This window comes from Eubacterium callanderi (assembly GCF_900142645.1).
In the GTDB taxonomy this organism is placed as follows: domain Bacteria; phylum Bacillota; class Clostridia; order Eubacteriales; family Eubacteriaceae; genus Eubacterium; species Eubacterium callanderi.
In genome coordinates, this window is sequence record NZ_FRBP01000008.1 from 57,672 (window position 1) to 114,156 (window position 56,485).

The following is a 56,485-nucleotide window of genomic DNA, read 5'->3' on the forward strand; positions in this document are numbered from 1 at the left end:
TGGGAAAATGAGGGGGTTTTTCTCTGCCCTCTCAATCAATTCTGATTGGAGGAAAAGAAGCATGGCATATAACCACGGACGGGAGGACAGGAAATGGCGTATCTGGAAAGAAGCGGAGGAAAAGCTGCTGCGTGAGTGCGGCGTTGATGAAGCGACCATTGAGCAGATACGCATTGCGGACAGGGCAGACTTCAATTCCAACAGGCGGTTTTACCGATGGACGAATGACATTGCGGAATACCTTGAGGACATGGCAGACAGGGAGCGGCAGACGGAAGTGGGTACGGTTGCGGAGTTACTGGACGAGATTGAGAGCGAAAATCTCTATCAAGTATTAGTCGCGGTGGACGGGCGTACCTTGAAAATCGTCCTGCTGAAAATGCAGGGGTATTCCACAAAGGAGATTGCCCCGCTCGTGCATTTGACGACTGGTGCCATCTATGCGAGGTTAGACCATCTGCGGAAGAAGCTACGAAAATTTTATAGCGTCTAAAACAGCCTGCCGTCCTGCGGGCTACTGGGTGAGGGATGGAAATCCCCTCACTTATTTTTTGCAGGAGGCAAGCGGGATGGCATACAGAGTTAAGGCGTACACGCTTCGGGAGGAATCCACGGAAAGCGGCACAAGGTATTTTATCAGCTTTAAGGACGGGCAGGGCAAATCCCACGAGTTGGAAGTGTCGGAACAGTTCTTTATGGAGTTTCGGCAGATGGAACGCAGGAACAGGAATCTCCTCCAATGGGACGAGCGGCACAGGGAGTTTTCGGAAGTATGGGACGAAACGCTGAACAGGCGGGCGTTGAAGCTGCCTAAGAGCATAGAGGAACAAATGATTGAGGCAGAACGGGCAGAACTGCTCTGTAAGGCGGTTGACGGACTGCCAGAGATACAAAGGCGGCGTTTCCTGCTCTACTACGAGTATGAGTTCAATTTTTACCAAATCGCCGCTATGGAGCATTGCACCGCTTCGGCAATACAGAAATCTGTTGCGATTGCAAAGGAGAAAGTAAAGGCGGAAATGAGGAAGTATCTCCAACCGTGACCGACACCGCCCGAAAAAGAAATCTGTTTTTTATTTGTGTGGGATTGGCGGCATTACATACTCTCACTTTTTCTTCGTGGGAGTAAATCTATTTTTAAGGAGGTCAACGCCTATGTGCAACGAAAACAAAAACACCGCCCGAAAGGAGGAAAGCCATGCAGAAGTTACAGACAGTCAACGCCGAAACGCTCCTTTATGAACCGCTTGAGAAGCCGTCCTTTGTGGTGGACAGCCTTATCCCCACAGGCTTGTCGCTGTTCTGCGGCTCACAGAAGATAGGAAAGAGCTGGCTCATGCTGAAGCTATGTTTATGCGTGTCGCAGGGACTTCCCTTGTGGGATATGCCGACAATGGAGGGCGACGTGCTTTACCTCTGCCTTGAGGACACGTTCTGCCGTATACAGGACAGGCTGTTCCGATTGACGAACGAAGCGAGCAGGCGGCTTCACTTTGCCGTGGCAAGCTGCAAGCTGTCAGACGGTCTTATCGTGCAGCTTGAAGATTATCTGAAAGATTACCCAAACAGCAGGCTTATTGTCATTGACACTTTGCAGAAAGTCCGTACAGCTTCAAAAGACAATGCCTACGCAAGCGACTATGGGGACATCTCACTAATCAAAGACTTTGCCGACAGGCATTCATTGGCGGTCATTGTCGTACACCACATCCGAAAGCAGAATGACAGCGATGTGTTCAACAAGGTGTCTGGGACGACAGGCTTAACGGGGAGTGCGGACGCTACCTTTGTTCTGGAAAAGGAGAAACGGGCATCCGACACCGCCAAGCTGTATGTGACGGGCAGGGACACGCCCTATCAGGAATACACGCTGCGTTTCCGTGATTGCAGTTGGGAACTTGTGGAGAGAAAAACGCAGGAGCAGCTTGCGAAAGAAACGATACCAGACGTCCTTTTTCGGTTGGTGGATTTTATGAGGGATAAGGAAGAATGGGCAGGCACGGCAACGGAGCTGTTAGCCGCTATGAGGGAAACGGAAACCATACCCACGGTGATTACGAAATGGCTCAATGAATACCGCACCACATTTTTAAATGAGAACCATATCGTTTATCAGTACAGCCGCAAAAAACACGGCAGGCAGATTTCGCTTGCAAAGCGGGCGGGTGACAGCGGTGACGGTGGTGACAGCGATATTGGGATACCCCCTGTTACTGTCATTGACGCTTAAAGCCGTGTAAAGCTGGCGACTCTGCCCTGCGGGTGACAGCGGTGACGGCGGTGACAGTGATTTTAGGATACCCTGCCGCTGTCATCCCTGCGGGAGAACACCCCGTAAACGCAAAGTGCAGGCGTAGGATTTACCCGCCCTTTTCGGCGTGTAAAACCACCCCTGCGGTCAGAAAAATCCTTCCGATTTTTCCGACTGCGTTTACAGGGTGTAACACACTACACTTTGCCCTGCAAAGTCGTGTGCCAGACGTTCCCTCTGGACTCCCTTATGGCAGGTCTTACGCCCTGCTTATCCTACGCTCCACGCTTCGGATAAAAGAATGGCAGCATGACGGTGACGGCTCTTGCGAGGGGGTATTCCAAAAACACCGTCATCATCGACATGACCGTCATGCAGGGAATAAGGGTGACAGTTGAGGCAGTCGGTAGGGGGTATCCCAAAACTGCTGTCACCGCCGTCACCGCTGTCACCCAAAGGGCAGTTTACCCGCCGAAGAAAGGAAGATGATGAATTATGCCCTATGCAATCCTGCGTTTCCAGAAACGCAAAGCGGGCGGCGTTGCGGCTTGCGAACGCCACAACGAGCGTAAAAAAGAAGCCTATAAAAGCAATCCAGATATAGATATGGAACGCTCGAAAGATAACTACCATCTTGTGAATCCGCCGAGGTACACCTACAAGAAAGAGATTAACCGCATGGTAGCCGAAGCAGGGTGCAGGACGAGGAAAGATAGCGTGATGATGGTGGAAACGCTTATCACGGCTTCGCCAGAATTTATGAACAGCCTGCCGCCCAAAGAACAGAAAGCGTATTTTACGATGGCTCTGGATTTCATTTCAGAGCGTGTCGGGGAGAAAAATATCCTCTCCGCAGTCGTCCACATGGACGAGAGAACGCCGCATATGCACCTCTGTTTTGTGCCGATTACACCAGACAATAAGCTGTCTGCCAAAACAATTTTAGGCAATCAAAAGAGCCTGTCCGAATGGCAGACCGCCTACCATGAGCGGATGTCCTCACGGTGGAATCAGCTTGAAAGAGGTCAGTCCTCAATGGAAACGAAGCGGAAACATGTCCCCACATGGCTCTATAAGTTGGGCGGCAGGCTTGATAAACAGTATGAGGAAATTGTGTCTGCACTGTCCGACATCAACGCCTTTAATGCAGGGAAGAAGCGTGACAAGGCTCTGGAACTGATTGCGGCATGGCTCCCAGACGTGGAGAAATTCTCAAAGGAAATCAGTAAGCAGAGTGCCTATATCAATAGCCTAAAGGAGCAAATCGGGCAGGAATCAGACTATGCGGGGCGTATGCGTGATGAAAAGTATGAGCAGGAACTAAAGGTGCAGAAAGCGAACCAGAAGATATTTGAGTTGCAGAGAACCAACGAGCAGATGGGGCGGCTGCTCTCAAAGATACCGCCCGAAGTGTTGGAAGAATTGCAGAAAAACCATAAAAGCAGAGCGAAAGAAAGGTAGATATGTGAATGAAGAAACAGGATTTTAAGGTGTTAAAGACCAAAGACTTGTACCCGTTTCCCGACAATCCGTTTCATGTGGCAGAGGATGAAACGCTGTCAGAATTAGCGGAAAGCATCAAGGAATTTGGCATTGTCACGCCGATAATCACACGCCCGAAAGAGGACGGGAACGGCTATGAAGTGATTGCAGGGCAGCGGCGTGTCCGTGCGTCTGAACTTGCAGGGATAAATACCGTGCCTGCGTTTGTCCTGCCCTTAGACCGTGACCGAGCCATCATCACCCTTGTAGACAGTAATTTACAGCGTGAGAATATCCTGCCATCAGAGCGGGCGTTTGCCTACAAGATGAAATCCGAAGCCATGAAGCGGCAGGGTTTCCGCACAGACTTAACCTCGTCACAAGTTGTGACGAAGTTGCGGACGGACGACAAGGTGGCACAGGGCTTCGGCGTAGGCAGGATGACCGTACAAAGATTTATCCGTTTGACGGAACTGATACCGCCGATTTTGCGGATGGTGGACGAGGGGAAAATCGCCCTCACGCCTGCGGTGGAACTGTCCTTTTTGAAGAAAGACGAGCAGGAAAACCTCTTTGCCACGATGGAGAGCGAAGAAGCAACGCCCTCACTCTCACAGGCACAGCGGATGAAAAGCCTAAGCCAGAGCGGGCGGCTTGACATGGATACGATATTTGCAATTATGACGGAGGAAAAGGGAAACCAGAAAGAAACCTTGAAAATCAACACAAGCAAGCTGAAAAAGTATTTTCCGAAGAACACAACGCCGAAGCAGATGGAGGAAACCATCATTAAACTTTTGGAGCGTGAATTGCAGAGGAAACGGGGCAGGGACAGCCGCTAATCTTCTCTTTTCGGGAGGTAAATGCAGAAAATTGAGGTATGAAGAATGAAAGAAATCCAGTATGAGATTGTAAAGGAAATCGCCGTATTGTCTAAGGGCGACAGCGGCTACACAAAAGAAATCAATCTTATCTCATGGAACGGAAGAGAGCCGAAATATGACATCCGCAGCTTTTCCCCGAACCGTGAGAAGTGCGGAAAGGGTATCACGTTGAACGCTGATGAAGCAGCAGCACTCCTTGAAGCATTACAGAAAGAAGTAAACAGCGGGGATTGATGGTATCTGATTGACAGGGCGGGGCGTTTCCAGACGTTCTCCTGCCCTGTCTGGAAAGGAAGATTTAAGTATGGGCGAGGATAAGAAAGCAGATAAAAAGAGAAAGCGTATCGTGCCGAAAGCACCAGTTCAGATGATAATCAGCCGTGAATATGTCGGCACGCAGACAGTCACAGAAGCGTTTATCCCGATTATTTCCGAGGATATTCGGAAGAAGATTGCCGAGGGCGACACCTTCGACAATGAGGGGCTGTCCGCTTAGAATGTACGCAATGGAACATGAAAACAGATAGGACAGATATGGAGGTTTTACAGTATGGCAGGAATAAGAATGGAGAACAAGATTTATGAAGTCGGCATGTACTGCCGCTTGTCAAAAGACGATGGCACGGATAACGAGAGTGCGAGCATTGCGACACAGAAATCCATCCTCACGGATTATGTGAAAAAGCAGGGATGGCACTTAGCAAAAACGTATGTGGACGACGGTTACTCTGGTACAAATTTTGTTGAGGTAAGATAACGATACCTTTTTTGCAGAGGGTGTTATCTTACCTCTTTTTGATGTATGTTAGATAGCATAACTCTTTACGTCGGCTCCTATCTGTCTGAAATAGGAGATACTTTCGGTAGGCTTGTCACCTGTATCAACTCTGCCGACAAAGCTATAAAAGATTTCGATTTTGCGGGTGTTCGTTTCCTTATCCAGTTCGTGAATAAGAATACGGTCAATAAATTCATGGACGTTTTCGTAGGTCAGTTCTTCAATCGCTGTGTATCTGCGTACCAGTGCGACAAACCTTTTTACGTCCGCGCTGCGCTCGGTGGCGTTGTCGATTTCCTGTGACAGCTCCGCAATCCTCCGGGTCAGCGTCTTTTTTTCTTCATCATAGCCGGAAGTCAGAAAAGCAAATTGTTCATCTGAAAGTTTCCCTAAAGCGTTGTCCTCGTAGAGCTTGCGGAATAAGATGTTCAGCTCGTTAATACGGTTCTGCGCCTTGTCAAGCTCTTTCCGCTGCTGTGTCAGCGTCTTTTGTACTGCCTTTGCGCTGCACTCGTTGGCTGTTTCGATAAACTCCTGTTCATGCTCTTTCACATAAGACGTTACTCGCTGCAAGTCTGCAAGGACAAGTTCTTTCAATACGCTTTTGCGGATATAATGCGTAGTGCAGAGCATATCATTTCTTGCCCGGTTGCGGTAGTTGCCGCAAGTGTAGGCGTGTTTCCGTTCAAGCGTCCCGGCTCCGCGTACTGCATACATTTTGTAGCCGCAGTCCCCGCAAAAGAGCAGCCCGGAAAACAGGTCAATTTCATCAACCTTTGTCGGGCGTTGCCGGGTGGCAATCCGCTTCTGTGCAAGTTCAAAGGTTTCTTCATCAATCAAAGGTTCGTGAGTGTTGGGGAAGAAATACCTTTTTTCCTCCGGGTTCTTTTTCGTCTTTTTCGACTTATAAGATACCTTGTAGGTTTTCCCGGTTATGGTATGCCCTAAATATTCTTTCCTTGTCAGAATGTCGTACAGCGTCTTATCCGGCCAGTTGTACCATGCGTTGAGCTGTGGGCGGGGGTGGCGTTTGCTCCCTGTCCTGCGGTAGCGCAGTTCCCCGACGGTCAGTATTTCATTGTCCCGCAGCCAGTTCTGGATTTCACACATACGGTCGCCCCGTACATACATTGCAAAAATCTGTTTTACGACGTGCGCCGTTTCCGGGTCGGGTATCAGATGATTGCGGTTATCCGGGTCGATAAGGTAGCCGTAAGGAGCTTCGCCGTTGACGCGCTCGCCTTTCTGCGCCTTTGCCTGTTTGACAGCCCGGATTTTCTTTGAGGTGTCGCGGGCGTAAAACTCGTTGAACCAGTTCCGCAGAGGGGTAAACTCGTTATCTTCCCTTGCTGTGTCTACACCGTCGTTAATGGCAATGTAGCGCACTTCATATTCGGGAAAGACAATCTCTATCAGCTCCCCGGTTTTCAGATAATTACGTCCCAGACGGGAAAGGTCTTTTGTTATGACGGTCGCCACGTTCCCGGCTTCAACCTCATGCAGCATGGCTTGAAGCCCCTCACGCTCAAAGCTCACGCCGGAAAATCCGTCGTCTACGAAAAAGCGCGTGTTGAAAAAGTGGTGTTCGTCAGCATACTTTTGTAAAATCAGTTTTTGGTTCTGTATGCTCTCGCTTTCCCCGGCTTGCATATCTTCCTGGCTCAATCTGCAATATAAAGCGGTAATCTTGTCTGTCTGTAACATTTTGTCCTCCTTTCCGACGACAGACAAGCATGGTATTTGTACTGTCTATATTATACCACATACCGCTGCCTGTGTCATGTATAAAATGTGAAGAAACGCCCTATTTCCGGGCGTTTGCGGGGTTCAGTTCCATGTCTTTGCGAATGAGTTTTTTTATCTTTTTATCCAGTGTGTCCGTTGCGCGTTCACTTGCGGACGAACATACAAGGTAAGTAACTTTTCCTATTTTATGCTCCGTTGTGGTAACGGGCGTTTGGTTTTGCGTCAAAGAAAATCCCCCTTTCTTTCGCAAACATATAATATAGTCTATGAATAGCAGCAAGTCCACTATTCAATAAAACAAAGGCTTTAATCGGACGGTTATTAGCATAACCTCATGGGAATTTCACCCCGGCATGGTTCTCATGCCGCCCTACCCATTGCCTGCGACGCTCTTAACGCTCGGACTGTGGCTGTAAGGAAGTATCATTGTATATTCTGCGTGTCGTCGCCCGCAAGCCGCTACACTTGCTTTCCGGCGCGGTGTTGGTCGCTCGGCTGTCCGGGCGGGGATAACCTCACCCGGATAGCGTCATGGCGCACCCGCCGTATGGCTCGGCGCAAAAGGAACGTATCCGATTTGCCCTATGCTGCGCCGCCGTTATCTTGCGCCGCTTTCTTTGTCAAGGTTCAGAATGGCTTTGCTGCCGCGTCAGCAGCGGAACGGAAAAGGGGGAGAGAGAAAGCGTCCCGCCGCCGCTGCGGTTTATTCCTCTGCCTTAAAGGTGAGGACAGCCATCATCAGTTTTGCTTGCAGCCGTTCCCGAATGTCGTGGTCTACGCCAAAATAGACGTTCCCGCGCTCGTCGTACAGCTTCCGCATGGAGAGGCGGGCTATGTAGCCGCTGAAATGCTGCAAGACAATCTTCATGGCGTCCGGGTCGCCCTTTGTCGCTGCCACAATGACAGGATAAGGAACAAGGGCATTTTCCGGGTAGCCGGGTTCGTTACCATTCGTCCCATTCATCAGCATTTTCCTCCAGATATTTTCTTAATTTCTCAAAAGAGCTTGTCCGCCTGTACTGTATCGTGCTTCTCGACGTGTTGAACAGCTCCGCAATCTCGGTATCGTTCATTCCCTCGAAGTAATACAGCAATATGGCTTTGCGCTTTTCTTCCGGCAAAGTACGGATTGCTTCAAGAAGCAGCTTTGGCGTGATTTTCTTCCCGGCTTTCTCAAAGACGGTTTCGGCGGCTTCACGTTTGAAATATTCATCAAACGTATGAAGCTGCCGCGCTTCGTCTAAGGTCATGTCGGAAAAGGTCACTTCCTTTGCCTTGTGTCTGCGAAGTTCTCTATGGGTGTCGCAAGCTTCATTGTGCAATACCGTATTACAAAACTTCTGAAAAGCACACTGTTTGTAAAACTCCCTGCTATTAGGTTCCACATTCTCACCTCCTTTCTCGTTGGAAAGTTGGTGGTGCTTCCCCCCTTTTCGCGGGGCAATACGGCGTTTTTCAAAAACGCCGAAGATTTTTTGAAATTTCTTCAAAAATTTTTTGAACGTACAAAATGCGCCCGTCCGAAAAGCCCGGACGGGCGCATAGGCATTGTAAGCAGTATCCAGATGATTAGACAGTTCATATATATAAGCGTAGTTTCCCCCGGTGGTGGGCGGGCTTTTTTTGATAAGTCAATAACTGTCGGATTTTGTCGATATGCTTTTTGCTTCATGGCGGCTACCTCCTTTAGCCGCCGATTTCAACAGTGATACCGCGTCATTTCATTAGAAGATAAAAAGAAACGGCGGCTTTGATTTTTCAAAGCTGCTGCGGAAATCAAAGAACGACAAGCAACAGTTCTGATTTTGCTCCAATATGGTTATTAGGGGCACAAATTAAAATCAAAAAAGAGCCGATAACAGCAGTATTTCAAACTGCATATTATCGGCTCTGCGTCTGTGCGTCTGGCTCTTTTAATTAAATTATTTCTGTTGTTTTTTGGCTTTATTATATGTATTAGCTAACTGTCCACAAGCTGCTTTAATCTCTCTACCATGAGAAACTCTCATGGTAACTTCAAGTCCTGTTTGCTCTAATTGATGTTTGAACGCAACCATTTCTTGTTTTTGTGGTGCTCTAATTTTTGAATTACTCGTCGGGTTGTATTGCAGCACGTTAATCATAACATTTTTGCCCTTAAACCATTTTGCAAGTTGCCTTATATCTGAGGAACGGTCATTTATACCTGGTAAAAGCAAATACGCAAATACCACTTTTCGATTATGCCTTTGAGAATAGGACAATGCTTGCTTAACAACATCTTCAATAGCGTACATGTGCATATGAGGAATGATACAGTTTCTCGCAGCCTGTGTTGCTGCATGTAAAGATATTGTCAACTGAATTTTTAGATGTTCTTCGCGCAATTTTTTTAATTGATTAACTGGACCAACTGTTGATACGGTAATGCCGTCGGTTGGAAAGTTAAGTCCATTTCTATCTCGAAGAATATGGATTGCTGCAATCAAGTTGTCGTAATTGAATAAAGGTTCTCCCATTCCCATAAAAACGATACGATTTACTTTTTGACGTATCAATACAACCTGCTGCACAATTTCAGACGGTGTTAGATTACGAACAAAACCATTGCGTCCGGACTCACAAAAAATACAGCCAACAGAACAACCAACTTGCGTACTTACGCAAACAGTCCCACCATCTCGCCGTTTAATAAAAACCGTTTCAATATACCTGTTATCTTTCAATTCATAAACATACTTTTCAGTATCGCTACTTTTATAGACTTTTTTTGTTGATATTGATAGATTTTCTTTGTGAAATGGCTGTTTATACAATTCCGTATATAAGGCTCTTGCTTTATCCTCTCCAATTACTTCCGACATTTCTTTGTAAGTAAATCCGTATGGGTCATTCAATATTTCCGTAGGTGTACTTTTAGGTAAGTGTTTCATTTAAATATCCTTCCTTTTCAAAATTAAAAAGTTTGTTTTTCAGAGTTTTTGATTATGATTTCTAGTTTTTCAACATCAACGATATGCGTTAATTTACATTTAGGGCAGAAAAGAGGAAAATTTCTTAATACCGTATTATAAAATACTTGAACCCTCGTCTTTCCGTTACAAATTGGACATTTTATCCAATATTTTTCAAGCATAATATTTCTCCTTTTGCGCAAAAAAATGCAGGTCAATTCTCAACATGAGCATTGACCTGCATTTATACATATAATACTACAACAAAATTAAGGCATAGTTTTTATACTATGTCTATACGTCGTTAGTTTTGTTGTATAGCATACGCAAAATAAGCATGACAAAAAAGCCCATATTGAAAATGGGAAAAATCTTTTTTGATTTCAATGCTTATCGAATACGCATGCTATGTAACATAAACATTCCCCCCCTTTTATATAATATTATATACAAAAGCAGCTTGTTGTCAACATATATATATATGAATTATTTTGGCTAACTGATAGAACTACGTAGACATATCCAAGAAGAAAGGGGAACAGTAAAATGTAATAGGGTGAATAACTATGGCAAAAAGACCAGTACCACGATACGACTTTAAGGCTTTTGGGGCAGCGATAAAGGCAGCGCGTGAGGGATGCAAGGAGAGCCGCAAGAAAGTAGGCGACGAAATGTTTATCTCGCCGCGCTACCTTGCGAACATTGAGAACAAGGGGCAGCACCCAAGTTTACAGATATTCTTTGAGCTGATACAGCGTTACCATATATCCGTAGACCAATTCCTTTTAGAAACGCCGCCGGAGAAGAACACGCAGCGGCGGCAGCTTGACGCGCTTCTTGACGGTATGAGCGATACAGGCATACGGATTGTAACCGCAACGGCAAAGGAGATTTCCGAAGTCGAAAAAGAGGGCGAATAGGAATGTCCGACTTAAAACTGAACAGGATTTAGAAAGCGTTGTAATCTTTTTTGAGGTTGCAGCGTTTTTCTTTTGCGTAAGTTTGGCAAAATCGCTTTTTCTCCGTAGTAGGTGATAAGAGCCTAAAGGATAAAAACATTCGTAGCAAGCATAGGAAGCGGGTACCACTTCCGTATTTTCGCCCTCCCGCGCTGCGGCGCGTCGGTTGAAAATTGCTTGTTGGGAAGTGTCCCAAACCCTCGGAACGGAAAGGAAAGGAGCGAACACATGGACGGACGCAAAAGGACAGTGCAAATCAAATTCAGAGTGACGGAAGCGGAACGGGATTTAATACTGGAAAAAATGAAGCTCGTACCCACCCGGAACATGGCGGCGTATCTGCGGAAGATTGCCATTGACGGGTATATCATTCAGATAGACCACGCCGATATAAAGGCTATGACCGCAGAGATACAGAAAATCGGTGTCAACGTCAACCAGATAGCACGCCGCGTAAACGCGACGGGGAACGCATACCAAGAGGACATAGAGGAAATAAAGGGGGTGCTTGCGGAGATATGGCGGTTACAAAGATTAAGCCTATTAAAAGCACTCTAAGCAAAGCCCTTGACTATATCGAAAACCCGGACAAGACGGACGGGAAAATGCTTGTGTCCTCTTTCGGTTGCTCCTATGAAACGGCAGATATTGAGTTTGAATATACCCTGTCGCAAGCACTCCAAAAGGGGAACAATTTAGCCTTTCATCTGATACAGTCCTTTGAGCCGGGGGAAGTCGATTATCAGAAAGCCCATGAAATCGGAAAGCAGCTTGCCGACGCGGTAACAAAGGGGCAGCATGAGTATGTACTCACGACGCACATTGACAAAGGACACGTCCATAACCATATCATTTTTTGCGCGGTGAACTTTGTAGACCACCATAAATACAATTCCAACAAAAGGAGCTATTACGGCATACGGAACATGAGCGACAAGCTGTGCCGGGAAAATGGCTTGTCCGTTGTCGTCCCCGGCAAGGGCAGCAAGGGAAAGAGCTATGCGGAGTACCAGGCAGAAAAGACGGGTACAAGTTGGAAAGGCAAGCTGAAAACCACTGTTGACGCGCTTATCCCCCAAGTTTCCAGTTTTGAGGAATTGCTAACGCGGTTACAGGCGGCGGGCTATGAGATAAAGCCGGGGAAATATGTATCATGCCGCGCCCCCGGACAGGAACGCTTCACCCGCCTTAAAACCCTCGGCGCAGACTATACAGAGGAAGCCGTAAGGGAACGGATAGCGGGCAGACGGACAAAGGTGGCGAAAGCTCCCAGAGAGCAGCGCGGCGTGTCGCTGCTTATCGACATTGAGAACAGTATCAAGGCAGCGCAGAGTAAGGGCTATGAACAGTGGGCGAAAATCCACAATCTGAAACAGGCAGCTAAAACAATGAATTTCTTGACGGAACATAAGATTGAGCAGTACGCGGATTTAGTCAGCCGGATTGAGGAAATGGCAGCGGAAAGCGGACAGGCGGCAGACGCATTGAAGAACGCCGAAAAGCGGCTTGCGGAAATGGCGGTGCTTATCAAGAATGTTTCCACCTATCAAAAGACAAAGCCTGTCTATGACGCATACCGCAAGGCAAGGAACAGGGAGAAGTACCGCGCCGGACAGGAACAGGCAATTATCCTCCATGAAGCCGCCGTAAGGTCACTGAAAGCGGCGGGCATTGCGAAGCTCCCGAACCTCGCCGCGCTGCAATCGGAGTATGAAGCCCTCCAAGCGCAGAAAGAAGCCCTTTACGCCGACTATGGAAAATTGAAAAAGAAAGTCCGGGAATATGATATTATCAAGCAGAACATTGACAGCATTTTACAGGCAGACAGACAGCCGGAACGGGAAAAGGAAACAGAACGCGGATAAGGATAGCAAAATCCCCGCCGCTGTGCTATGATAGGGCTATCAAAAAGCAGAGGAGCGTTGAGCATGGAAAACCAGAAAATGCCGGAATATGAAACCATACGCGCCGCCGTTGCCGGGGAGAAATGGGCGGTGGAGAAAGTCGTGGATTGCTACAAGGACGAAATCGACAGGCTATCGACGGTAGCGGTCAGACAGCCAGACGGAAGCACGAAACAGGAAATCAACGAAGATATGCGCCAGTCTATCACAAAGAAGCTGATAGAAGCCCTCCCGCAGTTCCCGCTTGAAGAAATGGAAAAGGGAAATGTCAGATAGGCAAAAAAAGAACAGGGCGCGGAAGCCAGTATATGACTTCCGCGCCCTGTCTTTTTATGGGTGCTGTTTTCGTGAATGTTACGCAGTAGAACGCCATTTTCGGGGGTAAAGGTATAAAGTATCGCCTATCCGATTTTCACGCCCGGAAAGCCCTGTAAATCAAGGGATTTTCCGCACCTACTGCGTAACAGGGGTGCGTCTTTTCCTCATGCGCTCGGCAGCTTGTCTGCGGGTGATACGCTTCCGGCAGACGGGGCAGTATTTGACACTGTTAGAGGTTGACGCAAAGAACGCGCCGCACTCGGTACACTTCTTCTTGTCCCCTGTCTGGTAAAGCTCCGCATAGAGTAGCCTGTCGGCGGGAAGCACCGCAGCCCGGAACCACTTGCAGAGAAGCGAATAGGAAATGAGCTGCGGACAAACGCACTCGTCCCCGTCGTCCAGTAAGATACAGTTCCCGTTATCATAATTGCAGCACGTCCGGCGCACAAGGGCGTTGACTTTCCGGCTCTGGGGCGGCGTCAGCCGCTTAACCCCGTTCATACTTCATCAGCGGCGTAAATGGGAAGCTCTGCAAATTCCGCTTCGGTCAAAGCGTCCACTTTGGAAAGGGTGCGCTTTGCAAGCTCCCGCATATCCGCGTCCATGTAGGGCAGCGCGGCGTTGACATTCTCAATCAAAGCCCGCTTGCCGCCCTCGTTGTAAATGCTCAAAAGGTTTGTTTCTTCAACAGTCAGTCTAATCATGCTCATACCTCCATATCGTGATTTTTTGTTTTTGCCGCCGCCTTTTTCGGGGCGGTCTTTGCCTTGTCTGCTTTAAGCTGCGCCCGGATAGAGGGGCGGGGCTTCCTTATCTTCCTGTCCCGGTTCTCCCCCTTGTCAATCAGCGCATACGTCCCATGTCTGCCCTCGATTTTGGAAAAGGCAAGGGTCTTGTAGGGCAGCATGGAGAAAAGGCGGTCAGTGTCCTTTGTGGCTGCAAGCTGCATGAACGCCGGGGAAAGCTCTACCATGAAATGGGTCTTGTTGGGGCTGTTCGGCGTGTCGTGCCGCTTCATTTCCCGTACAATGCGCCGCGCTTCCGTTTCAATCAGCCCGTCCCGCAATGCGGCGATATGCGCCTTGAAATCCCCCGGCGGAAGCTGCTCCCGGCTGCGCCGTTCTTCCTGTAAGAGCGATTGCAGCGCGTCCGGGTCGTTGGGTACGGCTTCAAAGCGTTCAAACTTTCCAAGCTCATAATCGGGATTGCCGTTGAAAAACTGTCCGGCGGGTATCTCCCGTTCCCCATGCTCATAAATCAGCTTCACCGTATCGGCGGGCAGCTCCTTTTCCTTGACGCGCTCATAATGTTTAGCGTAGTCCAGTTCGTACAGATTGCCCTTGATTTTCCCGCGCTCCGTCCCCGTTAGCTCGATTGCATAGGCAAGGACGCGGTCGCTCGTCTGCTCCATGTAGAAACGCCATGTGTTGTGGGGCGCGGTGTCTTTGAGGAAAACGTCGCGCTCCCGGAAGCAATGCGTCCCGGACGGGCGGCAGAACCACAAAAGGGTCTTGTCCTCCTTGCGGGGGCTTGCCGCCGCCTTTGCGATAATCTCCTTGTCAATCTCCAAGTCGCTCTGGTAAAAGCCTGTGTTCTGCTTCATAACCGCATTGAGGGAAGCGAACAAATCCACGTTCTCAAATTTACTCTGTTTCGGCATGGGTCAGCTCCTTTCCAAATCCTGTAATTTCTGCTTTGCGTTTTTCTTCTGCGCCTTTTCCTTGTCAGCCCTAAGCTGCGCCCGGATAGAGGGCTTCTTTTCCGGCTTCGCTTCCTTGCCGCGCTCTTTGTCGGCTTTGACCGCGTTAGCCAGGTCAACAAGGGAAATTGTTTCTCCCGCCTTAACCTTTGCTTCCAGTTCGTCAACGGTAGGGGTGTTGTTGATGATACCGTCAAAGTTGTTGTCGTTCTGCTCTACGGTGTCCTCGATATGCTTCAAGGGGTTTGCCTTTTCCGGCTGCTCTGCGGCAACAGCAAACGCCCGCGTCCCGTTCCCCATAATCAGATACTTTCCGTCGTCCGACTGGTGGTGAAAGCCATATCCGGCGGCTTCTATCTGCTCCCGGCTCATGGCGGTCACATGGAAAGTCCCCCTCGGTGTCTGGATTGTTTCGCCCGTTGTCAGCTCGTCCGGGGTAAGCTGCTTCTGCTCCTGTAAAAACTCCGGCACTTGCCGGAAGCCTACGCTGTCAACGTAATGCGCGGTGTCCTGTCCGTTCTGATGAAGCACTACCACGTCCGAAACGGAAAGGCTGTGTCCCTTAAAATCTTTTGGGTGGTCGATATTGAAGCGGGTATAAATATCTTCAAGGGAAGTTTCCGGCGCAAGGGGCGCGGAATAGACAAGCTCATAGTTCGCTTTATCAACCACATTTCCCGCCGCCTGCAGGCGGTCGTAAGGCTCAAAGCGGAAGTCCCTTGTTTCGTCCCCGCCCTTTATCTGGTAAATGGAAAAGGTGTCCTTGTCCTGTCCGGTGGTCTGCGCCGTTTCCTGTGCCTTTGCGTAAAGCTGCTTTACGTCGCCCTCGGTCAGCTCGCCGCTTTTGAGCTGCCCCATAAGCTCGCGGCATTTCTCCGGCGTTCCCGTATAAAGCACGTCGCCCATTTTCGCCCGCCCGTTCTCCTGTGTCACATAGGCTTGCAAGAGGTGGCTGTTTTCCCGGCTGTCGCTGTAAGGGTTCCGGCGCACTCTGTAAATCGTTTCCGGGGTAAAGGCTTCTTTCGGGGCTGCTTCCGGCTTTTCTTTCCCGGCTGTATCTGCTTTTTTCGGGGCTTCCGGCTGTGGCGCGGCTTCTTGTCCCTCTCTGGTGGGCTGCTCCTGTCCGGCGGTCTGCTCCTTGTCCTGTGCCTTTTGCAGCTCCGCAAAATTCGCGTCTATGGAATTGATAATCTCGGCGGCTGCGCTGCGTATCGTTTCAAGGGAGCTTTTCAGCTCGGACAGCTCCCGCCCGCTGCTCCACCCGGCGACATAGCCGAAAGAATAGTCCGACGTGTCAAGCCCGTAATGTTGGCAGACGGTATAGGCGACGCTTTCCGCTTCGACTTCGCGGGTGCGGCGGTCAACGCGGGGTTGCTCGTCCTTTGGCGCGTTGAGGTCAATGTCGTGCAGCTTCGCATGGGCGATTTCGTGAATGGCGGTCTTTAAGGTCTGTAATTCGCTCATGCCCTCGTTGATAGCAATGCGCTTGTCCTCCAAGTGGTAGTAGCCATGAGAGCCGCCCTCGATATTCTCAAAGGCGATAGGAACGGGGGAAGTCTTTTCAAGGGCTGCGAAAAAGTCCTTATAGCGGTCAACGTCGCCTGTCAGTTCGTCAACGGCAATGTCCGGCAGTTCCTTTCCCTCGGTCTGGGAAACGTCAAAGACGGATACCACCTTGTAGGCGGGTATGGTGATTTCCTTTTCCTCGGTGACGGGCTTTCCGTCCTTGCCGATTATGGGCTTCTGCGTGTGCGGGTCGATTTTCTGCATTTCCTGTTTGATTTTATAGGGCGACGGGGCAATGATTTTAATTCCCTTTTGCCCTCTCATCACATTTCGCTCAAAGTTGTTCTTCCAAGCGGAAAAGCCCGCCAAAAGGGAAGCGTCCGGCTTCTGCATGGCGATAAGGACGGTGTTTCGGAAGCTGTAATTATGGAATTTTGACATGACTTTCAGATATTCCTTGTAACGCTCGCTGTCAAAGAGTTCCGTAATGCCCTGTTCCAGACGGTCGGTAATCTCTTTTAATTTCTCGGCGGGCTTCCCGGCTGTCAGCACGATAGGGATAACCGGGTGCGGCTCCTGTGGCTGCTCTGCGGCGGTTCGGGCGGTCTGCTCTGTGGCGGCTGCGTCCATAAAGGTCTTGTCCTGTCCGCCGCGTTCCGGCTGTGGGAAGCTCATAACGCGGTATTCTTTGGGTATCTCGTTTTCCGTTCCCCGATACCATTCGGTAAAGGTGTTCTGATTGTTATAGATATAGCCCTGTTCGGTAAACTGCCCCTTATCCTTGCTAACTGCGTCCCGCCCGTATTCTTCATACTTGAAATATTTCTTTGCTTCTTCGGGAAGCTCCAGCTCGTCCAGTTCGTCGATAAGATAATAACCGTAATCTTCTTCGCTGCGGACAGTGGGATAGAGCCAGTAACAGTCAAGGTTTTGTGCAAGGTTGATAAGGTCTTTCATGCTTCCGGCATACTCGCCATGTGTAACCGCCGCCGCAAATTTATCCTTGTCCCCGTCACTCTGCATTTCCAGAAGTTTTCCAAAATAATTCAGCTCGTCCATGCTTGCGCTTTGGATAACGGAAAGCGGCAAGTCAAAGGGGCAGTCCTCCGTAGAAGAATACCCGTTGATGAAAAAATCCTGCGGATTGTCTGCGGTAATGCCGACGCTTTCCATAGCCGCATGAAGCTGCTCTGTTGTGGTCGGCATGGGAAGCCACACGCCGCCCGGTTTGCCTGTTTCAAAGCGGCTGCGGCTGTCGATAAGAATTGAAAACTGCTCGTTTATGGTTTCACGCTCCTTTCTCTGTTCGGTGTCCTGTGGCGGCTCTGCTGTGGTGGGGGCTGCTTTTTCAGCGGTAGGCTGCGCCCGTTCCTCGCCCTCGATAGCATAGCCCGGTAAAAGCTGCCCGTTTACTTTGAAATGCTCTGCATACTCTGGCGGGATAGGCGGCGATACCTCGGTGAATAAATGCTGATAGGCTTTGATACGCCCATTCAGATATTTTTCCATAGCTGCCTTGTCTGCAAAGACTTTCCTTTCCTGTCCGGCGATTTTTGCCTGTCCGTAATTGTGGGGGCTGTTGGTGTAAATACTCCATGAAAGCGTCCACGAATAGGGAATGGATTTCTCTTTTTCCCTGTCATACCGGGTATTCTCGGATATGTGGTAGCGCATTTGGTAGACGCGGTTGCTGATGTGCTTCCCGTAGTCCGTAGCTTCCCACTGGTTCGCGGTATGCGTAGCTTCGGGTGTCCTCACATACTCAATGGCTTTGTCAATGGCAAGGGTCTTTCCCGCCTGTTCGTCCCATGCCGCCGCCTGTTCTTGCAAGGCTTCAAAAGCTGCCTGTTCAGCCGCCGCGTATTCTTCCCGCAATGCCTGTAACTGTTCTAAGGGCAGGGCGGTAAGCCCGGAAAGGTCAGCGGTCTGTTCCTCAAAATAAATATTTCGCTCTATCCGCATACTGTCAGCCGGGTCTAACTTGTCACGCTCAAACATGGAGTAACCTTTTTTCTTTTCCATTCATTCGCTCCTTTCTGAAATGGCGGCGCACCGCCGCGCTTTTGGGGTTCGCCCCGTACTACGGTGGGCTGTGCGTTATGCCAACAATTTTTTCATTTTTTTAGAGGGTTTGGGAAACTTCCCAACAAGCAAAATCCCCGTCCGGCGCGTCAGCGGCAGGACAGGGATTTACGGAAGTGGGTACCCGCTTCCTATGCTTGCTATTCAAGTTTTTAGTTCTTCTGTACTTCGATACGGTAGTTGACGTATTTCCCGCCAGTGTCAGCCAGAACGATAGTTCCGTCATAGGTCTTGCCTGTTTTCGGGGAATAGAGCTTCTTCACATTCACTTTGCCGGATTTAAGGAGCGCGGCGGCAATCTTCGCGGAAAAAGCGGTCTTGCGTTCCTCGAAAAAGCGGTCATTCTTCCACATGACAAAGGCACATTCTTTGTTGCTGCAATAATAGTTTTTCTTCCCCTCATGGACGGGGGAACCGCAACGGGGGCATTTGCCGACAGAGGGCTTTTCCTCCCGGAACAAATCCTTTTTCCCGTCCAGTGCTGCGGCGTGTGTCTGCACAAGCTCCCGCGCCATAGCTTCAATGCCGGACAGAAATTCGCCGGGGTCTGCGGCTCCCTTTGCTATCTGCGTCAGATTGTTTTCCCATTCTGCGGTAAGCTGCGGGGAAGTGAGCATATCCGGCAAGACTGATATAAGGGCGGCTCCGTTCTGCGTGGGGATAAGCTGCTTCCCCTTGCGCTCTGCAAAGCCGCCCTTTACCAGTTTTTCAATGACGGCGGCGCGGGTGGCGGGAGTGCCAAGCCCCCGGCGTTCCGCGTCCGGGTCGGTGTCCCCGTTCCCGGCTCGCTCCATAGCAGAGAGAAGCGACGCTTCGCTGTGGGGCTTCGGCGGCGTTGTGGTATGCTCCGTTACTTTTGCGGCGGGGTTAGGAAAGTTCTGTCCCTCGGAAAGCTCCGGCAGCGTCACGCCCTCATTTTCCCCGTCCTCTGCTTCGGGCTTATCTTTCAGCGTCGCCCGGTATCTGCGTTCAAGCTCTTTCCAACCCTCCGCAAGTACGGTCTTTCCCCTTGCGGTGAAGTCTGTCCCGGCGCATGAGAAAACCGCCGTAACCGCTTCATAAATATGCGGCTCGGCGGTGGCAAAAAGCAGACGCGCCCCCGCAAGGGTAAGGATATTCTTCTCGCTTTCCGGCAGCGCGTCCGGGTCAGCCTTTGCAAGCTCCATAGTGGGAATGATTGCGTGGTGGTCTGATACTTTCTTGCTGTCTAATACCTTTGCAATCTCCGGCGTGAAGTCCGCGCCCGCCATAAAGGGGAGCTTTTCGCAAAGCAGCGCGATAATGTCCGCTGCGGTGCCGCCCATGTCGTCAGTAAGAAAGCTGCTGTCCGTCCTCGGATAAGTAAGGAGCCGCTTTTCATAAAGGGATTGTGCAAGGTCAAGGGTCTGCTTTGCGGTGTAACCGAAAATGCGGTTCGTTTCCCGCTGCAAAGAGGTAAGGTCAAAGAGCTTTGGCGGGGCTGCGGTTTTCTTCTCTCTGGTAAGGGAAACGCATACCGCCTTTCCCGCTTCGCAAGCCCCTTTCAGCGCGTCGGCTTCTGCCTTGTCCGAAATCCTTTCGCTTGCCGCGTCCGCGCCGGATAAATCAAGGCGAACATGATAATATTTTTCTTTCTGGAAATGGGAGATAGCCGCGTCCCGGTCGGTGAGCATTTTTAAGGTCGGGGTCTGGACGCGCCCCACGTTCAAGGTCTTTCCATACAGGCAGGAGAAAAGCCGGGTGGCGTTAATGCCGATAAGCCAGTCAGCCTTTGCGCGGCAGAGGGCGGACGCAAAGAGCGCGCCATAGTCCCGCCCGTCTTTGAGGGAAGCAAAGCCCGCCTTAATCGCCCCGTCCTCCATTGAAGAAATCCACAAGCGGCGCATGGGCTTCTTGCAGCCCGCCACTTCGTAGACAAAGCGGAAAATCAATTCACCCTCGCGCCCCGCGTCACACGCATTTACCACTTCGGAAACGTCGGCGCGGTGCATAAGCTCTTTAATGGTTTTGAATTGCTTCCCCTTGTCCGGGTCAACGGCGTACTGCCATTCCTCCGGCAGAATGGGTAAGCTGTCAAAACTCCATTTTTTATATTGCTCCCCGTAGGCGGCAGCTTCCGCAAGCTGTACCAAATGCCCGACGCACCATGAAATGAGGTAGCCGCCGCCCTCGATATACCCGTCCTGTTTCCCCTTAATGCCAAGCGCGGCGGCGATAGTCTGCGCCACGCTCGGCTTTTCTGCAATCACAAGTCTAAATGCCATGAAAAAATCCTCCTTTCAGCGTTCCGGCGCGGTGTGCTTCTTCTCCTGTGCCTGTTTCAGACAATAGCCGATACAGGGGGATTGCGCCTTATAAGGGCAACGCATACACGCCGGGGATTTTGGAACGGGCGGCGCACTGTCACGCCGCCCGGTGGGTCTTTGTACCATCATTTTTTCTAAAGGGTTTTCGGTAAAAAGCGTCATGCTTCCTCGTCCTCCTGTTCTTCATCAGAAAGCCCGTCCCCCTCGTCCTCGTCGTAATCGTCAAAATCGAAATCTTCAAGGTCGGTGTCGCCCTTGACGTTCTGCTTTGGCTTCATAAACTTAAAATAATAGAACGCGCCCCCGCCGCCAAGAAGTGCCACGACAAGGAAAAGCACAAGCCCGCCTGTATTGCCTTTCTCTTTGGGCTGCTCTGTTGGTTTCTCGGTTTCCGGCTCCGCTTCCTTGCCGCTGCAAGCGGTCATGTTGTCCTTGCAGACAGGGCAGCTCACATTTACCTTTCCGGCTTCGCATTTATCGGTGCAACTGCAAACGGCGGGCGGGGCTGCTTCGGTGCTTCCGTCCTCCATGAGTGCCATAAGGTCGGCTTCGTCCACTTGATTAAGGAAATGTACGGTGTCCTCGCCCTCGTCGTCCCGGTCGATAAGGATATAAAAGTAATTGCCGTTTTTGGTCGTCACTGTGATAAGCTGCTTGTTGCCGCCGAAATCGTCTACAAGGGTCGCGTTCCCGTCCGGGGTAAGGGGTTCTTCCTTTTCGGGTTCCTCATAGACAACGCCGCTGTCGTCGGTCGCGTCCTGTCCCTCCGGGGTCTGTGCAAAGGCGGTGACGGAAAAGCCGCCCGTCAGCATGAGGGCGGCGCAGAGTGCGGTCAAGGTTCTAAGGATTTTCTTATTCATTCTCGGTGTCCTCCATTTCTTCGGTGTCGTGGTCTGCGGGTTCTGCGGGGTAGCCCGGCGCGGCTTCCATGCCCGGAATACCGCCGCCGGAAAGCATAGCGGAAAGCTCATGCGGGGAAAGGCGCATGGAGCGCACAAGCTGTACGATTTGCAGGTTTTCCGCTTCGGTTTTCTGCGCTTCAAGCCCCCTTAATCTGTTCTGGTACTCGGTGATTTTCTCGCGGGTCTTTGCAATCTCTTTGTCGATACGTTCAATTTTGTTCATAGCCATCAATAAATTTCTCCTTTCTTTGCTCAAAAATATGTTAATTCCAGTTCATCAGCCCATAGCCTTTGATACAGGAGTAATTGACGGGGTAGCTCTTTATCTTGCAGGCGTCGCCGGAATTGCCCTCGACGGTATAGACGCGCTCCCCGTCCGTTCCGATAACAAGCCCCACATGGTCTGCGCTCCCGTCCCCGTCCCAGTCGAAAAAGATAGCGTCGCCGGGGGCGATATTCTCATAGCCCCTCGCGCCCCATTGCCCGCGTGACTGGAACCAGGGTACGCCCTGTGACTGGCACCCGGCAAAGCGCGGCTCGCTCTTTCCGGCTTGATTGTAGCACCATGAAACGAAACAGGCGCACCATTCCACGCGGCTGTTAAATCCGTACCAGCTCCAAAAGGGTCGCCCGCCCACGTTGCCGACTTGCCGCTTCGCAAGGTCTACAACGGCGGTGTTGCCGGGGCGTGTGCCGTTTACAAGCTGTACGCCGCTTAAATCCTCGGACGCGCCCATATCGGGGGAGCCGCCGCCGAAAATCAGCGGTTTGTTTCCGCTTGTTTCCAGATAGACGCGGTACATTTCAAGCTGCTGTGGCGTTAGAAGTTCCTCCGCAATCTCGGAAATGGGCTTGTTCGTCAGCTTCACGTTGAGGATATGGTACTCGTAGGGTACTTCCTCGGTGGTCGTTTCCCCTGTTTCCGGGTCTGTGCTTGTTTCTGTGCGGTAGCGGATTTCCGTTTCTTCTGTCAGCGTCAAAGTGTACTGCATGGCAAAGACGCGATTTAGCTCTGCCTGTGCGCTCTGCGGGGTGTAGGTCTGTAAAAGGGCGGTGAGGTAGGACGCTAACTCATGGGGGTTATGCCCGATACTGTCAAGGTCATAGCGGTATTCGTCATAGCCGGGGTGGGTGCTTTCGATATTGTCAATCTGCTGCTGAAGCTCGTTTTCCTTTGCGGCGTAATTGTTCTCCGTCGCCACAAGGTCGCTGTCCTCCGACGTGTAGGAAGTCCCAAGTATGCCGTTCATCAAGCCGGAGAACATGGAACCGCAAGAGGAAAGCCCCGCCGATACCATGATGAATAAGAGTAGCGCGGCAACGGCGATACATACGCCCGCCGGGTGCCGCCCTACAAAAGCGATTGCCTTTTTTGTTTCCTCGGCGGTCTTTTTTGCCGCCTTGCGGGTGTTCTCTGCGGCTTTCTGCGCCGTTTTTGCGCCGCCTTTCCTTGCCGACTTTGCATACTGCCGCTTGATTTGCTGCTTCTGCATGAAGCGGGAAAGGGGATTGCCCGCAATCTGCGGATTGTCATGCAGGGCTTTATGGTACTGAAAATCCACATTCGCCTTGAACGCCGCTTTCTCTGCCTTTGCCGCCGCCCGGTAGGGTTTGAGCTTGTGGCTGTGGTAGCCCTCCTTGACTTTCCGCGCCCCGTACTTTGCGCCGCGCTCTGCCAGTTCTTCGGATTTGTGCGCCCCCTCAACGCCGGAATTGTCCTTTTCAACGGAATGTATCTTGTTGTGGACGAAAATACCCGCTTCCTGTGCGGGGCGGGATAGCGGGTTATTGTGGGGCTTATTCTTTCCTATGGGCTTTTCCTGTTCCTCAAAATGTAGGCGGGTCTTGCCTTTCCCGGTGGCTTCATCAAAGGTGCGCTCCCGTACAAGTTTCTTTTCTTTGGGGATAGCCGCCTTTGCCGCGTCCAGACGGTCGGCTGCTTTGTCCGATTTTCGGATATACCTTTCAAGCTCCGGCGTTGCCCGTTCCTCGTCGGTAAACTGCAAGCGGGAAGATTTTTCTTTTGCTGTGGCTTCTGCCTGTGCTTTCCTCGCCGCCTTTTTGCTCGCCTTTCTGGTACGCGCCCCGTCGATACGTTCCAAGACGCGCTCGGCTGCTGCGGTGTCCTGTTCCCGTTCTGCCCCCGGCGCATGGGGAAGCGGCGGCGTGTCGGTTAAGGGCGGGGAAGTTGCGCCGCCCGGTAGGGGCTGCGCTGCCTGTTCCGGCTGCGGTGGGGCTTCGGTCTTTGCAAAGTCCGCGTCCCTTATCCGCTTGCTGATACGTTTCTTTTTCCCGGTAGCGGCGTTTACCTCGACAGCCCCCTCGCGGGTCATTTTCTGCGTGACTTTTTCACGCGCCTTATATTGTTTTATGTGTCTGTCCCTCCAATCCGCGCCCTTGCAAGGGCGCAATACTCGGCGTTTATCTCAATGCCTATATAATGCCTGTCAAGCTGCTTTGCGGCTGCCCCCGTCGTGCCGCTGCCGAAAAAGGGGTCAAGCACAACGCCGCCTTTCGGACAGCCCGCCTTGATACAGGTTTCGGCAAGTTTTGGCGGGAACGCGGCGAAATGCCCGCCCTTGTAGGGAACGGTATTGATAAGCCACACGTCCCGCCTGTTCCGCATGGTCGGCATGAGGGCTTCGTCGTAGTAGCTGCCGCTTCGCGCCCGGTTAAGCCCCTGTACGTTCCCCTGTCCGGGTACTTCGTCCGCATATTTCTGTCCCGCGCTGCGCCCGGTGCGGTACCGCGCCGCCGTTGTGGGGGCTAACGGCTCGGCTATGGCGGCTGCGTCATAAAAATACTTCTTTGACTTCGTAAGCAGAAAGATATGTTCATAGCAGCGGGTAGGGCGGTCTTTCACGCTCTCCGGCATGGGGTTTTCTTTCTGCCAGATAATGTCGCTCCGTAAATACCACCCGTCAGCGCGTAGGGCAAAGGCTAAAAGCCAAGGGATACCGATTAAGTCCTTTTGTTTGCAGCCGGAAACGCGGTTGTTTCTTGCAATCTGCTGTCCGTTTCTGCCTTTCGGGTTCTTCGGGTCTGCATGGTAGCCTTTATTTCCTGTGCCGCAGTAGGTGTCCGCGATATTCAGCCAGAGCGTACCGTCAGAACGCAGTACCCGGCGCAGCTCGCGGAAAACCTCGGTCAGCCTGTCAATGTACTGCTCCGGCGTGTCCTCCCGCCCAATCTGCATATCAAGCCCGTAATCCCTAAGCGCATAGTAGGGCGGGCTTGTGACGCAACAGTGTACGCTTTCCTCTGGAAGCTCCCGCAAGGCATAGAGCGCGTCCCGGTTGATGATTGTGTCAGTTTTCAGCCCGTTCATGCTTCGCCCACTTCCTCCGGCTTCGTCGTCATTACCCGGTAAAGCTCGGTGTCTTTCGGGAAGCGGTCTACAAAGGGCAGCACCACGTTCCCGTAGAAGATAAGCCCCTCGCCCGCTTCGGTGTGGGTGACATACTTCATCTGCTGCGGGGAGATGTTGAGCTGCTTTGCAAGGATAGCCCGGTCGCCCGCCGCCTGATTGAGCATGAGGACAAAATCAGAGTTTTCAAAGATATTCTCCACTTCGCGGGAAGCAAGCAAATCTTTGACGTTCTGCGTGATTGCTGTGGGTATGCCGCCCCATTTTCTGAAACGCTTCCAGATTTCAACGGAATAGGCGGCGGTCTGTTCCTCTTTCAAGAGAAGATGAAATTCGTCCATAAAATACCGGGTGGATTTCCTTTCTGCCCGGTTGACGGTGACGCGGTTCCATACCTGGTCCTGCACAATGAGCATACCTAATTTTTTGAGCTGCTTCCCAAGCTGCTTGATGTCAAAGCAGACAAGGCGGTTTGAAAGCTCTACATTCGTCCTGTGGTTAAAGACGTTAAGGCTCCCGGAAACATAAAGCTCCAACGCCGCCGCGATACGCGCCGCTTCCGGCTCCGGCTGCTTCAAAAGCTCGTTGTAGAGGTCGCCCAAGATAGGCATTTTCTCCGGGTCGGGGTCTGCAAGGAAAGGGCGGTACACGTTCCTAACAGCGCGGTCAATGACGGTCTTATCGACGGGCTGCAAGCCCTCCTTGCCGCCTATGACAAGCTCGCAGAGGGAGAGGATAAAGTCGGATTTCAGCGCAAGGGGGCTGTCGTCCTCGCTGTAATTGAGGTTAATATCCATAGGGTTCACATACTGGGGCTTCCCGTCAATGCCCTTGCCCGTAGGCGATAACCGTATCACTTGCCCGTCAAGCCGCTGCACAAGGGAAAAATACTCTGCTTCCGGGTCGCAGATAATTATGTCGTCGTCGGTAATGAGGAAAGCGTTTGTCATTTCCCGTTTGGCGGCAAAGGATTTCCCGCTTCCCGGCGTACCCAAGATTAAGCCGTTGGGGTTCTTTAGCTGCTTGCGGTCGCAGAGTATCATGTTGTTAGACAGGGCGTTTAAGCCGTAATACAAAGCCGCGCCCGTCTGAAAAAGCTCCTGCGTGATAAAGGGGATAAAGATAGCGGTGCTTGACGTGGTAAGCCCTCTTTGAATGGGGATAAGGTTCTCCCCAAGCGGTACAGAGGACATAAGCCCCGCTTCCTGTTGGTAGTCAAGGCGGGTTAAGGCGCAGTTGTTCTTCTGTGCAATGCCCGCCGCCGCGAATACGTCATTTTCCAGTTTCCTTTTTGTGTCTGCCATGTTCACCACAAGGAACGTCAAGAGGAACATTCTTTCATTCCGGCTCTGCAAGTCCTGTAAGAGGTTCTTCGCTTCGCTGCCGAAAGTGGCAAGGTCGGACGGGATTATATCCATGTCGTAGCCGCTGCGTACCGCTTTTTTCTGTTCTTCGATTTTCATTTTGTCAAGGTCGGTGATTTTCCGCTTGATTGTCTTTATGGCTTCGGTCTGGTCGATACTGTGGATATGCAGATTGACGATAACGCCCGTTTCCAAGTCCAGAATGTCAGATAAGATACGGTCGTTTAATTCCGGCGCAAGGATTTCAAGGAATGAAACCGCGCCGATTTTGCGCCCCATGCGGAAATACCGCCCCTCGCCAAAACGGAAAGAGGACGGGGCGATAAAGTCCTTTGTGGAAAGCCCGGACGGGGCAAGCCATGAAAAATCAAAGGCAAACTGCCCGCCCTCCGGGTGGAAAATGCCATGCAGCATTTTAAGGCGTTCATAGCCTGTCATGGGGCGGGCAGACACGCCCAAGAGCTTAAAGTTGTTGAGTACGTCCGTTTCGATACGGGCAAGGCGGGATTTCGCCGCGCCCAGACTGTCGGCTTCAATGGCAAAGGTGATATATTTTGCTTTGACAAGCCCGTTGTTGCCCTTTGCAAGCTGGTTTTTCAGCATATCCCGGTATTCTGTGCGGATAGAATTGAAAGCGTCCTCCTGTGCCGGGATATTGACCGCCTTTTCCGCTTCGCCGCGCTGCGTCCCCTGATTGATGAAAGAGAGCTGCACCGAAACGGAAGCGTCAAAGTAGTTGAGGAAGTCGCACCAGTTCTCAAAAATGGCGGTCTTGTCGTCTGCCTGTGCAAGCTGATAGTTAATATCTTCAAAGGCGACGGTCTTTGAGTATTTCCGTCCCGTAACCTTGCAGATACCGTCCGGGTACATCTGGATATAAGGGATTGTCTGCTGCGCGGTGTGCGCTTTCCCGTCGCCCTTTGCCTGTCTGATGATTTCCGCAATCTGCTTTTTCTCGGCGCGGGTGAGCTTGCGGGGCGGGTTAGGCTTTGCGCTTCCCGCCGCGCTGTTTCTTCGTGTTTCCTTTTGCAATCGCTGATACCTCCTTTTCAAGTTTTCTCTGCCGTTCTAAGACGGAATAAAAGTTGTCTGTCCTGTATGGTCGTTCTTTGGGGGCTATGAATTTCGTCTGAATGATGTTCTTCACCACCACTTCAAGGGGCTGTCCATGCTTCTCATACATGGCAAAGAGGAAACAGGGCAGCATGACGGCAATCATAGCCATAGACGCAAGGCTTGTGCCTGTGCTGTCTTTGAGCAGAAAGAAAAGCGGCAAGCCGAACAGGAGAGCCGCCGCAAAACATACAATCTGCCGTTTGGTAAGGTTGAACGCTACTTTTGTCTTGACTTTGGATAAGTCTTTGGGTACGGGTACATACGCCAAGTGAAAACCTCCTTTCTCTGGGTTTGGTGTTGCTGTAACTTCCCATAAGGGTAATCAAGGCAAAGGTCAATCTATGCCCTTTGCCCGCCCGTATTATATGGGGGTTATCCGCGTCAAGGTCGGGTCGTATTTTCGCCGCTTCGCTCTGAAAATCTCCACCCTGCCCTTGACACGCCGCTAATGCGCGGAGAATATCGACTTCGCCAGTGCGCCGGATTTGAACAGGGAGAAACAGAGGATAACGGTATAGGCTGCAAGGGAGAATATCGCGCTGTGCAGATTGTCCGCTATTATCATGTTGTTTACCAGAACCGCGTAAATGCCGACGCATATCATAATGAGGAAGCCTTGAAAACCGATAGCGAACAGGGATTTGAGGTAGTTGTTTCCTATCTGCCCCCATTCCCGGTTCGTCATTGTTGCAAACGGGATAGGCGATACCGAACAGTAAAGGTAAATCTCTATCATGCGCCCGTAGAGGATAACGGTTATCAGTACGGACATGATTTTCATGCACAAGCTCACAAGGCTTGTTTCCATGACAAGTAAGAGCAGTTCGGGGATTTCCATAGCGTCAAGCCCGTCCTGCATGGAAGCAAGGGCGGCGGCAACATCAATCTCTGTGCTGCCGCCGATTACCCCCGCCGCGCCGGAAACAACGTGCTGCGCCATATCGAACACCGCCATAGTGATGTCAAAGGTGTGCGTCACAAGGTAGACTGCCACAAACGCCTTGAACACCCACTTGAAGAACATGGAAGTGTCAACGTCGTGCATATTGTTCTTTTCCGTTACCATGCTGATAAGCTCATAGCATAGGACGTAGGTAATGACAAGCCCCGCAATGGGTACGATTACATTCTCACTAAGGGTCTGTATCATGGAGAATATATTTGCGTTCCACCCTTGCGGGGTCTGCCCTACCTCTGCGGCGATAGTGCCGACTTTCTCGTTTACGTCCCCGAACATAGTTGACAGATTACCGTTTATGGCTCCTATGAGGATTTCCTTTATCCATTCGTTAATCGCGTCAAGTATGCTCTGCATAAGCCTTTACCCGCGCTTCTTAACCGAACAAGCCGGAAAGCAGCGGTACAAGGGTCATGCCGATAAGGGCAACGCCGCCGCCCGCCATAAGCTGCTTCATGCCCTGGCTCTTCGCGCCCGGATTGTCGTTGCCGTAGCCCTCCATGAGATTGATAACGCCCCAGATACCAAGCCCGGCTCCAAGTGCTACAACAAGGGTCTGCAAAACGTCTACTGCGCTATTGAAAAATGCCATAAATAAATCCTTTCTGCCGCGTCTGCGGCTGTCCGGCAAGCGGACAAAAGGCGGTCAGCGTATGCCGCCGCATAAAAAAACCGCCCTCTGGTAAAGGCGGCTGTCCCCGCGCTGCGTAAGTTCTGCGGCGCGGCGGTATTCAGTTGTAGGGGGGTGCGGCTCCTGCCGCTGTGTGCTGCGCCGGAAAGTAGGGGCGCGTATCATGTAGCCGATATTGATATATGTGATTGCTTCGATTCCTCCTTTCGGTGTCCCGCTGTGCTGCCGGACGGGTATTATTCAGACTTGCGGGAAGTGAATAGCTTGCATAGCAAGGTGTTCGCTTCCCGCAAGTTCACAAAGGGGTAGCTGCCGCAAGGCAGCGTAGGGGAAGTGTAGCTTCCCCTGTCCCCCCCTCCCCGGCGGTCTGCCATGCTGTCACTGTTGAGGGATAAGCCCCCGGCGCGTGACATACTCCGTTGCAAAACGGCGGTGTTCCGCTTCCTTTTCCCGCCAATACTCCCATAATGCAGCGTCGGCGGCTTCCGCAACATTCATTAAAAACCGTTCAAGCTGCTTTTGTTTTTCCTCTGCGCTACGTTTCCTCATGGTCTGCGTCCTCCTGTAAGTCTGCTGCGTCAATCTCGTAATAGTCAAAAACCTCGTCGGGCTTGACAATGGCGGGGCGGCGTTTAAGGTGCTTTTCCATGTCAAAGGCGTTCTTCGGGTCTGCGTCGGATAGGTACTTGTATTTCGGGTGTTTCGTTATGTCGAATTTGTCCGAAAAGAACGGGCGCACCCCGCGTAGCTGCAAGATACATTTCCCTCCGTCCATGACTGCGATTTCATCTTCCGTCATAAGCTGCTTTCCCAATTTCTGATAGTTCAGCCCATGCGAAAGCTCCCGCCCCCTTGTTTCGGAAGTGTTGAAGCTGTCTATCGTTTCCTTGCCTAAAATCTCCGATATTTCTTTGAGCGTGGTTTTTTCCTTGCCGCCCAAGAAAAGCGTGGTGTCGCAGTTGCCGACTATGGTATCGGCGTTGTCCTTGTAGATTGCCTTTAGCTGTGACTGGCTCTGCAAGATGATTGACGCGGAGATTTCCCGGCTCCGTATGGTTGCGATTAGTTTCTCAAATTTGGGGATTTGCCCGATATTCGCAAATTCATCAAGTAAGCACCGTACATGGACGGGAAGCCGCCCGCCGTATTCATCATCTGCTTTGTCGCACAAGAGGTTGAATAGCTGTGTGTAGAGAATACTCACGACAAAGTTAAAGGTGTCGTCGGTGTCGCTGATAATCACGAAAAGGGCGGTCTTTCTGTCACCTATGGTGTCAAGCTCCATTTCGTCGGTTTCCATAAGCTCCCGCAGCTCCTTAATGTCGAATGGGGCTAACCTCGCGCCGCATGAGATAAGTATGCTTTTTGCGGTCTTGCCCGCCGCCAGTTTGTATTTTTTGTACTGCTTGACTGCAAAATGTTCCGGGTCTTTTTCTTCCAGACGTTCAAACATGAGGTCAACCGGGTTCTGGAAATCCTCGTCGTCCTCGCGGGCTTCCGACGCATTTATCATTTCAAGCAGCGTCGTGAAGTTCTTCTCGTCCTCTGGGGCTTCATACCAGATATAGCCGATTAGTGCGGTGTAGTAGAGCTTTTCCGCTTTCACCCAGAAATCCTCGCCGGATTTTTCCCCGTCGCCTTTGGTGTTGGCGATAATGGTATTGACTAATTTCAAAATGTCCTTTTCGCTCCGCAGATAGGCAAAGGGATTGTATTTCATGGATTTTTTGAAGTTAATCGTATTTAGCACTTTGATACGGTATTTGTACCGCTGCAACATTTTCCCGGTTTCCAAAATCAGTGTTCCTTTCGGGTCAGTGACGATATACGACGTTGGAAAATCCTTTGACGTACATTGCATGAGCGACGGTTTCACAAAGAACCGGGTCTTGCCGCTGCCGGAACCGCCGATTACAAGAATATTTTTGTTTCTTGCGTATTTCGGCTGCTTCGGGCGGCTGTTCATGGTGAGCCGTTCCGTCTGCGTTAAGGGGATATTGTTCTCAAATACCGGGTCTGTGTACGGCTTTATGTCGTCAGCCCCGCCCCAACGCGCCGAACCGTATTCTGTCCCGCGGCGGTATTTCTTCGCGTTCTTGCCTTTGGTGTAGATAATCAGCCGGACAATGACCGCCCCCGCAATGCCGATAAGTAAGTCTGCCGGGTGGAAGCTCGGCGCGATACTGGAAAAGGCGGTGGTAAAACCGTCCCCAAGATGTAGCAGCTTTGCGCTTGCGTCCGCGCCGGGGGATAGACGGACAGCCGCGCCCACTTTATCAAAGAGCCAGACAAAGAGCAGATACGGGAGATTTAGGATAAGCAGCTTCTTGATTTCCGGCTTCATAGCGATACCTCCCTGTCCTTGTTCTTGACCTTTGCCCGTTCCGCGTTCTTGCCCTGTGCGGCTTCTTTGAGCGTAGAGAGCAGCTTTCGGATAGAGGGCTTTTTCTCCTGTGTCAGCTTCTTTGCGGAAAACTCCTTAAAGGCTGCGGTCAGCACGTCCGCGTCCCGCCCCTTGAAAAAAACCAGATAGCGGGGCGGGCTTTCCGTTGCGTCCTTTTTCAGCGCAAAGTCGATACCGTACTTTTTCGCCGTACTCTCAAAGGCTTTGATATTGCCCTCGGTAATCTCAATGTTGGAAACGCCCGCGTTCTGCTTCATAAGCTGCTTTAAGCTCTGCTTTCCCTGTGGCGGTTTTGCAAGCTGCTTTTTGCCCTTTGACAGTATGGCTTTCATTGCCTTTTGGAGCGTCTGGGCGGTCAGCTTCCCGGTCTTGATGTAAAGGGCTATGGTCTTTTCGTTTACTTCGTCCTGCAATTCCTCGCGTCCTCCTTTCGCGTTTCTTTATGGGGCGGCGGTCAGATACGCACCCGCAGCCCGTTCAAGTCCTCGGCTCTGATACCCACAAGATACCAGTTGTCGCCGTACTCAATCCGGGTCGGCTTCCACTTGCCCCGCACGAATACGTCAAAGCACTCACCGCAATGCAAGCCCCCGTAGTAGCTGTTTAAGTCAAAGCGAATGTCGTAACGGTCGGTGCGCTCGTCAAATACCAATGCTCCTGTCATTTTCTGTGCCATAATAAAATCCTCCTTTTGTTGTTTTACAGGCTTTCGCCCGGTTTGAATGAATAATAGTCCGGGTCGCCGTACTGCGGCTTCTTCGGTGACAGTGCGCCGCTTGCCATGTCATGGGCGACAAGGGAAGTGTAATAATTGCCGATAGTGGACGGGGCGTTGAAAAGGGCTGCTTTCAGATATTGCTTGATGTTGCGGATTTTCGTTGTGTTCTCCCGCATACAGTCAAGCACAAAGCGGATATGCTCGCCGTCCAGTTTCATAAACTTAGATTTCACAAGCTCTGCCGGGTAGTCGTCCCCCGCAATCCGTACCCGCTTTCTGGCGGTGCATACGGTTTCAAGCATGAGGTCTACAATCTCGTCCAGCCTGTCCCCGTCAAACTTCATGTCCTGTTTGAGAATGTGGTAGTCGATATTGTCCTTGATGATTTCCCGGTATATATCAACTGCGCTCTGTGCTGCCGCTTCCGTTCCTTTCCGTTCCGGCGGCGTAGCCGCTTCTCTGCAAGGAGAGGGGTTAGGGGAAAGGATAGGAATGGAATGGGTACTTGATAAATCTGTATTTGATTTTTCTTTTTTTGGTAAGTCAGTTCTTTGTATATCTTTATTTAATTGCGTTGGATTTTCCAACGTAGGTTTTTCCAATGTTGGTTTTTCCTGCGTTGGATTATCCAATGTTGGATTTTCCAATGTAGGTAAATCCGGCGTAGGCGGCTGCGGCTGCTCGAATATCACATAGTCCGCGCCCCGCAAGCGTCCTTTCTCGTCGCGCTCCCTTGACCGAACGATATACCCGGCGCGTTCAAGCTCCTTAATGGCTTCGCGGATAGCGTCTATCTTCTCCCGGTTGATAAGGGATAAGCCTTTCAAGGTGTAGTCCCAATCTTCGGGGAGTGACAGCATTTGCGACAACAGCCCTTTTGCCTTTAAGGAAAGCTCCTTGTTGCGTAGGTGGTGGTTGCTCATTACGGTGTAGCCCTTGTTCCGTTCCACTCTGAAAACTGCCATAGTAAATCACTCCTTTTGCTGTGGATTTGTTACGCAGTAGAAGCGCGGTTTCGGGGGATAAGGTATAAATCCCTTGCCGCGCCAGATACGCGCCCGCAAAATCGCTTGTAGCAAGGCTTTTTCTGCCCCTACTGCGTAACAAAGGGCATAAAAAAGCGGCGTTCCTGTTCTCCCATGTAGAGAGTAAGAAACGCCGCTTCTGCGTCGTATTCAGTTTTTAGTACAATACCCTGCTTGTCCGTCGCTCGAAAAACCTTGATTTTCCAGTGTTTTCAAAAGTATCGTTATCTAACGTCAGCTTTCCAAAGACCAAGTTTCCAGAACATGATTAAGGACATTGAAAGCGGTCTGATAAACTGCGTTATCACGAAAGATTTATCTCGTCTGGGGAGGAACTATCTTGATTGCGGACTGTATCTGGAAGTGTTTTTCCCAGAGCATAATGTGAGGTATATAGCGGTCAATGACGGCGTGGACACGCTCAATAAATCCGCTATGGACATCACGCCTTTCCGCAACATCCTAAACGAAATGTATTCCGCCGATGTGTCGGTCAAGATAAAATCGGCGTACCGAGCGAGGTTTCAGCAGGGGAAATTCATGGGGACGACAGCACCATACGGTTACGTCAAAGACCCCGCCGACCACAACCATCTGCTGATAGATGACAAAGTTGCCCATGTGGTAAGGGAAATATTTGACCTTGCGTTAGCGGGCAACGGAATCGCCAAAATCCGCAAGCACATCAACAAACAGCATATCTTACGCCCCGCCGCTTATGCGGCGGAGCAGGGGGCAACAGGCTATGAGAGGTATTTTGAGGAGAATGAGGAGAACCGTTATATTTGGAGCGAGAACAGCGTAAGGGGCATTTTAAGAAGCCCGATATATGCGGGAAACCTTGCAGGCTACAAGCGGATTGCCGCCAACATGAAAAGCAAGAAACGCCCCTCTAAGCTGCCCGAAGAATGGGAAGTGATACCAGACACCCATGAGGGGATAGTCACGCAGGAGGAATTTGATACCGTACAGCAGCTTATTACAAGCCGCAGATTACCAGAAAACAAGGGCGGCTTTGAGAACATCTTTGCAGGCGTTATTAAGTGTGCGGACTGCGGCTATGCGATGCGGGCTATGAGTGCCAACAGGAGGAAACGCCCCGACATCATCGACTGCGTACAATATTCCTGCAATAATTATGGCAGATACGGTAATATCATGTGTACCGCACACAGCATTGAAGCGAGGGACTTGTTCAACGCTGTCCTCACCGACATCAACCGATTTGCGGATATGGCAGTCAATGATGAAAAGGCAGTGAGGGCGATTGAAAAGCGGCTCACGGAAACAGACCAGAGCAAGGCAAAGGCACTGGAAAAGGAGCAAAGAAAACTGAACAAACGCCTTGCAGAACTGGACAGGCTGTTTTCCTCACTCTATGAAGATAAGGTGATGGAGCGTATTACCGAGCGGAATTTTGAGATGATGTCGGGAAAATACCAGAAAGAACAGCTTGAAATTGAAGCAAGGCTGAAAGAGGTAACGGAAACGCTCAGCGACAGCTATGAGAAGACGCAGGGTGTCCGTGATTTCCTCTCCCTAATCCGCAACTATCAAGGCATTAAGGAACTGGACGCAACCATCATAAACGCACTTATAGACAAGATACTTGTTTCGGAACGTGAGAAACTTACAGACGGAATGGTGCGGCAGGAAATCAAGATTTATTATAAATTCATCGGCTTTGTCGGTGAATTACATATCACACCGACAAAGCGGTGGACTGCGTTAAAGCCTAAGAATTGTACGGTGTGCGGTGTTGAATATGTTCCCCGCTCTGGCATATCGAAGTATTGTCCTGCTTGTGCCAAGAAGATACAGAGGGAGAAATCAAACGAGAGCAAACGCAGGAGCAGGGAGCGAAACAGACAGGCATGTATTGAACTGTCCGCAAAAAATGACCGACTGATTTGGAACAGCAGGAAGGGCGCATTGTCCGACAGGGAAATCAATATGAGGAAGTGAACGTATACCGCTATATCACGGAGGGCACCTTTGACGCGTACAGCTGGCAGGTCATTGAGCAGAAACAACAATTCATCAGCCAGATCATGACGAGCCGTTCACCGGCCCGGAGCATTGAAGATGTTGATCTCCAGACATTGAATTATGCAGAAATAAAAGCCCTGGCTACCAGCAACCCTTTAGTAAAAGAAAAAATGGAGCTGGAGATCCGGCTGACCGAACTGAACACAATGAAAGCAGCATACCGGAATCAAAAGTATGAAATGGAGCATAATCTGGCAAAGGTTTATCCTAAACGCCAGGCAGCTTTAACCGCACGACAGAAAAATATCGAGCGTGACCACGGCCTTTTTCTGGAACAGAAAGTGTCAATGGGCAGCAAATTTAAACTGAATGTGAATGGCCATGATTACTTTAATCCTGAGGAAGCCGGAAAAGCCTTTCAAAAAGCGCATTATGAGCTTTTAGGCGTGGGGCAGCTGGAAAAGAAGATTGCGGAGTATTGTGGTCTGGATATTTATGTGAAGTACGATTTTGAGGCCGAAAAACGGGAAATGACGATCCGAACAAAACATGGATCATTTTATAAATACGACTTTGGCCGAAGCGCAGCTGCTGCAATTACAGCCCTGGACAAAGTTGATGATTTTTTTGTTGATCAAAAAAAGGAAATTAATGACGCAATGGTTAGCCTTGAAAAGCAAATTGAGGATGCCAGTCAGTTACTGGATACACCTTTTGGTTATGAGGAGGAACTTGAGGAAAAAAATGAGCGGTTAAAGGAAGTAATGATTGAACTCTTTGATAATGAGGTAAATAATAAAGAGATAGAAGACATAAGATTTTCCAGTATTGAAGATAGTGAAGAAGAGCGTTAACGTTGTAAAGTCTTGATTAAAATGGTAAAATTTTAGTACAGAAAAAGATGAGTATAGAAATAATCGTGTAAATCAGATATATAGGCACAACGATACGGATAAAACGAACAAATACTATAAAAAATGACGATTGGAGGTGAGGAATATGGCAAATGATTATTATCAAGGATATACTCTTATGCATAAAAACACACCAGTTGCAGAGATCGTCCTGGATAATGCATCTGGGACAATTTCTGCCATTGGCGAAATATACACACCGGAACATGTGCCGGTGGGCATAGCAGTGAAAAAAGGAAAAGTTGACCGTGCTGCACTCAATGAATGGTGGAAAAGCAGAGCGATTCCAGCCAGTCGTGATGGTATTAAAAGTGCATTAATCGAACTAAATGTCACTTCGACACAAAAGCTTCTTGATAAATGCCTTGGGTTGTCATTGTCGGATCAATATTGGATATGCCCTGTCGATTCTGGAATAAGTTGGGAATCTGTAAATTTTTTTCAAAATGACTTCTCAGATGACGTAGGCAATATTTTGTTCGGAAAAGGCTCGTCCAGTGATAAAATCAGCTTGATGTCGCCTGATAATACCTCGGATGGGTGGTTGAAAAAGAAATGGAAAATCATCGATGAAAAACGCTGTCTGATTAAAGGTGGCAGCGGCGCTACTCAGCAAGAGCCATATAATGAGGTGCTGGCAAGCTATATTATGGAGCGATTGGGTATTCCGCATGTACCTTATACACTGATGATTCAGGATGATTATCCCTATAGTGTATGCATAGATTTTATCACACCACAGACAGAGTTGATTTCTGCATGGTACATCATGCAGACACAGCAAAAGGAAAATCATGTTTCCGTTTATCAGCACTATTTGAATTGCTGTGATGCACTAAACATTTCAGGTGTAAAAGAAGCCCTTGACCGAATGATTGTGCTGGACTATCTAATTGCGAATGAAGACCGGCATCAGAATAACTTCGGTGTGGTTCGCAATGCGGAGACGCTGGAATACCAAGGAGCTGCACCGATATTTGATAGCGGTACATCTCTTTGGTTTGATAAGCCTATAGCTTTAATTGGTCAGTCGAAAATAAATAGCAAGCCCTTTAAGAACCGACATGAGGAACAGATTAAGCTGGTATCTTCTTTTGACTGGCTCGACCTGAAAGCACTTGACGGTATAGACGAACAACTGCGGGAGCTTATGCGTGGGTCGATATTCATCGACGATGCACGTTGTGATGCCCTCTGCTCAGCCTTGAAACGGAGGGTGGCGTCGTTGACTGAAGTCGTGAATGACCATAAAATTTTTGTATCAGTGAGCAACTGTCATGATGATGTATCTGAAGACATTGCTTACAGTGGGGAACAGGATGATTTCGAGCGATAAAATATCGTAAAGAAACCTATGTGGACACAAAAGTTTATATGACTTAGAAGAATAAAGCTTTTTATCTGAATGAAATAAATACGAAAGGCTAAAGCTATGCAATTAAATGGTTTATTAATGCACAAAGACACCGTAGTGGCGGATATAAAAAATAACGAATTGGAGATCATCAACCAAGGGCTGTTACCGTTATATTTGAAGCGAAACGGCTCTTTAGAAACATGGATAGCAAGTCGGGCAATTGATGCCCATCGCCCACATTCCAGGCTAATCAAGCGCATTTTGCGCCTTTCTGCAGCGGATGATTGCGAAGTCGCCCTTAAAGTCAATGCCGCTACGATTACCGATAACTGGTGGATCAAGCAAACAGCAGAAGAGAGTCTGAAATACAAAGATGTCCGATTTTCAGTGAATTATTTTGATAACCTTGCTCTTAAAGGTGATCCGGACAGCATTGAGCGGATCAATCATCCGGAAATTCTCACCAGCAGGAGTCCAGAACTGACCAATATCGGCAGCTTTGAAAAGTGCTGGAAACTGGAGAATCAGGAATGGTGGCTGTATAAACTGAGTAATGCGTTTCAAACTTTTTCAGAGCTTTTTATATTTGAAATGGGCAGTATGCTTGGTTTTGACATGGCCTATTTTGAACCGTGGGAAAGCGGCACGAAGACTTTGGACTTTACAGAAAATGCAAAGTATGATTTTGAACCGGCTTTTAGTTTAGTCGGGGAAGAGGTGGATTATTTTACCAATTATACTGCGATCCACGCATTAAGCCCTGAATTGGCGCAGGAGTATTTAGATATTCTGGCATGTGATGCGTTGTTTTTCAATTTTGACCGCCACACACACAATTATGGCTTTTTGAGGGATTCAGACACTGGCTTATATTTAAAAATGGCCCCTAATTTTGATAATAATCTGGCCCTTATTGCCAATGGCTATCCTTCGCAGGTATCCATAAAGAGGAAAAATGATCTTTTTATCAACGATTTTTTAGATTTACTGGATCAGACAAACAGTACATATTATTTACCTGAATTATCGGAATCAATGATTGATGAAGCTTTTGAATTAGTAGGAATGAACGTACATTACGACACAATTAAAGCCTTTATCTTAAATGGTTATGATCGACTTGCAAAAGAACTGCCAACTAAAGCAGCAGAGGAAGAACCGGAGCGTTAAGAGTGAAAATTGAGGATGCAATTGTTATGTAAAGCTCATAGAGTCTGCGAAATCGATCAGGAAACGGGCGATATTTTTATTTTTAATCAAGCATTAATGCCTTTAAATCTAAGTCTTTCAGATTTCCATGGCACCATTAAACAAAGGATCTCGAATATCAATTCTTTTGACGCCTGGTGTGCCGAACGGGTATTGTCAATTGACCGAAGATATGCAAAGCGAATACTCAATGAACTCGGGTTAACTCAGAGCCAGTCTACAGAGGATAAAGCAAGAATTTCACGGCTATACCGTTGTCTTTCACTGCAAGATAGTTATTGGGTGAAAAAAGAAGACGAGAAGGTTTCATGGAAAGATGTAAATTTATTTTCAAATTCTTTTTCTAACGCTTTTGTATCTGTTTCGTTACTTGGCAGGAGCTTGACACTCAGAAATAAGGATTTATACAGTCGTATGCCGGATATTACGACAAATGGAAGATACGCCAAAGCATGGAATCGTGTGGATGATCAGATCATTATGTATAAAGCTGATGACATCGAAGGCAATGAAACGATAAGGGAGGTAAACGCCAGCAAGATTCTGGATTGCTTCGGCGTTGATCATGTTTCGTATGAGCTCGCTTGTTTTGATGGCCATCGCGTCAGCATGTGTAAGTGCATGACTAACGAAGATCGTTCCATTGTGCCATATCGCCATTTTATTGCAGCTTGCAAGCGTAAAGGAATTGATGATGTGGATAACATTATTAATGAAGTGAAAAAAATTGATACCACAGGTTACTATACTATGAATATCATGACCTATCTGATTGGGAACAGTGATAATCACGATGGTAATTGGGGATTTTTCAGAGATAATGATACAGGTAAACTTTTGAGAATTCATTCACTTTTTGATTTCAATTGCGCATTTGAAAATTATGATAAAAAAGATGGTGGCTGGTGCATTCCAGAATTAAAAAAAATAATATCAGACGAATCCAATGAGTTGTTCTATGAGCCTGACCCTTCGAGTAAAACGCTTCAGGAAGCGTCTTTAGAGGCTATCAATTATGTTGATATTGAAATGAAGCACCCGATTAGAAAAGATTACTTTTTAAACGATGTTGACTACGAGGTATTTAGAACACGATGTGATGAACTTGGGGTTGAAGTAAAGCTTGAAAGAGAATCGGATAATCGCGAACCTGATATTGATATAGCATTCAATCGCTATGAAGAGGAAGAAGAACGTTAGTAAAAGCACAGGAGGAGTCCTGTGCTTTTTGTATACGTATAAAACATTGAGGAGGAAGAAAGATAGTCATTTTTTTTCGCTGAACATTTCCATGAATTTGACGATTGATATACGGTCTTGGGGTGATAAATCAATGAAAGCCTGGATCAAACGGATATCGGACGTAGTAAGATGATGTTTTTGTTGAAGTCTGATCAGTAAAGATTCCGTAACACCATATCCGCCTTGTGATTTTTCCCAAATAGGCTCTTTTCCATAGAGTAAGTAATCTCGTCGGATATGAAAAACGGAGCAAATCGTAACAATTGTTCGTTCTGTCGGTCGAGCTTCTTCGCTTTCAATACGACCGACCGTGGCACGGGAAAGGCCAATGCGTTTGCCGAACTCCTCCTGCGACATATTCAGCATCTTGCGAATTTTTTTAATATTATTCATTAATCAATCCTCCACTCAAGCAAATTAAGTTCATTTTTGCACAAGAAAATTGATCTGTCAAATAGTTTGCATTCTTTTAGAAAGGAATGTATAATAATGAGCATAACCATATTAAAAGTGTTGCAAAACTGGCCTTTTTGAGGAAAGGGGGACTTATGAATAAAGAAATCGAATATTTGGAAGTTGAAGCATTCTTTGAAAAATATAAATCCTTGCCAGTTGAAAAACAAAAACTTGTGATGGAATACCAGCAAATGTTAATTAATAAAAAAGAAAAAAATAAGGAACAACATGAAACTGGTGATGTAGGGTCAGAATGAAGGTAAAGGAAATGAAAAAACGTAAAATTTGTTTAATGCTTGTATGTCTGTTTGGAATTTTGATTGCGATGAGCGGATGTAATGCTAGCAGCATTGAAGGGAACTGGTATGAAAACAGTAATCCGGACATAAATCGTATCGAGTTTAAAGATGAAGGAAAAGCTATGTTTATGGCCAATGGATATAGCGATGAAATTACTTATTCTTTAAGCGAAGATAAAAAAACAGTTTATTTAGAACGAGAGGGGATTTTATTTGATCAGAGTGGTACATTAGCCATGCAGGATGATGGATCGTTAAAAGACATAAATTCTGGATATGCTTATTTTAAAAATATTGAAGATGCGCGTAAAAGCCATGACAAAATTATTGATGAACGATACAATAACGCGTATAAACTAATAACGGAAAATGTATGGCGGACAGATTCTATCAGAGATAACAACAACACGATGCCGGATTGCTATGGCGTATTAGAAGTAAAGAATGACGGCACATACGCTGGTATGGTCTATTCATCCAATGAGGGCGCGGTGCTGGTTCGTGAAGTGGGAACTTATCAGGCGGATAGAGTTGATGAAATTAATGAATTGAAATACAGCCCTGATACAAAGCGTATTTATCTGACTTTTACACCCACTTCGATTGAAGACAGTGGTCTTCAAAACTACCTGGAGAATATTAATGCAGGGCGTAATTTTCAAATGTACATCTATAGTCAACCAGACAGTTTCTTTGTTAGCCCTGGAAAAAAGGAAAATTTAGAAATGGTGGATCAAGGAACCTACTACAATGTTTATTTGAGATCTAAGCAGTATCACTCAGGAAACTAGTTGACTGTCAAGCCAGACATGTGTCTGGCTTTTTTTATTATGAAGGAGGCATTTATTTTGGTGAGACGAAATGAGGGAGAACTTTATTGAAAGATTTAATATTAGCAGAAAAGCCAACCGTAGCTGTGAATATTGCAAAAGCTGTCGGTATGACCAGTCGAAAAGACGGCTATTTTGAAAATAGTCAGTATGTGATTACTTTTGCGGTGGGACATCTTTTAGAATTGTATGATGTAAAAGATTATCATCCTGAATATGGTGAAAAATGGGAAATATCGCATTATCCGTTTGTTCCAGATACATTTAAGTACAAAATAGCGGAATCAACGAGAAAACAGTTTAAGATCGTCAAAGACCTTATCTTATCCGATGAGATCCAGGAGATTATTTCTGCGACCGATAATGACCGTGAAGGACAGTTAATTGCAGATCTGATTTTTCGTTATCTTGGCGTAAAAAAGCCCATACGACGGCTCATAACCAATGAATGGACAACAGATGCCATACGCTACGGATTAAAAAATACGGTACCGAATAAATCGAAGCAGAGTCTTTTCTATGCGGGACTTGTAAGGCAGCAAATGGACTGGCTCCTGGGGATTAATTTAACCAGTGTGGCGACCCTGAAGCTTTTAAAAAATGGAACCGGTAAAGATACGCTTCACATCGGAAGGGTCATCCTTCCTACGCTTAAACTTGTTTATGACCGGGAAATGAATGTAAAAAACTTCAAATCCATTCCGATTTACTACTTAAATGCCTATGTTAAGGATGTATCAGGTGAGGAAATCATCTTCCGATATATTGAAGGTGATGAGAAAATCTATAAATTTGATCATGACAGCCATCTGGTTCAGATCCTGCGATTAATAAACACCGAAACGGCTGTTGTCGTGGGTTATGAATGTTCGGAAAAAAAGATGAATCCTCAAAGGCTTTTCAGTTTACCAACACTACAGGGGCATATTACAACGAAGTATGAAGGCTGGAGTTCGGACAAGGTTTTAAAAATCGCACAAAAACTGTATGAGAATAAATTGATTACATATCCCCGAACAGATAGCGTTTATCTGGATGAAACCCTGAAGGAAAACATGTCAATGGTACTGAATATCCATAAAATAGAGAGCCAATATGCTGAGATGCTCCAATTTAAGGATACTAAGCGAATCTTTAACAGTGAAAAGGTTGAAAGCCATAGCGCAATCACAATAACAAAAGAGAAACCCAGAGGACTTTCGCAGGACGAACATATTGTATATGAAGCGATCCGAAATCGCTTTTTAGAACAGTTTATGCCATTAGCCATTGATGAAGAAGTTGAGGTAACACTTGCTTTTGAAGGTAAAGTACCGTCAGAGGATGGTGCTTTTTTATTTTCGGCAAAATCTATTGTAGAAAGAAGTCCAGGCTGGCGGCTTATTGAGAATAGAAACGCCACAAAAAAAGAGACGTTGCTTACGAGGATGCGAGAAAATGAAAGTGTCACGATTGACAGAGTAATGGTAAACAAAGGCGAAACAAAGCCCAATCCGCTTCATACAGAGGAAACGCTGATAAAAGCAATGTTACAGTGTGGTAAAAAATACAAAACAGAGGATGAACTGGAAACATCGATACTTTCCGGATTTACCATTGGAGCATCATCATCGAGAGCAGCTGTGATCAAAAAGCTTTTTGATTCAGATTACGTCATAAAGAAAGGAAAATCACTGGTCACAACAGATCGTGGAAAGTCTTTGATTCAGGCATTTCCGGTAAAGTCTCTTTTTAATGTTGAGACAACCGGGAAAATGGAAATGAGACTAAAAGATATTGAAGAGGGGAAAGCAGATCCCAGGGCTTACCTTGAAGACGTTAAAATTAAAACAAAGGAGTATGTACAAATGATTTTAGAAACAGAACAATTCGTATTGAATGCTGGGGAAGATATTTCAATTAAAGAGCTGCGCTGCCCGAAGTGTGGAAAGCCCTTACATAAAACAAAAAGTGGCGTGGGTTGTACCGGCTATGAAAAGGAAGGGAACGGGTGCGATTTTTTTATCGCCAATCCTTTTGCCGGTAAGACACTGTCAAATCGGCAGATAGCACTGCTAGTAATTAACAAAAAAACACCGATTATCCGGGGTTTTAAGAGTAAAAAAGATACTAAATTCGATGCAATGCTGGTTCTGAATCATCAATATGAAATTAAATTTGAATTTCAAAAAAGCGAAACAGATTTAGCCTGTCCCTTATGCGGAAAGCCGCTGAAAAGAAATAAAGCAGGAATGGGGTGTTCAGGTTGGAAAGAGGGCTGTAAATTTATGATTTTCAACCCTTATTGTGGTAAAAGATTATCAGACAATCAGATTGAGCAGCTAATAAAAAGAGGGCATACCGGCGAGATCAAGGGATTCAAAAAGAAGTCGGGAAATGGTACTTTCAGCGCAATTCTTTATTTAGATGATTCAGATCAGTATAAGGTGAAAATGAAATTTGAATAATCAGTTGTAGAAGCGATTGTAACGTGATATGATGAAGAAAATATTACTTCCAAAGGACGTGAACAACAAATGAATGATGTTTTGTATTCAATAGATGAAATACGAAGAAAAGCGAGGCCGATTCTAAAAAAACATGGTGTTAAACGTGCTTTTCTGTTTGGCTCCTATGCTCGAGGAGAAGCAAATGCAGAAAGTGATATTGATATTAAAATCGAAAAAGGGAAAATAGAAACTTTATTTGAACTTGGGGCTTTATATGAGGATCTCAATGATGCGTTTAATACAGATGTGGATCTGGTTACAGATGAAGCATTATCACATCCAATGAATAAAGATATTACGGAGAAGATTAATAGAAACATTATAAAGGAAGAACAACTCATCTATGAAGAAGAATATTGATGTATTGGAACATATTTCAAAATATTGTGAGCAGATCGAAGAGACAAAGGATCGATTTGGGCGGAAATTTGTAGACTTTGAAAATGACAGAGACTATAAAAATTCGATATGTATGAGTCTGATCCAAATTGGAGAGTTATCAGGACATCTTTCAAAAGATTTTAGAGAAAACACGAAAAAAATTATTCCTTGGCAAGCCATAAAAGGAATGCGAAACTTGTTTGCACATAACTATAATGCTGCGGATTTATCAACAGTTTGGGCTACCACAGAACAAGATATTCCAAAGCTTAGTATGTTCTGTAAAAAAAACATCACTATGTACTACTTCATGGTTCAGGATCAAGAAGAATTGATTGATGAAATAGTAAGTGATGATTTTGACGAAGAAAGATAAATAAGGCATAAAGATTCAGGCTCTTGAGTTATCAAGGGTCTTTTTTATTTAAAAGGAGTTGATCGTATGGATAATTACAATGAGGTTAAGCTGTCTGGTGAAATTATTACGGATATTGAAGTGCAAACCTCAAATGCTGGTAAGAAACTCTGTAATTTTTCATTGGCATTAGGCGGCGATGAAAAAGATCATTCCACAAATTTAGGAATGGTAGTGCCAATTTATGCAATGGAAGAAACCGCAGAAGCACTGATTGAGGAGGCTCAGAAGGGAAAATATTTGATTGTTACAAATGGAGAAATTAGTGTGGGATCATATGATACCGGAAAAGAAAAAAGGTTTATGACAACCATTTTAGTCCGAAACTTTCAAATAATATAATAATTCTAAATAAATTCAGAAATAAGCTTTAAGGAGTAACAGATTTAATGAAAAATCACGCAAAGGAAAAAATACGGTTAGGGATCGTATTTTTCATATTAGGCACCCTTGCAATGCCTTGGATCGTTACGTTTACTGATGTCATGATATCGGGAACAGTAACTTCCATCACACTATCAGATTTTTCCTATTTTGAAGCAGTTCAAAAGATTCTATATAAAGAACCTTGTGGGCTGCTTTTTTTATTGTCAGAATGCATCTTGTTAATGACGGTCATTATGTGCGTTATCAAAATGGATACAGAACTTCGATCAGATATGTATCAAGTGACAGATCGAATATCAATCCCCATTCCTTCAGGGGAATATCAGCATGGGAGCGCATGGTTCTTAAGTAAAAAGGAGTACGGCAGAGCATTCGGGGCACACGAGATTGATCCCAACAATCGAACCATTCGTTTGTTGTTAAAGGAAGGCAGAAAAGATTTTGAGGAAATAGAAAATGGTGTGATTCCAGACTTTGAAAAAATCAAAAAGATTGATGCAATACAGGAAATATTCGACGAAGCAGGGCTTGTTATCGGGAGAACGCTAAAAGGCAAAAAAGAGGTTATCTATTCAATCGACCATGATTCTCACTTTTTAGCATTGGGTGCAACGCGAAGTGGGAAAACACGTTGCATTGTTCTGCAATCCATCGGTTTGTTGGCCTTATCGGGTGAGTCGATGCTGATAACCGATGTGAAAGGGGAGCTGGCAGATTATACACGTCCTTATTTGGAGCGTCTGGGTTATGAAGTATATATTCTTGACTATAAAGAACCAGAAAAGAGCAACAAATATAACGTGCTTCAATTTGTGATTGAGGCGGCGAGAGACGGTGATTTTGATACTGCGGAAGAACGTGCAGCGGATTTGGCGAAAATGCTGGTACCAGACAATGACAAGTCTGAACCAATCTGGTCAAATGGAGAGAGAGCAGTCATTGAAATGGCCATTCTGTCCGTGGTTTTGGAAAATATAGATCATCCCGAGTACCAGAATCTTTATAATGTCTATCGGTTTATCGCGGAAATGAATAATCAAGTCGTCATTAATAAGAACCGCATTTCTATCCTGGATCTTTTCATGGAAGACCTGAAACGAAAGAACCCACATCATAAAGCCGTTTTGGCATATGCGACCATTCAGGCGGGAGCCGGATCACCGAAAACAGTGAGTTCTTTTCTTGTCTCAGCAATGACGACACTGAAAATTTTCTCAACCGGAAAGATGAATGCCATGTCCAATACTTCGGATTTTTCCATGAGTGAGCTGGGCGACAAAAAAACTGCGGTTTTTATCATCTTACCTGATCAGAAGGATACCTATTATAAAATTGCGACAGCGGTCGTCGCCAATGCCTATGATGGATTGATCCGTAAAGCAGATCAGCAAGGAGGGCGTTTAGATCGTCGTATCCGATTCCTTTTAGATGAATTCGGCAATTTTGCAAAATTAAACGCGTTTTCAAACATGGAAACTGCCGGTGGATCAAGGGGGGTTCTTTTTGGTATTTTTCTTCAGGACTTTGCACAAACCGACGAAAAATACGGCCATGAGACATCTCGTATCGTTCGGTCTAACTGTGAAACGTGGGCTTATCTGAGAAGCGATGACCCAGAAACACTTAAGAGAATTTCCGATAAGCTTGCGAACTATACCTGTACCGTCTATAATGCATCGTCAAATGCGGGGAACAGAAGCTTTAGCCGCTCTAATTCATCCAATAAAATGACCAGAAAGTTACTGGAAATAAATGAATTGCAGGAAATCGATCGCCCCTATCTCTTGATTACGAGTCGCGTAAAGCCAGCTATTATGGAATCACCTGACTTAAGCGAGTGGTATTTTAATACAATGTTTGGAATGGGCGACAAAGAACATAATATCAAACTCCGAAAATACCGCAATCAAGCTCGCAGGGTTATGGATATTTCTGGAGAGCTCAATTCATGGGGAATATGGAATTCTTACCGGGATATTCAAATGCTGAAGAGTATTAGCTATTTAGAAATGACCGAGCAGAATTTTGATCCCATAAAGTATCGGATCGATGATATCTATCGGACTGAACTGAATAAGACCTATTTTTCAGTAAGTGATATTTCACCTGATACTGATTAAAATAGTGGCGATGAAAGTTAATCTGGAGCCATTCAATCAAGTGCCAAAACGGCACTTTTTTTATTTGTTAAGAAAGGAGGTGGATAAAATGCTTGATAATTCAATACTGGTAACCGGAACAGTAAATTTAGCAAATGCAGCACTTAACGGACTAATGGCCGTAATCTTTGTAGTGTGTCTTTGTTTTTTTACTTATTATTGGATGAGGAGAGCGCACTCAGAAGAAATGGGAAAAACGTCTGTTTACTGTATTAGTTAGTTTACTTGGTGGAGAGCTAAGTGTCGTTATTTTGCGCGTGATTTTATCTTATTACAATATTAATGTTTGAACAAAAGAACCTTCAGAAAAGTGTTTTTCTGAAGGTTCTTTGAAAGGGGATGATTAGTTGGATTGGTTAGGAAAACTCATCACAAATCAATTTGTCAATTCTGGTGACGCCCAAAACTCAATAATACAAGTATTTAAGGATCTTGCATCTGGAGTTGGACTTGTAAAGACCATTATGTATCCAGAAGTTTCACTGGGGGACTCAATCAATTCCTTGTTTGGAAATATTTATGGATTGATTCTCGGCATTGCAATTGCATTGATCGTACTCAAAGTAGTACATAAAGCGAATAAAACATATGGCCTCGGTGATGATGATCCGTCTCAAGACCCAATTTTTCTTTTTAAGAAAATGTTGCATGCAGTTATTGTTGCTGTGGGATTTAACAGCATTCTGTATTTTGTTTTATTTGGAATTGTGGCGGGAACTGTAAGCACGATCTCAGGCATGGTAATTGGCAGCTTGGGTCAAGCCTTTCAGGATAGCTTTCTTTCTGGCGATTGGACAGAAACATTATTTAATTTAATCAAAAACATAGCGGATATTTTTTCAGCGCCATTTACGTCGATATTACTGATTTTGTACATTATTTCGTGCATTATCATGTATTTTAAATTCATTATGCGTTCCTGTGAACTGGTCTTCCTGCGCATAGGCTTTCCGATCAGCTGTGTTGGAATCATCGATTCAGACTATGGTGTTTTTAAACCCTATATTAAGAAATTTTTTCAGGCAGCAACGTCAATTATTATTCAAATCGGATTACTCCACTTGTCGTTGGGTTTAATCCTGATGCCGATTGTCGATGCAAATACTTCAATTACAATGACCAATACAATATGGGCCTGTTGTTGCTTATGGACAGCATTTTCAGTGCCGAACATTTTGCAGGAATTCTTGTTGTGGGGTGGTGGATCGTCTGGATTCTCGTCGACAATAAACACTGGCGCAAATGTTATTCGCGCCGTCAATATTTTTAAATAGAAGGTGATGATTATTGGACCCGAACTATGAATTGGTAAAAAACAGTCAGTTCTTTTTTGGTGCTGGCACTGTGCAGGATGGGATTATGCTTTTAGCCAGAGCACTTCTCTTTCTGTTCGACGTTATAATCGTGGTGCGAATTGTTTATCTTTTTATGGAAAGATCGCAAGGAGACGAAAATGGGCAAATTATGAAGCAAATTGTGAATTGCTTCAAAGCGGCGATTATAGCAAATGTACTTGGAGGATTAGCTCTTATTAGCGAGATACTCCAGTATTATTACCACATAAACATTTGAGGTGACACATGGAAAATAAAATTGAAGATCGAAAAAAATTGTATATTCCAGCAAGAATTAAGGTGGAAAATGAACCGCTTAAAGGCTTTAGCAGCCGATCACTGAAATGGTTTCTTATCTCAGGGATCATTGCTTCTGTTTTCTGTTTAATTGTAGGGCTCATAAGCAAGGAGTTTTCATATGGCATTTTATTGTGGATGTTCACCATTGGGGCTTTAGCGGTCGCTTTTCATGAAAACGAGCTAAACATGAATATGGTGGATTACTTCATGGTTTTGTTCCGGTTTGCAGGTGAGCAACAGAAATATGAGTATTTTTTTTATGATACTTTAGATGATATGGAGGAAAAACATGGCCATCGAAAACAAAGTAAGTAAGAGGATTGACGAAATTTCAGCTTTGCTTGTTGGTGAAGTGATCCGGTATAAAGATAACCGAATCAAAGATATTGAAGCACTTGAAAATGCGATGCTGCAAAGCGAGAAAAAAGAAAAAAAAGAAATAAAAAACCATATGGATAAAGACACTCAAGCAGTGAAAGAGCGCATTGAAGCGTTTTTATCTGAAAGCGAATCTCTGGTCGAAACGTATGGAATGGATGATACTTTTGAAAATCAGAACGAATCTCAGGAAAAGCCGGAAACAGAAGAGTCAGATCCAAATCCGAGACAGATTCAGTCTGCCAGCCAAAAAGAAAGACCTTATGCGATAGCAAAGAATGAAATGAGCGTTTACAGCAAGCTTCGGAGAGAGGTGGATGCGATACATGCAAGGACAGCCTTTAAAGAACCAAAGGAACAGATGCGTTTTGAATTTGTCGTTATGGACACGATGGCCAATACGGATTATCCAGAAAAGGAAAGTGATTTACGTACTTTGAGTATGATGAGCGCACCCAATACCAGTATCTCTGAAACAATTGAGAATGAAGGCTGGCCAGCAATTAACGCTGGCATGAATTTGAAGGCAGCAAATTATATACCAAAGAATGAAAAGGCAGCTCTATCATTACAGTGGCTTAAATTTGAAAAAGTGCGATTGGAAACTAGAAAAGCGGAGGTGGCGAAAGTATTAACGTTAAATACAGCAATCACAACTGAAAGCTTATATCAATCAGATGCTGAACTAAAATTCCTTGGTGAAAATCATGATCTGTGGCTGGATGACGCTGTTAACCGAAAAATCCAGGAAATTCATGAACGAAATGTCCTAATTCTTGAAAACAAAATATATTATGGTTCGAGAGAAGAAGAATCAGCGTATAAACAGGCCCTTCGAGAACAGATCGAAGAGCGGTACCATGTAGGGAGGGATACCAACCTGACCCAAATGGCTGACAGAATATTGTCTCGTGATCATCATGATTATTGTGCGCTAACCCGTGAGGAAGCAGTCCATTTTCAAAATGAAGAGCAGACCATTTATGATTTTGACCAAAATACCAAAGTTTGGGAACGTGTAGATGCAGTCGAAAAAATTGCCGTGGCGCTTCCAAACCATGATTTTTATATAAGCCGGAGCGACTTGTCCGCTTTTCTGCAGCAGCAATTTGAGGATACGTTGTATGAAAATCGCATGGAGCAGGAAGATCTGTATACAGAAGAGGTAACAGATTACCGGACTGAGATTGATCCGGATGTTGGGACACGGGAATCCATCAATGCCCTTGGAAAGAAAAAACAACCGACAGCTGCCAGTGTTCAGGATGAGCTCGAAGAAGATGTTGAGTATGGCATTGGAGAAGTCGGAGATTCAAATCAGGAGGCCATTGAGGAATACATGGTCGAAGAAATAACAATTGAAGAAGATTTAGAGCGATAAAATGATTGGAGGATTGAAATGTCAGTTGATACTGAATTAGGACGGGAAATATCACAGATTATAAATATTATTTTACAGGAAGTTATACAAATGCAAAGAGAACGTCAGTATAACGAAGAACAGGTTAAAAGAAGTAAAGTGGAATCTGAGAAGGCAACGCTTGTAAAAAAAATGAATGACGATACCCGGAACTCGCTGGAAAAAATAGACTCCCTGCTTAAACAAAATGACGAACTGGTTTCGCAGTACGGAGCGTCCATAGGCGATTATATTGATGAGGGACTTGCAGAAGTGATTGATAGTGAAATGCAGGTAAATAAAGCAATGGAAGGCGTGTACAATCGTGCACAGGAAAACATGTGGCCGGAAACAGGTCAGCGTACAGATTTACTCACACTCTCCAGACCAGCAATAAACGCTTACGTGGAAATCTGCAGAAATGCCGATGAAAAGCTGGCTTCAGCAGATCAAGAAGCGCGAAAAACCAGACCTTTGGAATTAACACTTTTGGATACCCTCGCAAACAAAGATTATCCCGAAAAAGCTGAGGATTTGGAAGATATTTCCTGGCACTGGATCGCCAACGAAGACATCACAAATACAATTAAGGAAAGAGGTATCTTGTTAAATGCAGCACGCTATTCAGGAAATTTAAGAATGAATCTTGCAGCAGCCGAGGAAGGGAAGACCAATCCCCCTGAAAATCCTGCACCAGACGTATCTAGAGAGCCGCTTCAGAGTGAATTCACAACAGAACAGGATAAAAATAAAATAAGTACAATGGAGGTTAAAGCTCCTGAAATGCAAGATAATATGGCTAAAGGTCAGGATTTAGCATCACATGTTTCTGAAGATCCTCATGTGACAAATCCAGATCATACAGCAAATATTGAGGATAAAGTTCAGCAATTGCCTCGAAATACTGCCGCGGTCGGCAATACGACAAAACTTAATGATAGAGCAGAAGAATTATCGCTTGAATCCATTGGAAATCAACAAAATATAGTGCCTGATAAAAGCGTTCAGGACATACCCGCAGAGAAAAAAGAATTACATGAAGAACCAGAAGTAAAGGCGATCATCGGTGTTCTTGACGCCAATGATCCGTTGACACGAAGAACATTTGAAGCACTTTTAACGTGTGTTTCTACAATGGAGGTGCATGTAAAGTCGCTCTCTGAAGAGACGATTCGCTTAAGACAGGAAATTAAAGAGATGCAGCCATCACCTGAAAAAGAAATGGTGCAGCAGGAAAATCGGAACATGGAAGACCAGGTAGTTGTTATGCAGCAAGATGTTATTGGGCTAAAGAGAGGCATTTTAGAAGGGTGCCGAAAAGCTTTGGATAATTTTAAGCAACATGGCAAGAAAGCCCTGAAAGATTTTTTGAGTTTTCTGCACATTGACAGTGCGTTGGAAAAAGCCCAGGAACATGTTACAGTGAACCTTCGCGAAAATGATCAAACATTAAAAGAGATTGAGGCTATCACAAAAGAATACCATAAATCAGGGCAGCATCTCAAAAATACTGGTCGCATGATCGCGGGAAAAGAGCCGATAGCGGATATTAAGGGGCCAGGTATCATTTCAAAAGCCGTTACGGCGCACTTTAAAGCGGAGCGTTCGTGTTTGAACAAACTGGACAGCAGCATTAGAAAGGCACTGGAAAATATTAAAGGTCTATCACCCGAACAGATTAAAGAAGATTCGTCCATGAACCGAATTTATAACATCATTCAGGGAGACGACGCCGAAGATAGAAATGATGAAGCAGAAGAGATTTTTGATGAAGAAACAGAAGAAAATACTCAGGAAAGCGTTGAAAAAAGCGCTGACGCAGAAGTCGTAAGCCATGGCATATTCAGTGGATTGGAAAATATTGAAGCCATTGATGCTAATATTTTATCGAAAGATAATTCTCAGGATGATGATATTGAAAGGTAGGGTGGTGAAATAATGTATATCATTATTTATCTTTTCATTATTGCTTTTGGTGCCTTGTGCCTTTACTTTTTTTATCGGAAAAGAAAGAAAGAAAAAGCAGAAGAAGAAAATATGTACAAAGGTGAAACGGCGAATGATTTTATGAATACCAAAAATATCCGTCGCCAGGTACTTTTTACTAAAGACGATAAAAGGTGCAGTTACATTGAAATCGAACCAGTAAATATCGACCTATTGAGTGACAAGGATATGGCGAGCATAACCGAAAGCCTGACCGCTGAACTGTCTGAGCTGCGTTATCCGTTTAAATACTACGCCCTCAGTAAACCAGAAGATAATCGAAGCATCATGGCACAATACAGTAAAATTATTCAGTCAACGGATGATCCAGTAATTCGAAATATTCTGCGTAATGAGATTCAGCAAAGGCAGACGCAGGTACAAAATGCGGAAATGCCGACGCGTAAATATTATTTTCATCTGTGGGCAGACCGTGAAACGGATGAGGAATTTAAAAAACGTGTGGAAAGCTTGCGAGAAAAACTTGATAACTGCGGCATTAAGGCAAAGATTATTTCCCAGACAGAAATCGTTGAGTTTATCGAAATGGTTGCGAATCCACAATATGCTGTTCCTGAAGATCTAAAACCAGAGATTAATTTTTCATTTTTAATCAAACAATATGGAGGCGATGTGTAAATGTTTAGGAGAAAGCAGAAAGCTATAAAGAAGGATATTCACGGAAGACCAATTATTGAAGAAAAAAAAGAAAAAAAGAAGAGTAAAGCCGTCATTCCAGAAAATCAGGAGCTTAAGAGTATTATCGCACCTATCGGTATAACATTCAATCGTATTAACGCAGTAATTGGCGATAATTTAGCACGCTGTTACGGTGTGATTCGCTATCCGCAGTTTGCAGAGTATGGATGGCTCCGTCGATTGACAAATATTCATGGGACAGTGGTAGCCATTCATTTTACGCCACTCAATACAGATGAAGTGCTGAAAAGCCTGAATAATAACATAAGAAATTACCGGATGGACGCAAATGATGGAAAAAAAGATGAACTGGAACGGCAGCGCGCGGAGCAAAGCATTCGGAATGCAGAGGAAGCGATGCGCCGCATTGATCAAAACGGCGAAGTTGTCGGAAGAATGTGTTTTGTGCTCATGCCGCTTGCAGAAAATGAAAAATCATTTGATAAGATTTGTAAGAATGTCGAAAATGCTTCGTCGATTGCAAACTGTAAATGTCGAAAGATGGCGAGTGAACAAAAGGAAGGTGTCAAGTTCGTACTTCCGACCTATACCGAAGAAAATAACGTCCATCGGCAGACAGGGAGGATGATGCCCATCTCATCCTTTGTCGGTGGCTTTCCTTTTGCATCCTCTGGCTTTAATGATCATTCTGGTTTTTACCGCGGTCATGACGGCCTTGGCGGAACGGTTTATCTTAACAGCTGGTATCGAGGAAGGGATCGAACTAATTCAAATTATGTCATAGCTGGTAACGCTGGCATGGGCAAATCGGCAACGATCAAGGCCATGGCCATCATGGAGCGGGCACTAGGCGCATCCATCTTTTTTGTTGATCCGGAAGGTGAGTACAAAGATTTGACGTTGAATCTAAATGGAGAGTGGCTGAATGCTTCCGGGGGAAACGGAAAAGTGATTAATCCCTTGCAGGTCATTGGAAACACTAAGTATCTCAGTAAGGATGATGAAGATGGTGATGAGTACGATGATGATTCTGAAACCATCACGAATGACCTGGAAAATCATATGAAGCTCTTGGAAGTATTTTTAAGTCTTTATCTGAAAGAAATCACCCAATATCAGATGGCTTTGCTGAAACAGGAAATAGAAGAGCTTTACCTCAAATTTGACATCACCTGGGACACCGATGTCTCAAAACTAAAGAATACAGATTTTCCGCTTTTTAAAGACCTCCATCAACACTTGATCGATAAATCAAGAGAAGCGGAAGAGCGTGACAATATGGGTCTTAGCAAGGAATATGCAGATCTGGCGCTTTTGCTGAGGGATATCTCCATTGGATCGGACAGCTTTCTATGGGGCAGTTATACGACACTGGAGATCAACGCTGATGTGGTCTGCGTTGATACCTTCGGCTTGAATTCCAGGCCGGACAACATCAAATCTGCTCAGTATTTTCTATTGCAGAACCTTGCCTGGCAACGAGCGACGCGGTCGAATAAAGAGAGATCCATCATTGTTTACGAAGAAGCGCATATGATCATTGATAAGGATGTCCCGCAGCCGATGAAAACTCTCAGCCAACAGGAAAGACGCGCAAGAAAATATGAAGCAGCGATCTGGGTAGCCAGCCAGCAGGTCAACGATTTTGTCGATCCGGCCATCAAGCAATATGGATCGGCCATTCTAAATCAGCCAACCTACAAACTGATTCTTGGGATGGACGGTCAGGATTTGGTCGATGTTGCCAGGTTATATCGACTCAAAGAGGCAGAACGAGAGCTGATCGAGCAGAAAACAAGAGGGCGTGCTCTGTTTATGATTGGTAGCAGACGGTTGGATTTAAGCATTAAAATTGACGATTTCAAATTAAGTTATTTCGGAGATAAAGGCGGGAGGTAATCTTTTGTCCATTGCAATAAAAGCGGCCTTAGCTCTCCTGAAGAACAGAAGAACCCGAGAGGTAATCATTGAATTACTTGTCGGGTTCATTTTATTTGTCGGATTTGTATCAATGCTGACACCAAAAAACAGCGGAACCGGCGGTGGCGTTTATGGTTATCCATGCAGCACGGAATATGGTATATCCGATGGCACAGCCGGTCTTGACCCAGAAACCTATGCTGTGATCGATCCATACGTTTTTCATAGTGGATGGGGTCAAAGAAACTGTGAATATCATGGCATGGAATTTCATGATGGCATTGATCTGTCCTGTCCGCTGGGATCAGAATTATACGCTGTCTGCGACGGTACAGTCACTCTGGCTGGTTATACCGGTGGCTACCAATATGCTGTGGGGATACTCGCCGGTGATGGTTCTGGATACTGGTTTTTCTATGCGCACATGAATTCACAGAGCAGTATCACCGTTAAGGCTGGCGATCACGTCACGAAGGGCCAGATTGTGGGATACTCTGGTGATGGCCTGGGTAATTATGCAGCCCATTTACATTTTGGATGCCATAAAACAGATGCAGGCAACACGGCTTATCGGGACATTTTCGATACCTCCGAAAATGTTACCGTTAATCCCTGGCCATTAATTAATCCTGCAAACAATGGAACATCCGGTGATATCGAGTCTTGGAGACAAACGGTTGTTAAGGCACTGGCAGCCAACGGATTAAGCACAGACAACGAAATGGTTGAAAAGGTACTAAGGCAGATCGAAACAGAATCTGGCGGAAATCCATTGGCCGTGCAAGGGATCAGCGACGTAAACAGTGGGGCACCCATTCCATTTAATAATGGTATCTGTCCATGGTGCCCGAATAGTGCCGGGGATAGCTGTGGCAATACCAATATTGGCCATGGTTTGATGCAGACCATACCGGGAACCTTCAACGGACATAAGCATGATGGCCATGATAATATTTTCGATGGTTACGACAATCTGCTGGCAGCACTTCACTATGCAAAAAACAGATATGGAAATAACTTGAATGGACTTGGAGAAGGCCATGGATATTAATTAGGAGATAATGATGGA

Annotated in this window: 61 protein-coding genes (1 of these 61 running past the window's edge); 33 read left to right on the forward strand and 28 right to left on the reverse strand. The window is 46.7% G+C overall.

Annotated elements, in window-relative coordinates; genetic code table 11:
- Positions 1-61: 61 nt before the first annotated feature.
- From BUC22_RS11975 to BUC22_RS11985, 3 genes are all read left to right on the forward strand, one after another.
- Entirely contained in the window at positions 62-493 is a 432-nt protein-coding gene (locus tag BUC22_RS11975; RefSeq protein ID WP_002596253.1) for an RNA polymerase sigma factor, read from the forward strand.
- Between the two features lie 76 nt (positions 494-569).
- Entirely contained in the window at positions 570-1,043 is a 474-nt protein-coding gene (locus BUC22_RS11980) for an RNA polymerase sigma factor (RefSeq protein ID WP_002596254.1), read from the forward strand.
- A gap of 155 nt (positions 1,044-1,198) precedes the next feature.
- On the forward strand, positions 1,199-2,230 hold the full coding sequence (locus tag BUC22_RS11985; RefSeq protein WP_002596255.1) for an AAA family ATPase: 1,032 nt from the start codon (positions 1,199-1,201) through the stop codon (positions 2,228-2,230).
- 296 nt (positions 2,231-2,526) lie between these two features.
- On the opposite strand, the gene BUC22_RS22110 is transcribed toward BUC22_RS11985, so the two are convergent.
- Positions 2,527-2,673 carry a hypothetical protein gene (locus BUC22_RS22110; RefSeq protein WP_200805548.1) on the reverse strand — a complete coding sequence of 49 codons (147 nt, stop codon included), beginning with the start codon at positions 2,671-2,673 and terminating at the stop codon, positions 2,527-2,529.
- Between the two features lie 73 nt (positions 2,674-2,746).
- Here BUC22_RS22110 and mobV point away from each other — a divergent pair, with 73 nt between their 5' ends.
- The 5 genes from mobV to BUC22_RS12020 all read left to right on the forward strand — a co-directional run bounded on the left by mobV (position 2,747) and on the right by BUC22_RS12020 (position 5,374).
- Positions 2,747-3,712 (forward strand): MobV family relaxase, encoded by a 966-nt coding sequence (gene mobV / locus BUC22_RS12000; protein WP_002596256.1) that lies wholly within the window; start codon positions 2,747-2,749, stop codon positions 3,710-3,712.
- Positions 3,713-3,720: 8 nt separating this feature from the next.
- Entirely contained in the window at positions 3,721-4,575 is an 855-nt protein-coding gene (locus BUC22_RS12005; RefSeq protein ID WP_002596257.1) for a ParB/RepB/Spo0J family partition protein, read from the forward strand.
- Positions 4,576-4,620: 45 nt separating this feature from the next.
- Positions 4,621-4,851 carry a YdbC family protein gene (locus BUC22_RS12010; RefSeq protein WP_002596258.1) on the forward strand — a complete coding sequence of 77 codons (231 nt, stop codon included), beginning with the start codon at positions 4,621-4,623 and terminating at the stop codon, positions 4,849-4,851.
- 70 nt (positions 4,852-4,921) lie between these two features.
- Complete coding sequence (locus tag BUC22_RS12015) at positions 4,922-5,113, forward strand: hypothetical protein (protein WP_002596259.1); 192 nt, start codon at positions 4,922-4,924, stop codon at positions 5,111-5,113.
- Between the two features lie 54 nt (positions 5,114-5,167).
- On the forward strand, positions 5,168-5,374 hold the full coding sequence (locus BUC22_RS12020) for a recombinase family protein (RefSeq protein WP_073383015.1): 207 nt from the start codon (positions 5,168-5,170) through the stop codon (positions 5,372-5,374).
- A gap of 48 nt (positions 5,375-5,422) precedes the next feature.
- On the opposite strand, the gene BUC22_RS12025 is transcribed toward BUC22_RS12020, so the two are convergent.
- From BUC22_RS12025 to BUC22_RS12065, 7 genes are all read right to left on the reverse strand, one after another.
- Positions 5,423-7,099, reverse strand: a complete 1,677-nt coding sequence (locus BUC22_RS12025) for a recombinase family protein (protein ID WP_002569190.1) — start codon at positions 7,097-7,099, stop codon at positions 5,423-5,425.
- A gap of 100 nt (positions 7,100-7,199) precedes the next feature.
- Complete coding sequence (locus BUC22_RS22460) at positions 7,200-7,427, reverse strand: transposon-encoded TnpW family protein (RefSeq protein ID WP_004613661.1); 228 nt, start codon at positions 7,425-7,427, stop codon at positions 7,200-7,202.
- Between the two features lie 417 nt (positions 7,428-7,844).
- Positions 7,845-8,105 carry a helix-turn-helix domain-containing protein gene (locus tag BUC22_RS12045; RefSeq protein ID WP_002569189.1) on the reverse strand — a complete coding sequence of 87 codons (261 nt, stop codon included), beginning with the start codon at positions 8,103-8,105 and terminating at the stop codon, positions 7,845-7,847.
- Positions 8,086-8,526, reverse strand: coding sequence for an RNA polymerase sigma factor (locus tag BUC22_RS12050; protein WP_002569188.1), 441 nt, complete (start codon positions 8,524-8,526; stop codon positions 8,086-8,088). Before BUC22_RS12050 ends, BUC22_RS12045 begins: the two co-directional genes overlap by 20 nt.
- A gap of 101 nt (positions 8,527-8,627) precedes the next feature.
- A complete protein-coding gene (locus tag BUC22_RS12055) occupies positions 8,628-8,813 on the reverse strand; it encodes a hypothetical protein (protein ID WP_009243795.1) in 186 nt (61 codons plus the stop codon).
- Positions 8,814-9,063: 250 nt separating this feature from the next.
- Positions 9,064-10,053 (reverse strand): 23S rRNA (adenine(2503)-C(2))-methyltransferase RlmN, encoded by a 990-nt coding sequence (gene rlmN / locus BUC22_RS12060; RefSeq protein ID WP_002569187.1) that lies wholly within the window; start codon positions 10,051-10,053, stop codon positions 9,064-9,066.
- Between the two features lie 23 nt (positions 10,054-10,076).
- Positions 10,077-10,256, reverse strand: coding sequence for a cysteine-rich KTR domain-containing protein (locus BUC22_RS12065; protein ID WP_002588768.1), 180 nt, complete (start codon positions 10,254-10,256; stop codon positions 10,077-10,079).
- A gap of 384 nt (positions 10,257-10,640) precedes the next feature.
- Here BUC22_RS12065 and BUC22_RS12070 point away from each other — a divergent pair, with 384 nt between their 5' ends.
- From BUC22_RS12070 to BUC22_RS12085, 4 genes are all read left to right on the forward strand, one after another.
- Positions 10,641-10,994, forward strand: coding sequence for a helix-turn-helix transcriptional regulator (locus BUC22_RS12070; RefSeq protein WP_002569186.1), 354 nt, complete (start codon positions 10,641-10,643; stop codon positions 10,992-10,994).
- Positions 10,995-11,261: 267 nt separating this feature from the next.
- Positions 11,262-11,591, forward strand: coding sequence for a plasmid mobilization protein (locus BUC22_RS12075; RefSeq protein WP_002569185.1), 330 nt, complete (start codon positions 11,262-11,264; stop codon positions 11,589-11,591).
- On the forward strand, positions 11,552-12,898 hold the full coding sequence (locus tag BUC22_RS12080; protein ID WP_002569184.1) for a relaxase/mobilization nuclease domain-containing protein: 1,347 nt from the start codon (positions 11,552-11,554) through the stop codon (positions 12,896-12,898). Before BUC22_RS12075 ends, BUC22_RS12080 begins: the two co-directional genes overlap by 40 nt.
- A gap of 63 nt (positions 12,899-12,961) precedes the next feature.
- Entirely contained in the window at positions 12,962-13,213 is a 252-nt protein-coding gene (locus BUC22_RS12085; protein WP_002569183.1) for a helix-turn-helix domain-containing protein, read from the forward strand.
- A 177-nt stretch (positions 13,214-13,390) separates the two neighbouring features.
- Here BUC22_RS12085 and BUC22_RS12090 read toward each other — a convergent pair whose 3' ends face one another.
- From BUC22_RS12090 to BUC22_RS12175, 19 genes are all read right to left on the reverse strand, one after another.
- Entirely contained in the window at positions 13,391-13,756 is a 366-nt protein-coding gene (locus BUC22_RS12090; protein ID WP_002569182.1) for a cysteine-rich VLP domain-containing protein, read from the reverse strand.
- Complete coding sequence (locus tag BUC22_RS12095; protein WP_002569181.1) at positions 13,753-13,959, reverse strand: transposon-transfer assisting family protein; 207 nt, start codon at positions 13,957-13,959, stop codon at positions 13,753-13,755. Before BUC22_RS12095 ends, BUC22_RS12090 begins: the two co-directional genes overlap by 4 nt.
- Positions 13,960-13,961: 2 nt before the next feature.
- Entirely contained in the window at positions 13,962-14,915 is a 954-nt protein-coding gene (locus tag BUC22_RS12100) for a hypothetical protein (protein WP_002569180.1), read from the reverse strand.
- Between the two features lie 3 nt (positions 14,916-14,918).
- Positions 14,919-18,482: a YodL domain-containing protein gene (locus BUC22_RS12105; protein WP_002569179.1), complete on the reverse strand. Its 3,564-nt coding sequence runs from the start codon at positions 18,480-18,482 to the stop codon at positions 14,919-14,921.
- A gap of 212 nt (positions 18,483-18,694) precedes the next feature.
- Complete coding sequence (locus BUC22_RS12110; RefSeq protein WP_002569178.1) at positions 18,695-20,785, reverse strand: DNA topoisomerase 3; 2,091 nt, start codon at positions 20,783-20,785, stop codon at positions 18,695-18,697.
- Positions 20,786-20,800: 15 nt separating this feature from the next.
- Positions 20,801-20,989: a hypothetical protein gene (locus tag BUC22_RS12115; protein ID WP_002569177.1), complete on the reverse strand. Its 189-nt coding sequence runs from the start codon at positions 20,987-20,989 to the stop codon at positions 20,801-20,803.
- Positions 20,986-21,687 carry a DUF4366 domain-containing protein gene (locus BUC22_RS12120; protein WP_002569176.1) on the reverse strand — a complete coding sequence of 234 codons (702 nt, stop codon included), beginning with the start codon at positions 21,685-21,687 and terminating at the stop codon, positions 20,986-20,988. Before BUC22_RS12120 ends, BUC22_RS12115 begins: the two co-directional genes overlap by 4 nt.
- Positions 21,680-21,958 carry a DUF4315 family protein gene (locus BUC22_RS12125; protein ID WP_002569175.1) on the reverse strand — a complete coding sequence of 93 codons (279 nt, stop codon included), beginning with the start codon at positions 21,956-21,958 and terminating at the stop codon, positions 21,680-21,682. Before BUC22_RS12125 ends, BUC22_RS12120 begins: the two co-directional genes overlap by 8 nt.
- A 34-nt stretch (positions 21,959-21,992) precedes the next feature.
- Entirely contained in the window at positions 21,993-24,062 is a 2,070-nt protein-coding gene (locus tag BUC22_RS12130) for a C40 family peptidase (RefSeq protein ID WP_002569174.1), read from the reverse strand.
- A 35-nt stretch (positions 24,063-24,097) separates the two neighbouring features.
- Positions 24,098-25,057 (reverse strand): DNA-methyltransferase, encoded by a 960-nt coding sequence (locus BUC22_RS12135; RefSeq protein ID WP_002569173.1) that lies wholly within the window; start codon positions 25,055-25,057, stop codon positions 24,098-24,100.
- Positions 25,054-27,492, reverse strand: a complete 2,439-nt coding sequence (locus BUC22_RS12140; RefSeq protein WP_002569172.1) for a VirB4-like conjugal transfer ATPase, CD1110 family — start codon at positions 27,490-27,492, stop codon at positions 25,054-25,056. Before BUC22_RS12140 ends, BUC22_RS12135 begins: the two co-directional genes overlap by 4 nt.
- Positions 27,443-27,844, reverse strand: a complete 402-nt coding sequence (locus BUC22_RS12145; RefSeq protein WP_002569171.1) for a PrgI family protein — start codon at positions 27,842-27,844, stop codon at positions 27,443-27,445. Before BUC22_RS12145 ends, BUC22_RS12140 begins: the two co-directional genes overlap by 50 nt.
- A gap of 177 nt (positions 27,845-28,021) precedes the next feature.
- Complete coding sequence (locus BUC22_RS12150) at positions 28,022-28,891, reverse strand: VirB6/TrbL-like conjugal transfer protein, CD1112 family (protein WP_002595174.1); 870 nt, start codon at positions 28,889-28,891, stop codon at positions 28,022-28,024.
- A gap of 19 nt (positions 28,892-28,910) precedes the next feature.
- Entirely contained in the window at positions 28,911-29,126 is a 216-nt protein-coding gene (locus BUC22_RS12155; protein WP_002569168.1) for a Maff2 family mobile element protein, read from the reverse strand.
- A gap of 417 nt (positions 29,127-29,543) precedes the next feature.
- Positions 29,544-29,714 carry a hypothetical protein gene (locus tag BUC22_RS22115; protein WP_002569167.1) on the reverse strand — a complete coding sequence of 57 codons (171 nt, stop codon included), beginning with the start codon at positions 29,712-29,714 and terminating at the stop codon, positions 29,544-29,546.
- The gene (locus BUC22_RS12160; RefSeq protein ID WP_002569166.1) at positions 29,701-31,509 is read right to left on the reverse strand and encodes a VirD4-like conjugal transfer protein, CD1115 family; all 1,809 of its coding nucleotides are present in this window, start codon (positions 31,507-31,509) and stop codon (positions 29,701-29,703) included. Before BUC22_RS12160 ends, BUC22_RS22115 begins: the two co-directional genes overlap by 14 nt.
- Positions 31,506-31,982 (reverse strand): PcfB family protein, encoded by a 477-nt coding sequence (locus BUC22_RS12165; RefSeq protein WP_002569165.1) that lies wholly within the window; start codon positions 31,980-31,982, stop codon positions 31,506-31,508. Before BUC22_RS12165 ends, BUC22_RS12160 begins: the two co-directional genes overlap by 4 nt.
- A 41-nt stretch (positions 31,983-32,023) precedes the next feature.
- Positions 32,024-32,245 carry a DUF5348 domain-containing protein gene (locus BUC22_RS12170; RefSeq protein WP_002569164.1) on the reverse strand — a complete coding sequence of 74 codons (222 nt, stop codon included), beginning with the start codon at positions 32,243-32,245 and terminating at the stop codon, positions 32,024-32,026.
- Between the two features lie 23 nt (positions 32,246-32,268).
- Positions 32,269-33,252, reverse strand: a complete 984-nt coding sequence (locus tag BUC22_RS12175) for a DUF6017 domain-containing protein (RefSeq protein ID WP_002569163.1) — start codon at positions 33,250-33,252, stop codon at positions 32,269-32,271.
- A gap of 324 nt (positions 33,253-33,576) precedes the next feature.
- On the opposite strand from BUC22_RS12175, the gene BUC22_RS12180 reads away from it, so the two are divergent.
- The 5 genes from BUC22_RS12180 to BUC22_RS12200 all read left to right on the forward strand — a co-directional run bounded on the left by BUC22_RS12180 (position 33,577) and on the right by BUC22_RS12200 (position 39,981).
- Entirely contained in the window at positions 33,577-35,277 is a 1,701-nt protein-coding gene (locus BUC22_RS12180; protein ID WP_242946562.1) for a recombinase family protein, read from the forward strand.
- Entirely contained in the window at positions 35,223-36,155 is a 933-nt protein-coding gene (locus BUC22_RS22680) for a hypothetical protein (RefSeq protein WP_143163940.1), read from the forward strand. Before BUC22_RS12180 ends, BUC22_RS22680 begins: the two co-directional genes overlap by 55 nt.
- A 145-nt stretch (positions 36,156-36,300) precedes the next feature.
- Positions 36,301-37,551, forward strand: a complete 1,251-nt coding sequence (locus BUC22_RS12190) for a HipA domain-containing protein (RefSeq protein ID WP_013380215.1) — start codon at positions 36,301-36,303, stop codon at positions 37,549-37,551.
- A 96-nt stretch (positions 37,552-37,647) separates the two neighbouring features.
- Positions 37,648-38,742: a hypothetical protein gene (locus BUC22_RS12195; protein WP_013380216.1), complete on the forward strand. Its 1,095-nt coding sequence runs from the start codon at positions 37,648-37,650 to the stop codon at positions 38,740-38,742.
- Between the two features lie 21 nt (positions 38,743-38,763).
- Entirely contained in the window at positions 38,764-39,981 is a 1,218-nt protein-coding gene (locus BUC22_RS12200; protein ID WP_123876052.1) for a HipA domain-containing protein, read from the forward strand.
- A 66-nt stretch (positions 39,982-40,047) separates the two neighbouring features.
- Here BUC22_RS12200 and BUC22_RS12205 read toward each other — a convergent pair whose 3' ends face one another.
- Positions 40,048-40,416, reverse strand: a complete 369-nt coding sequence (locus BUC22_RS12205) for a helix-turn-helix transcriptional regulator (protein WP_013380218.1) — start codon at positions 40,414-40,416, stop codon at positions 40,048-40,050.
- Positions 40,417-40,571: 155 nt separating this feature from the next.
- Here BUC22_RS12205 and BUC22_RS21885 point away from each other — a divergent pair, with 155 nt between their 5' ends.
- The 16 genes from BUC22_RS21885 to BUC22_RS12280 form a co-directional block, all read left to right on the forward strand.
- A complete protein-coding gene (locus tag BUC22_RS21885) occupies positions 40,572-40,736 on the forward strand; it encodes a hypothetical protein (protein WP_154557635.1) in 165 nt (54 codons plus the stop codon).
- Positions 40,737-40,747: 11 nt separating this feature from the next.
- On the forward strand, positions 40,748-41,569 hold the full coding sequence (locus BUC22_RS12210) for a hypothetical protein (RefSeq protein ID WP_143163941.1): 822 nt from the start codon (positions 40,748-40,750) through the stop codon (positions 41,567-41,569).
- A gap of 86 nt (positions 41,570-41,655) precedes the next feature.
- Positions 41,656-44,055, forward strand: a complete 2,400-nt coding sequence (locus BUC22_RS12215) for a type IA DNA topoisomerase (RefSeq protein ID WP_073383022.1) — start codon at positions 41,656-41,658, stop codon at positions 44,053-44,055.
- Between the two features lie 69 nt (positions 44,056-44,124).
- Positions 44,125-44,457: a nucleotidyltransferase family protein gene (locus tag BUC22_RS12220; protein ID WP_013380223.1), complete on the forward strand. Its 333-nt coding sequence runs from the start codon at positions 44,125-44,127 to the stop codon at positions 44,455-44,457.
- Entirely contained in the window at positions 44,441-44,854 is a 414-nt protein-coding gene (locus BUC22_RS12225; protein WP_013380224.1) for a HepT-like ribonuclease domain-containing protein, read from the forward strand. The genes BUC22_RS12220 and BUC22_RS12225 overlap by 17 nt, the downstream gene beginning before the upstream one ends.
- Before the next feature lie 66 nt (positions 44,855-44,920).
- Positions 44,921-45,235 (forward strand): single-stranded DNA-binding protein, encoded by a 315-nt coding sequence (locus BUC22_RS12230; RefSeq protein ID WP_013380225.1) that lies wholly within the window; start codon positions 44,921-44,923, stop codon positions 45,233-45,235.
- A gap of 47 nt (positions 45,236-45,282) precedes the next feature.
- Positions 45,283-47,400, forward strand: coding sequence for a VirD4-like conjugal transfer protein, CD1115 family (locus BUC22_RS12235; RefSeq protein ID WP_013380226.1), 2,118 nt, complete (start codon positions 45,283-45,285; stop codon positions 47,398-47,400).
- Positions 47,401-47,786: 386 nt separating this feature from the next.
- Positions 47,787-48,713: a conjugal transfer protein TrbL family protein gene (locus BUC22_RS12240; protein WP_013380228.1), complete on the forward strand. Its 927-nt coding sequence runs from the start codon at positions 47,787-47,789 to the stop codon at positions 48,711-48,713.
- A 13-nt stretch (positions 48,714-48,726) separates the two neighbouring features.
- Entirely contained in the window at positions 48,727-49,011 is a 285-nt protein-coding gene (locus BUC22_RS12245; RefSeq protein ID WP_013380229.1) for a hypothetical protein, read from the forward strand.
- 8 nt (positions 49,012-49,019) lie between these two features.
- The gene (locus tag BUC22_RS12250; protein ID WP_013380230.1) at positions 49,020-49,388 is read left to right on the forward strand and encodes a hypothetical protein; all 369 of its coding nucleotides are present in this window, start codon (positions 49,020-49,022) and stop codon (positions 49,386-49,388) included.
- Positions 49,363-50,832 carry a hypothetical protein gene (locus tag BUC22_RS12255; RefSeq protein ID WP_073383024.1) on the forward strand — a complete coding sequence of 490 codons (1,470 nt, stop codon included), beginning with the start codon at positions 49,363-49,365 and terminating at the stop codon, positions 50,830-50,832. The genes BUC22_RS12250 and BUC22_RS12255 overlap by 26 nt, the downstream gene beginning before the upstream one ends.
- 18 nt (positions 50,833-50,850) lie before the next feature.
- The gene (locus BUC22_RS12260; RefSeq protein WP_070081192.1) at positions 50,851-52,776 is read left to right on the forward strand and encodes a DUF6674 family protein; all 1,926 of its coding nucleotides are present in this window, start codon (positions 50,851-50,853) and stop codon (positions 52,774-52,776) included.
- A gap of 12 nt (positions 52,777-52,788) precedes the next feature.
- The gene (locus BUC22_RS12265) at positions 52,789-53,475 is read left to right on the forward strand and encodes a TraC-like domain-containing protein (protein ID WP_070081191.1); all 687 of its coding nucleotides are present in this window, start codon (positions 52,789-52,791) and stop codon (positions 53,473-53,475) included.
- Positions 53,476-55,395, forward strand: coding sequence for a VirB4 family type IV secretion system protein (locus BUC22_RS12270; RefSeq protein ID WP_013380234.1), 1,920 nt, complete (start codon positions 53,476-53,478; stop codon positions 55,393-55,395). It begins immediately after the preceding gene.
- Between the two features lie 4 nt (positions 55,396-55,399).
- A complete protein-coding gene (locus BUC22_RS12275; RefSeq protein ID WP_013380235.1) occupies positions 55,400-56,467 on the forward strand; it encodes a transglycosylase SLT domain-containing protein in 1,068 nt (355 codons plus the stop codon).
- A gap of 13 nt (positions 56,468-56,480) precedes the next feature.
- On the forward strand, positions 56,481-56,485 hold the beginning of the coding sequence (locus BUC22_RS12280) for a hypothetical protein (protein WP_013380236.1). The gene runs 625 nt beyond the window's last position; the window shows 5 of its 630 coding nt (coding positions 1-5); its start codon is at positions 56,481-56,483; its stop codon lies off the right edge, out of view.

What these genes read in the sequence shown, in the direction of transcription:
- BUC22_RS11975 (WP_002596253.1), top strand. Translation starts at nt 62, where the DNA reads ATGGCATATAACCACGGACGGGAGGACAGGAAATGGCGTATCTGGAAA.
- BUC22_RS11980 (WP_002596254.1), top strand. Translation starts at nt 570, where the DNA reads ATGGCATACAGAGTTAAGGCGTACACGCTTCGGGAGGAATCCACGGAA.
- BUC22_RS11985 (WP_002596255.1), top strand. Translation starts at nt 1,199, where the DNA reads ATGCAGAAGTTACAGACAGTCAACGCCGAAACGCTCCTTTATGAACCG.
- mobV (WP_002596256.1), top strand. Translation starts at nt 2,747, where the DNA reads ATGCCCTATGCAATCCTGCGTTTCCAGAAACGCAAAGCGGGCGGCGTT.
- BUC22_RS12005 (WP_002596257.1), top strand. Translation starts at nt 3,721, where the DNA reads ATGAAGAAACAGGATTTTAAGGTGTTAAAGACCAAAGACTTGTACCCG.
- BUC22_RS12010 (WP_002596258.1), top strand. Translation starts at nt 4,621, where the DNA reads ATGAAAGAAATCCAGTATGAGATTGTAAAGGAAATCGCCGTATTGTCT.
- BUC22_RS12015 (WP_002596259.1), top strand. Translation starts at nt 4,922, where the DNA reads ATGGGCGAGGATAAGAAAGCAGATAAAAAGAGAAAGCGTATCGTGCCG.
- BUC22_RS12020 (WP_073383015.1), top strand. Translation starts at nt 5,168, where the DNA reads ATGGCAGGAATAAGAATGGAGAACAAGATTTATGAAGTCGGCATGTAC.
- BUC22_RS12025 (WP_002569190.1), bottom strand. Translation starts at nt 7,099, where the DNA reads ATGTTACAGACAGACAAGATTACCGCTTTATATTGCAGATTGAGCCAG.
- BUC22_RS12045 (WP_002569189.1), bottom strand. Translation starts at nt 8,105, where the DNA reads ATGAATGGGACGAATGGTAACGAACCCGGCTACCCGGAAAATGCCCTT.
- BUC22_RS12055 (WP_009243795.1), bottom strand. Translation starts at nt 8,813, where the DNA reads ATGAAGCAAAAAGCATATCGACAAAATCCGACAGTTATTGACTTATCA.
- rlmN (WP_002569187.1), bottom strand. Translation starts at nt 10,053, where the DNA reads ATGAAACACTTACCTAAAAGTACACCTACGGAAATATTGAATGACCCA.
- BUC22_RS12065 (WP_002588768.1), bottom strand. Translation starts at nt 10,256, where the DNA reads ATGCTTGAAAAATATTGGATAAAATGTCCAATTTGTAACGGAAAGACG.
- BUC22_RS12070 (WP_002569186.1), top strand. Translation starts at nt 10,641, where the DNA reads ATGGCAAAAAGACCAGTACCACGATACGACTTTAAGGCTTTTGGGGCA.
- BUC22_RS12075 (WP_002569185.1), top strand. Translation starts at nt 11,262, where the DNA reads ATGGACGGACGCAAAAGGACAGTGCAAATCAAATTCAGAGTGACGGAA.
- BUC22_RS12080 (WP_002569184.1), top strand. Translation starts at nt 11,552, where the DNA reads ATGGCGGTTACAAAGATTAAGCCTATTAAAAGCACTCTAAGCAAAGCC.
- BUC22_RS12085 (WP_002569183.1), top strand. Translation starts at nt 12,962, where the DNA reads ATGGAAAACCAGAAAATGCCGGAATATGAAACCATACGCGCCGCCGTT.
- BUC22_RS12090 (WP_002569182.1), bottom strand. Translation starts at nt 13,756, where the DNA reads ATGAACGGGGTTAAGCGGCTGACGCCGCCCCAGAGCCGGAAAGTCAAC.
- BUC22_RS12095 (WP_002569181.1), bottom strand. Translation starts at nt 13,959, where the DNA reads ATGATTAGACTGACTGTTGAAGAAACAAACCTTTTGAGCATTTACAAC.
- BUC22_RS12100 (WP_002569180.1), bottom strand. Translation starts at nt 14,915, where the DNA reads ATGCCGAAACAGAGTAAATTTGAGAACGTGGATTTGTTCGCTTCCCTC.
- BUC22_RS12105 (WP_002569179.1), bottom strand. Translation starts at nt 18,482, where the DNA reads ATGGAAAAGAAAAAAGGTTACTCCATGTTTGAGCGTGACAAGTTAGAC.
- BUC22_RS12110 (WP_002569178.1), bottom strand. Translation starts at nt 20,785, where the DNA reads ATGGCATTTAGACTTGTGATTGCAGAAAAGCCGAGCGTGGCGCAGACT.
- BUC22_RS12115 (WP_002569177.1), bottom strand. Translation starts at nt 20,989, where the DNA reads ATGACGCTTTTTACCGAAAACCCTTTAGAAAAAATGATGGTACAAAGA.
- BUC22_RS12120 (WP_002569176.1), bottom strand. Translation starts at nt 21,687, where the DNA reads ATGAATAAGAAAATCCTTAGAACCTTGACCGCACTCTGCGCCGCCCTC.
- BUC22_RS12125 (WP_002569175.1), bottom strand. Translation starts at nt 21,958, where the DNA reads ATGGCTATGAACAAAATTGAACGTATCGACAAAGAGATTGCAAAGACC.
- BUC22_RS12130 (WP_002569174.1), bottom strand. Translation starts at nt 24,062, where the DNA reads ATGACCCGCGAGGGGGCTGTCGAGGTAAACGCCGCTACCGGGAAAAAG.
- BUC22_RS12135 (WP_002569173.1), bottom strand. Translation starts at nt 25,057, where the DNA reads ATGAACGGGCTGAAAACTGACACAATCATCAACCGGGACGCGCTCTAT.
- BUC22_RS12150 (WP_002595174.1), bottom strand. Translation starts at nt 28,891, where the DNA reads ATGCAGAGCATACTTGACGCGATTAACGAATGGATAAAGGAAATCCTC.
- BUC22_RS12155 (WP_002569168.1), bottom strand. Translation starts at nt 29,126, where the DNA reads ATGGCATTTTTCAATAGCGCAGTAGACGTTTTGCAGACCCTTGTTGTA.
- BUC22_RS22115 (WP_002569167.1), bottom strand. Translation starts at nt 29,714, where the DNA reads ATGAGGAAACGTAGCGCAGAGGAAAAACAAAAGCAGCTTGAACGGTTT.
- BUC22_RS12160 (WP_002569166.1), bottom strand. Translation starts at nt 31,509, where the DNA reads ATGAAGCCGGAAATCAAGAAGCTGCTTATCCTAAATCTCCCGTATCTG.
- BUC22_RS12170 (WP_002569164.1), bottom strand. Translation starts at nt 32,245, where the DNA reads ATGGCACAGAAAATGACAGGAGCATTGGTATTTGACGAGCGCACCGAC.
- BUC22_RS12175 (WP_002569163.1), bottom strand. Translation starts at nt 33,252, where the DNA reads ATGGCAGTTTTCAGAGTGGAACGGAACAAGGGCTACACCGTAATGAGC.
- BUC22_RS12180 (WP_242946562.1), top strand. Translation starts at nt 33,577, where the DNA reads ATGATTAAGGACATTGAAAGCGGTCTGATAAACTGCGTTATCACGAAA.
- BUC22_RS12190 (WP_013380215.1), top strand. Translation starts at nt 36,301, where the DNA reads ATGGCAAATGATTATTATCAAGGATATACTCTTATGCATAAAAACACA.
- BUC22_RS12195 (WP_013380216.1), top strand. Translation starts at nt 37,648, where the DNA reads ATGCAATTAAATGGTTTATTAATGCACAAAGACACCGTAGTGGCGGAT.
- BUC22_RS12205 (WP_013380218.1), bottom strand. Translation starts at nt 40,416, where the DNA reads ATGAATAATATTAAAAAAATTCGCAAGATGCTGAATATGTCGCAGGAG.
- BUC22_RS21885 (WP_154557635.1), top strand. Translation starts at nt 40,572, where the DNA reads ATGAATAAAGAAATCGAATATTTGGAAGTTGAAGCATTCTTTGAAAAA.
- BUC22_RS12210 (WP_143163941.1), top strand. Translation starts at nt 40,748, where the DNA reads ATGAAAAAACGTAAAATTTGTTTAATGCTTGTATGTCTGTTTGGAATT.
- BUC22_RS12220 (WP_013380223.1), top strand. Translation starts at nt 44,125, where the DNA reads ATGAATGATGTTTTGTATTCAATAGATGAAATACGAAGAAAAGCGAGG.
- BUC22_RS12225 (WP_013380224.1), top strand. Translation starts at nt 44,441, where the DNA reads ATGAAGAAGAATATTGATGTATTGGAACATATTTCAAAATATTGTGAG.
- BUC22_RS12230 (WP_013380225.1), top strand. Translation starts at nt 44,921, where the DNA reads ATGGATAATTACAATGAGGTTAAGCTGTCTGGTGAAATTATTACGGAT.
- BUC22_RS12235 (WP_013380226.1), top strand. Translation starts at nt 45,283, where the DNA reads ATGAAAAATCACGCAAAGGAAAAAATACGGTTAGGGATCGTATTTTTC.
- BUC22_RS12250 (WP_013380230.1), top strand. Translation starts at nt 49,020, where the DNA reads ATGGAAAATAAAATTGAAGATCGAAAAAAATTGTATATTCCAGCAAGA.
- BUC22_RS12255 (WP_073383024.1), top strand. Translation starts at nt 49,363, where the DNA reads ATGGCCATCGAAAACAAAGTAAGTAAGAGGATTGACGAAATTTCAGCT.
- BUC22_RS12260 (WP_070081192.1), top strand. Translation starts at nt 50,851, where the DNA reads ATGTCAGTTGATACTGAATTAGGACGGGAAATATCACAGATTATAAAT.
- BUC22_RS12265 (WP_070081191.1), top strand. Translation starts at nt 52,789, where the DNA reads ATGTATATCATTATTTATCTTTTCATTATTGCTTTTGGTGCCTTGTGC.
- BUC22_RS12270 (WP_013380234.1), top strand. Translation starts at nt 53,476, where the DNA reads ATGTTTAGGAGAAAGCAGAAAGCTATAAAGAAGGATATTCACGGAAGA.